The following is a 57,671-nucleotide window of genomic DNA, read 5'->3' as shown; positions in this document are numbered from 1 at the left end:
CACAGAGGTTGAGAATCCCAAAACGTGGCTGTTTGCCATAGCACGAAACGTAGCTATTGATGAAAGACGCAAGACAAAGCTAATTAGCTGGTTGCCGGATATCTTCTTGCAGCACCTCGTTTCGCACGACAAAACACCGGAAGAGTCCCTGATGTTAAGTGAAAACAAGCGTCTGCTCTATGAAATGATCAATCAGTTAAAGTCTTCTTATCGGGACGTGTTGATACTCAGAGGGATCAAGGGATTATCGAGCAAGGAGACTGCGGAGGTTTTGGGATGGACGGAAAACAAGGTCAATCTTACTTTGCACAGAGCAATAAAAGCGATTCAAAACAAAAGGCATGTTTCGATTGCGGAGGTGATGAACGATGCCATCATGTGATGAGCAGATCATTCTAGAAGAATTGAATCAATTCCCGGAGCAAATCCTTTCCCGAGAACGAAGCCAAGCAATATTAGAGGGTGTGCGAGAAGAAGGAGGTAGACTTCAAAAAGTGAACAAACGAAGAATGTACTATGGATGGATGGCAAAAGGGCTGATCACCTGCGGCCTGTTGCTCGGTTTTTTCTGGATGAAACCATTTTCTACACCAGCAGAATCAACGAGCAGTGCAGCTTTGACTCCCGAAGAGCAAAAGTATTTTACGGCTGCCCAGCAGGCAATCACTACGGCGAGCGGCATTGAGAAGAATTTTACTTTTGCAGAGATCGAGAAAAACGAGGAGTCCTTTGTTGTACTGACAAAGGATGAAGAAGCCTGGGTATATTTTAAGGCCGATACGACAGAGGTGATTGCCGTCAAAGCAACTTTTGCCATCCAAGAATTGACGGAACCTTATCAAAAATATGTAGAGACTGCACGTGAAGCCTATAGGGTTACGAAACAACCGGTTAACTTCGAAACAACAGAATTTTATAAAAGAAAAGACATAGCTATTCTAAGCTTTGACTTGGATCAAGATCAGGATGTTGATGTTGATTTATCTACAAACAAAGTCATTGATTATACCTTGAATTACAACCCTAAGGATGCAGATCAAAAGTCTCTGGACATCGCGCAAAAAGCTTTGACGCGCTTCACCAATAAAAATGATCTCTCCTTCACCCTAGCCGTAAAATCATCAGATGAGAAAGAGGATAGGTGGACGTTTCACAACGAGCAAGAAAGATATGAGGTGGAAGTCGGAGCAAAAACAGGCCAAGTATATGATGTGCAGCATGTAACGGAACACAAGCATATTATCATCAAATCAATCGATGAAGCGATTCCCGTCACGAAGCCGCTTATTCAAGATATTTTTGGCATAGACACTACTGGGTACAAGGCTTATGGCGGCAAGGATTGGGGCGGCTATATATTGAGAAGTGACACTCCTGGGAAACCACGTTTATCCATAAAGCTTTTTGATAGGGATGTTGGAACGATTTATGGGATCGGTATAGAAAGAGACTGACTTTGAGTTTGGAGGTCACAGCAAAGGAGCAACGGGTTCTATATCGTATATGGAACCCGTTTTGTTACACGCTCATGCTTTCATATATTTTTACTTGCACGTATTTCTTCTATTCGGATTCAAAATTAGCGCATCATCTTCCAGCTCAAACAATTTATCCAACAGCGCATCCAAGCCATGCTCCAATTTATATTCCATCTCTTCTTTATACAAAGGAATCAAGAAATAGGCATGAACCTTGTTCCCATCCTTGGTGGGAATGACGCTGATCTCTTCGGATAGCTGAAACAGAACGACTCCATTTAAGCCAGTGCCATCCGCATACGGTACATAGTCCTCATAATTCGGTATCGTATGTCCGTATCCCAACCACGTATTGTACTGGTGAGGAAAACGAGCCATTTGCTTCATCAGCCTGATCGGCCAGTAGTTGTTTTCATCCTGTAGCGATTCTTGTGTCAGCTCCCAGGAAGCCGGCAAAAATATCATCACTTCTGCTCGATCGAAATTCTCTTCCATCTGCTCCTGTATTTCATCCGGGATCGTCATCGGTAAATCACTCATCCCAGTCGTATACAGAACCCAAAATGGTTCTTCTTCTGTAGGACTCATTACATTCACATCAATATGAATCATATCGGAAATAATTTCGTGAAAAACACTGCTTTCTCTTCCCGCAAATACCGTCTCAAAGTGGGCAACAATTTCTTCTACATATTCCATGGGAGCTGGGGGTTCATAATCAGCTTGTTCGTTATATGTGTAAATCGCAGTGCCGTCCCCTGACTTTTCTCCGTTGTTCGTACCGCCGAATAGCTTCTTGAAAAAATTCATCGCAAATCCTCACCTTCTCATATTTAGACGCTGGGTCCTCTCTATTGTATCGGCATGAGATACACCCAACATTTACCTTATCTTTGTAATTCTTGCAAGGGAATTTCGAATCAACTTGCACAAAAAAGAGGGGCGCTACTCTAGCGCTCCTCCCATGTCCTTCTTATTTCAGCACCATATAGTACCTGATCTCCTCTTTATCTACCTCGAATCCAACCGATTTGTATAGAGACAAAGCAGTTTCATTCGTCGTTTCCACCATGAGATACGCGGATTTCAGTTCATGCGATTTTAGATATCCCAATGCTTGTGTCAGTAAAAACTTCGCAAGCCCACGCTTTCTCCAAGGTTCCTGTACGAAAACATCCTCGACTACTCCTACGTTTTCCTCCTGCCATGCCATCAAGCTGGCAGCAATCGTGTCGTTTTGACGAATCACCATGGATGTCCAAAGCGCCTTGTTCTTGTATTCAGAAAGTCTTTCAAACCCTAAAGGAGCGTCCGGCCAAATCGTGGCTTCCAGATCCAAGTAATCTTTTTCTTCCTGTGCGCTCTCCATTTTCCAATACGAAAAGTGAAAGTTTTCATCCAGCGTTAACGCGGGGATGGGTTCTAGTAAATCACGCTTCATCTGAAACAAGCTATTCCAATGGGTATAGCCCTTTTGGATAAAAATGCGGTTGTTTTCTACTTCGGATGAATCGTTACCGACACACAGCATCGTTTGGTATTCACTTGGCAACGTTTCTTTTACTTGCAAGGCTCTTAGAAATAGGTGCTGGTACACGTTTTCTAGCAAATCGAAGTCATTGTCTCTTTCCGGTAGCGCCTTCAGATTCAGGTAGATCGAATGCTTATTTGCTGCTGAACGTCCAGGAGGGATAATCGTAATAATACTGACTTGCCCCTTCGCCACCATCTTTCCATTTTCAAATGCACAATAGACATTACTCCAATTTGCTTCTTCACCGACCCACCAAAACGTGGCGTTTTCTTTTGAGGTAACGGCTTGATATAGCTCGCCAAGTAACGAGAAGTCTTCATTTTGAAAATTCCGAATAATCATACCGTGTCCCTCCTTGGCTATCAAACCATTTTTCTATCAGATTAGAATTCATCTTGCGAGAAAATTAAAAACCAAGTAAACTTTATCTCATTTACTGGTGGTATGAAAATTATGGAAATGATCAATTTCACAGGCGACTTCGAAAAAGTTGGGGAGAAGGAGTTTCCTTATGGACAAGAGAATCCCAGAAAGTGTTAGACCTTTCTTACACGACTATACGCAACGACTCATGGCAGAACTGCCTGATGCCATCTACGGTGTGTATTTGTATGGCTCTATTGCGCTGTCAGGCTTCGAGGAAGATAACAGCGATATTGATTTTGTAACGATCTTGCATAGTGGGTTAACGAATGCAGAAATAAAAACGCTCAAGAACATTCATTATGCTCTCCAAAACGCCAACCCACTCGCTAAAAGAATGGACGGCATGTATATCAAGCTGGATGACATCGGAAAAACCAATCTATCCTTGGAGCCTTATCCTTACGTTGACAATGGGACATTCAAATCATCCGGCCACTATGATGTCAATCATGTGACGTGGTGGATCCTCAAGCAACAGGGCATTACCGTTATGGGGAAAAGTATTGAAGCATTACACATCCCTACCCAGTGGTTTGATGTCGGGGAAACGATGAAATACAATGTACATGATTATTGGTCACCGAAAGGAAAAAGCATGCGGAAATTCTTGCTCGATGGATGGGTAGACTTCGCCGTTTTCACCTTATGCCGAATCTATTACGCGCTCATCCATGAGGACATTATTCCGAAGAGAAAAGCCGTAGAACAGGCTCTGCAAGAACTCCCAAATGAATGGCATCTTTTACTGAAAGAATCCTTGCGAATACGCTACCACCCAAACGAACCATCTTTATTTTCGAACAGAATCAAGCGGGCAAAGGAAACCCAGCGCTTTATACACTATATCTGCGAGCTGTCGCCTAGTAAGACGGAATAACACCACACAAAACATGGCGCACAGATCATCCCAAGACTCCACCTTGGACCAAAAGAAAGCTTGCAGCGAGCCGAAGCTCTACGGCAAAGCCGCTTTCCGTAAAGAAGGAGATTTGCTTATGAAGATCATGGAGCATCTGCACCTTGAGCATTTTAGACAAATGGAACAACTCGAGCTTCAATATTATGATGCTGAATTTATTACACCGTACCAAGAGAGCTACAATTGGTATTTGTTTCGTCCCGATTCGGTCGTTGCGATCGAAGAGAATAGGCGCATCATCGCTTTTATGAACCTGCTTCCCGTCAAGCCTCATATCTACCTGCAAATTGCGCAAGGGACGTTTAAAGACAGCCTGATGACGACTGCGGATATTGAAGATTTAACTACTTCTCCCGAGCAAGTCTATTATTTTCTGTCCTGTGTGGTTGTCGATCAATCTTATCGGAAAAGCGCTGCCTTGCCCATGATGCTGCATCGTTATCTCGATGTACTGGCTCATGTCGAACAGAGTGGCTGCCGCATCCAATCAATCATCATGGATAATATTACGGAAGCTGGCAATCGTTTCGCTCAGCGCCTTAACATGAAGCATGTATGTATCAGTGACCACGACTCTCATATACATGCCTCGGACTATGAGAGCTTCAAACAACATGTTCACGCGAGTTATCCCATGCTTTCCCGCTGAAGGCTTCGCATCGACTTGATGTGAAGCCTTTTGGCGTACGCTACGTATACAGTGCCATACATTCTCGCAGCCTCTCTTCTGCAAAAGCTCTTAATTCCGCTGGCTCCACTACCTCCATATGTCCGATTATATCCAAAATATCGCGACATGCTCTTTCATAACTGTACAAATTAACCGTCAATTGCTCGTACTCTCCGTGCTGCACAGCGGAAATCACCTCCAGCCTCTCTCGCACGGCCAGCTTTTCAGCATGCAATCTGATCACGACAGGAAAATGTTCGACTTCACGACAAACCCGCTTAAACTCCGCCTCCTGATTCGTCCAATAACGGGCCAACGAAAAGCTCTCTGGAATCCCGAATGTCTCCTCCAGTACATGAACAGAAGGAATCCGCTCGCACTTGAATGTTCGAATCTCCTGCGCTTTTTCACAGAAAGCAACGAGATACCACTCCGTTTTTTTCACGACGAGACCGTAGGGACATACCGTACGTAGCGAGCTGCTCCCATCCATTTTGCGGTAGGAAATGACCACTTTGCTTGATCGCCAAACCGCTGCCCGCAAAACCTCCAGATTCGGTATGACTACTCTCTCTTCCCACCACGGCATCTCATCGAAATAGAAACGCTTCTTCGCTTTCTCGATATCCGGCTGATAAGTCTGAGGCAGCGTCTTTTCCAGTTTGAGCAAAGCAGACGTTAATTTGTGTCCAGTCTCGGTATCCTGCCCTACATGAATCCCCATCCCGGTCAAATACAAGTGCACCACATCATCGACATACAGTTGTTTCAGATTGACCGTATATCCTTCCATCAAATAAATTCCACCGCCAGGCCCCGAGGTTGCCGCGATCGGAATCCCTGCCTGGGATAGTGCGTCAATATCCCGATAAATCGAGCGAACAGACGTCTCCAGTGCTATAGCGAGTTCTTTTGCTTTCATTTTTCCCCTTGATTCGATCAGTAGCAATATCGCAATCAATCGATGCAGTCTCATCTCCAGCCTCCACTACAAACAAACTACTCTATTTTTCAACGCGACCAAATTGATGACACAACGCTGTCAACAATACAAAGATATCATAGAGCTATCAGGATAGGAGGGATGCAAGATGAATATCGCAGTATTAGGGACCGGCTTTGGTGCGTACCATGCACATCTGCTGAAAAAAATGGATGGTGTAGATAGATTGGTAGTTTTCGGTCGAAGTAAATCGAAGCTGCAAAAGCTACAGGAAGAGCTGCATGTGGAGATTACAGAGCATATGGACGAGATCATGCGCGATCCTACTATCGATGTCGTTGATATTTGCCTGCCTTCACAGTTGCATCGGCAATACGCTGTAGAAGCACTCGAAACCGGAAAGCATGTATTCTGCGAAACACCGGTTTGTTATACGCTAGACGATGCACAAGCCATGAAGCATGCAAGGGACCGGTCGGGGAAAAAGTTGTTGGTGAATCAGTTTATCAAATTTGACCCGGCGTACACCTACCTTCGTAGTGCACATGCAGAAAACAAGTACGGACAGCTTCTCTCCCTCTCGCTTAAAAGAGAAACAGCTCCCTTATGGGGGGATTTAGGCTTGTCCTCCATTACGACGAATCTGATGATTCATGAGCTGGACTTCGTAACATGGCTGTTCGGTCACAATGCCAGTATGAGCGCATGGGGGGCAGAATCATCGGATAAAAAACAGTCCATCGTCCACTCGCACTTTCGTTACCCTGATGTGCATGCTGAAATAGTCTCCTCCTCGCAGATGCCGACCTCGTACCCATTCACTGTCGGTTACGAAGCGTACTTTGAGAAGGCAAAGCTCGTTTTTCAGGAAGCCGATAGCCATGGTCAAACGGAATCTTTCTTATGGGAATACACATCCTCAGGCAAGAATGCCCTCGTTCTCGAACCTGTCAATCCGTATGAAGAGAGCTTGCGTCATGCCATTCAATGCTTTGCGGACCATACAGAATCGATCATCGATGTTGATCATGCAGTTGAGTCCTTCGAGCTTGCGCTTGCTTTACAGAAACAGCTTGCGAGCCAACGCCAGTAAAGAACGAAACCTCCATGAAGCGTCTTTTCATGGAGGTTCGTTGCTTGCTCTTTAATTGATGACCTTGCCTGTCGTGGCTTCTATTGCCCATGGCTGTTCGGAATCCCGGCGGATTTGGTAAGCAAGTACTCGCTCCGCCCCTTTTTCCGCTGGCAAGTACACGAGTTCCAGTGGAGCATGCTGCACAAATTGATCAAGTGCCTCTTCCTTGGAGAGCGTTTTAGCTGTCTGATCAGTGTGTAACCATGATAAATCCGAAAAGTTGCCCGTAAGCTCGGTAACAAGCCCGCTAGCCTGTTCGACCGACACTTTATAAGAATGATCTATGACGGGAATCCCGTTGACCTTCGGAGCAAAGGTAAACTGAATGGTGCTAGGCGACTCTTGCGACGCTTCCAATGACAACTCACGCACATCGGTTGGAAGGAATTTCTCCAGGTGGGCTATCGCGAGCGCTTTTGCCTGTTCATAGGTCGTTTCCCGGTGGTTCTTACGTCCATCCGCAGTCATCTGTGAAAACCCGAGGAATGCTCCATCATCTGTCGTCTCAACGGAAACGCCGTTGCCCTGTCCATCGTTCCAAGAGTATGAAATACCATGCGGATTTACACCAATGAATGCTTTTTGCTCCACCTTTATGTCCAACTTGCGCTCAAGCAGCTCTGCGACCTCATCAGAAGATTTCAGCACGAGTGGTTTTCCTTGTCCCGAAACAGCAACGGATTTTTTCTCTGCTTTCTCTTGGCCGATCAGCTTGCCTGTTTTCGCGTTCACATAAACATCTGATGCTACTACGTATTGAAGGCCTGGTTGTTTCTTTCCTGCATAAACGAGCCGAAGCGTACTCCCTAATTGCTGGGCTGCCTTTACTTTGTCAATCGTCCCCTCACGATTGGCAGGCTGTGACGCTACGCCACTAACTTCGAGATCAGGGTAAAGAAGCAAGGTCATTTCACCTGTTTTGGGGGAGATGCGGACCATCGCGCTATTCTCCTGAAGAGGAATGCCATTGATGATTTTGCGAAAAGCCACTTCTCCTTGTGCCAAATTCGAGTGAGCATGATCCACTTCAAACTGTTTGCTTTGTTCTCCCAGCTTCTTTTGCAAATAGGCCTCTGCCTGTACTTCCAATGGTGACTTCTCACGTGTTGGTGTGGGGTGGCTCCTGTCTATTGGGTTCGGTGCGGTCTCTGGTGCTAATGTCTGTGGCTGTGGATCATCGCGAGTAATTACGGCAGCTTCTTGCTTCTCCTCTGGCTTAGCCTTACTTTCAACTGGTAGGGAAGGGATAGCATTCGGTGGTGTAGCTGTTATAACGGCTGGAGGTGAGATCGTTTTTTGCAGATCAACAGTTGGCTTCAGCGGTGAATGATAGCTCAGCCACACACCCATGAATACGGCTGCTGCAAGGGAACCTGCTCCGGTGACAACTCGCTTGATCTTCGCTGTCTGCTGCATGCGATACGCCTCACGAATGAGCCTTTCCTTGCCCATCTGCTTCCACACTTGACGAGGTGGGGTGCTCTCCTGCCTGACTTGTTTCAGTAATTCGATTACGTGGTTTTCATCTGGCAAACTCATTGGCAATCCTCTCCTCGCAAGCGTTGCCGAGTATCTTCTGCAACGCCTTTAGTCCCCTGTGACAGTCCACTCTCACTTTTGTTTCTGGAATCGCCAAAATCTCGGCCGTTTCCTTTACGCTGTACTCTTTTATGTATCGCAAAATTACTATGATACGCTGATCGGGCTTCAGCTTTTGCAAAGCCCGTTGAATACTATGCACCTCTTCTTTTGTCTCCAGCTCCTCTTCTGGAAGGCCCTCCGTAGACTTCATGAGGGCCAACCAGTTGTCTGAGAACAAACGCTGCCACTTTTGCTTGCGGTAATGATCAATCGCGACATGCTTGGCGATGGAAAAAAGCCATGTCTTCATTGCGACCCGACCGTCATACCTCGGCAGTATTTTTAATAGTCGTGTAAATACTTCCTGCACCATGTCTTCTGCATCTTCTTGTCTGCCCGTAAAGTAGAGCAAGAAATAGTAGATGTCATCATAGTGAGCCTCGTAAATTACCCCGATTCGTTCCGCCAAATCGCCTGACAAGTGACTCCCCCCTTTCTTATTCGGTTGCTTCTCCTTCTCCATAAGTGTAGAACTCACCGGTCAGAGCATCGATTTCTTCTTTAGGAACGAGTGGCGAAATATAAACGAGCTCGGCTACGTTTTTATTTTCCTCATCCAAGGAGTAATACAGCTTCAGTGGACATTTTTCGAGAAATTTCTTGGCTGCTTCCTCTTGTGTCATGGCATTCTTGATGTCCGGCAGCTTGATCGTTTGAGCGATTCTCCAATCTAGTAAAGTCGCTTTTCCCGTGGCTGCATCTATGTGTGCCTGTCTAAGCATACCATCTACCGGATACCCTTCATGAAGCATGGTAAAGTCAAAGTTGTACAAATTTTGATCGGGTTCATATCGATTGGCGGTGACGACCATTTCTTTATCGGTGAGAGGAAGGAACTCAGACATGGCTTCCACAGCAGCCTTTAGCGCCTGCTCTTCGCTCAGCTTTTTGTCTGCCTCACTTTTCCGCTTTGTGTCCAATACTTGATAATTCGTGACCTTTCCTGTCTTGGTTTCGAAGAAGATATTGGCGATGAACTCGTCCTCCGTCGTCCACAAATAATTGCTGACTCCAGTTTTCGGGTCGCTCGCTTCCTGAAAAGTTGCGCGTCCTTTTGTGGGGTTGTATCCTGTCTTAGCTGCCAAGAAAGCCGCTGCCTCTTCTTTCGACTTGATCATTATTTGCTTTGCTTTTGGTTGGAACTGGATGATTTTGTTGTTCGGTTTGGCCGGCAGTTCGGCTCCCATGCTCGCATTGATTTCCTCGAGAGAAGGAGTGTACAAGAACCTGTAGCTTTGCCCATCCGCACTCTGTCCGTAGTAGGGCTTCATCGCAGAAGCAAACATCGCTTCTACCTTTTCTTTTGCATGCACCTTTTTTGGATCAGCGAATTGAATTTTTCTAAGGTCCCGTTCCATTTCAACTGGCTCTGCATACCCGTCGCCTCTTGCCAGATGCTGAATTTGCCCGTCGCTATTGATGGCGAAATTCAGTGTATCATTGCGGAACGGAATCCCATTTACCATTTTGCGAAACAAAATCGAAGAATTCCGCTTGGAGGCCTCCTCGTCCAACTGATAGTCCGCCATGTCCTCGCCATACCATTGCTTCATGAACTCCGTTGCCCTTTTCTTCGCATCTTCTAGGGGATAGGTGGAAGAGAAACCTCCTTTGCCTGTGATATGGCTGAAGAATTTGACTTCACCTGTGTTTTGGTCAACGTGTATTCGAACATAAGGAGCTTTCTTTTCCTTCGTTTGATACTTTTTGACTTCAACCCGGGATGTCTCTGCGTTCATCTCAAATTCGGTGATCGGATAGTCCTTTAGATAAGGCACAACTTGAACGAGTCTCTCTACAGACTTTTCGATTTTCTTGATCAGCTTCTCATCGATTACACTATCGCCTTTGCTCTCAGCCTGAATCGATACGCTCGATTCTGTTGCCGCCATAGCACTGATGGGTGCCGTTACAGCCAGACTCGCTGTCATGAGTACAAATATACTTTTCGCCCATTTTTTCATGGTTCGTCCATTCCTCACTCTTTTTGGATAGTGGGCTGGGGCCCCAGCCGTTTTTCGCTCTGTCCATTATTCGAATGAGTTCCCTTTTTGTTTCAGTGGGGAAGAAAATTTTCCCATAAAAAAACGACTTCCCAAAAAGGAATCGGCTGTATGCGGCCTGTATTTGAGCAATAAACGAAACCAGATGTCACCAATATGCTTGAATAATCACCGAAAATAGACGGTAACGAGTTGTTAGGGCCCATCAAAGAAATGGAGCCGATGGTTCGACCTGAAAGGGATATTATGATAATCCACATAATTCCACATCATGAATCAAATGGAAATAGGCGTGTTAGGCCGACAACTTTGGGCACCCAGGGCATATGATGACCAGTAGAAACAAGGCACAAGGCTACTACAGGAGGTAACAAACTTGAACCTGACATTAAATCGACTCAGTCTGACGAATGTGGATGACTCTGCTGGTGTATGGCAATATGAAGGTGGTAAAGTGTTTGATGGAAATAACCATGTAGCCAATTACGCGAGTACGAAGCGCACCGTGCATCAGGGAACTGAAGCGCAGAATACGGCAATGCTCACATTGACACTTTTCTTTTTTGGTCTCGAGAATATTACTCTCCAAGGAAGTCATGACTTCAGCTCTGGCAAGCAAATTGGAAGCGTTAGCGCTGCTTCATCCCAATTTGCTTCTTCTATTGGTAAACAGTTCACAGTATTAGGAACTAATCTCGTTATTCAGTGATTTCAGACGATCGTTCATGAGAAAAGCCGATTCCCCTTTATTTCAGGAGGATCGGCTTTTAAGATTTTACTGGTAAGGGGTATCACCAACAATTATTAGTTTTGTGTCGCTTATATTTTGCAGGAGCCATCTGCGCAATTGTCGCCGGATTGCTCGTCTTTTTTCTCGTCGTTCTGCACGAATTTCAGAACAGGAGCTGCGCTTTCTTCTTCCCATACCTGGTTCAATGCGCCTAAAAAGACTTCTCCTGGCTGCGCACCAGAGACTGCATATTTGTTATTGATGACAAAGAACGGTACACCCGTGACACCCAAATCATTGCCTCTTTGTTTGTCCTCTTGTACTTGCTCTCTGTATTCGTCTCCTGCCAGCATGGCGAGCGTCGCTTCCTTGTCCAAGCCCACCTCAGAAGCAAGCTGTGCCAGCACCTCGTGGTCACCGAGATGGAGTGATTCGGTAAAGTACGCCTTCAGCAAGCGCTCCTTCATTTCCCTCATTTTTCCATGCGCATGAGCAAAGTGCGTCAAGCGATGCGCATCGAATGTATTGGTCGGAATCATCGTGTCAAAATGATAGTCGAGACCAACACCTTTTGCCATTTGGGTTACTTGGTCATTCATCCCCTTGGCCTGTTCGAGCGGAATGCTGTACTTGGCTGCCAGTACTTCATGCATGTCCATATCGGTATCGCGTTCCATCTGCGGGTCGAGCTGGAAGCTGCGATATACGACCTCTACTTGATCCTTATGCGGAAATTGAGACAGCGCTCCTTCCAGACGGCGCTTTCCGATATAGCAAAACGGGCAGGCAAAATCAGACCAAATTTCAATTTTCATGTTCCATCCTCCTCTATTTGAACGGTGCAGATCAAAAGAACAGCAGACCGTACACTGCAAAATTTGTCGTATGCACATTATACAACAACGCACGGTACGACTATGCACTTTGGAGGCTGATAGCTACAATTTGCCCTTAACGAGTCATGCGAATGATGCGATCACAAATCGTTTCCGCATCTGCTTTGTCATGCGTGACCAGGATCGAAGTCATCTTGGCAGCTCGCAGCATTCGCTTCAAGTCATCGCGTATTTTCGTTTTCAGCTCGGCATCCAGATTACTGAATGGCTCATCCATCAACAAGATAGCCGGTCTAGGTGCCAGTGCACGCGCAAATGCGACACGCTGCTGCTGTCCCCCGCTCAGCTCATGTGGATATCGCTTGCCGTAGCCTTCTAGCTGTACGAGGGCCAACATCTCTTTCAAACGAACCAGACGCTCTGCTTTGGACAATCGATGCAGGCCGAACAAGATGTTTTGCTCGACAGTCAAATGCGGAAACAGCGCATAGTCCTGAAAAATCATGCCGATCCCGCGTTGCTCGGGCTCCACAAACTGCCCTTGATCGACCAACACTTTTCCATCAATCTGGATGCGACCGCTCTTCGGGGACTCCAGTCCGGCTATCAAGCGAAGCAATGTACTTTTTCCACAGCCGCTATTCCCCAGCAGCCCGACAACTTCCCCCTGCTCCATCTGCAAGGAAAAATCCCGGATGACGCTGCCGTTCCCGCTTGCATAACCAAACGTCAGGTTTTTCACTTCAAAAAAAGTCATTTTGCCTGTCTCTCTCCTAACCAGTGATAGAAAATAACGGAGACGATCCCCACTGCAATGATACAGAGCGAAGGAATCGCGGCCTGATGAATTTGTTCATCGCTCGCATATTGATACGCCTTCGTTGCCAGCGTCTCGAAGTTATAGGGACGAAGGAGCAAGGTAAGCGGCAATTCCTTCACGATTTCCATGAACACCAGGATAAAACCAGTGAGCACAGCCCCTTTGATTAATGGCAAATCCACCTTGAAAAAGGTTCGTGTCATGCTCATCCCGAGCATACGTGCCGCTTCTGAATAACGGTTTCCCGTCTTCTCAAACCCCGCTTCGACTGCGTTGAATCCGACTGCAAGAAAGCGGATGATGTAGGCAAACGTCAACATGAACAAGGACATGCTGAGTACCAGCTTGTTTGCCCCTAAGCCCAGCCAGCTATAAAAGGAACTCAGCTCTTTATCTACGGACATCACCACCGCCATTACACCGATGGACAAGACTGCCCCCGGAATGGAATAGCCCATGGAAATCAAGCGAGTCAGCGCCACAGCGAATATCGAGCCTCGGGAGAATCGGATGACATTCGCTACGATTACTGCGAGCAACATCAAGATGGTGATCGAGATACAGGAGATGAACAGCGTATTGTTCAAGAGCTTCCAGAAAGTCTCGTTCAACACTTCCTCATACGTCCACGTCGCCCAGACAACCAACTGCCCAACAGGGATTACAAACGAAAACGAAACAATAACCAATCCGAAGATTACGGCAGCGTACATCGGCATTCCACGCAATTTTCTGCGTATGAGCGGCGTGCTCCTGTTCGTAGGAGAGCTGTATTTTTTTCTTTTACGCACAAGTCGTTCGACGATAAAGATCCCGATAATCAACGTCATGAGCCAGGCGGACAAACGAATGGCCGAATCTACGTCATACATGCCAAACCACGTCTTGAAAATCGCTGCTGTAAAAGACTGAATCCCAAAGTGCTTCGTCACGCCAAAATCATTGAGCACTTCAAATGCCACCAGACTCGCGCCACCGACGATGGCTGCCTGCGACATAGGCAGAACGATGCGAAAAAAGATATGCGCTTGGTTTTTTCCGAGCAATCTGGCATTTTCAATGAACACAGCACTCTGTTTTTCAAGAAAGGTTTTCGTAATCAAATAGACGTACGGGAACAAAAACAGGGTGAATATAAAAATAGCGCCCTTCATCGACATAATGTCAAAGTAGCGTTGATCGAGCGTCAATCCGAATGTATCGCGCAAAAACGTCTGGATGCTCCCCGTATAGCTGAGCATGGAGCCGTACGTGTATGCTGCGATATACGGAGGAATCGCCAACGGTAGCACGAAAGCAAATGAAAAAAAGCGACGTAATGGAAAATCGTAGGCAGCGACCAGCCAGGCCAAGGTCACACCTACGATGATCGTACAGGCTCCGGTACCGAGCACGAGCCATAACGATTGCAGCGCGTAATCCAGCAGCATGTACTCTTGGATATGCTGCCAGTTTTCATTCTGTTTTTGAAAGAGTCCGAAAAAAATATAAAGAGACGGGAGAAGGGCCAAAAAGGCCCCTATCACGCTCAGCGTTACCCACCCGTTCAGTTTTCGTCTCAGGCTTCTACGCAAAAGTGCTCCCGTCATGCTTATTTCCAACCTGCTTGATTCAGCAGTTCTACCGCTTTTTTGTTATACTCGCCGAGCTTAGCAAAGTCGAGCTTTTGCGTTTTGAATTCTCCCCACTCTTTCAAAAGAGCTGGCTTGTCAGCCTCTGCATTGACAGGGAACTCGTAGCTTCCGTTTGTCAGCATCGTTTGAGCCTCTTTCCCTGTGACGAACTCAATCAATTTCACGGCATTGTCCTTGTTTTTCGCGTGCTTGGTCAAACCAATACCGCTGATGTTCAGGTGTGTGCCTGTCGTTTCTTGGTTCGGGAAGAAGACACCGATGTTTTGCGCAACTTTTACTTCCTCTGCATCTTTAGAGTTCAGCATTTGTCCAACATAGTAGGTGTTCATGATCGCTACGTCACCGACTTTGGCAACAACAGCTTTTGCCTGATCACGGTCTCCACCTTCAGGCTTGCGCGCGAAATTGTTTACCAGACCCTTTGCCCAATCCAATGCAGCCTGCTCGCCATTCAGCTCAATAAAAGAAGCAACGAGTGACTGGTTGTACAGGTTGGAAGAAGAGCGTACCAATACTTTGCCTTTCCATTTATCTGTAGCCAAATCTTCATACGTAGACAACTGCTCTGGCTTCACGCGATCCTTCGCATAGACGATCACACGCGCACGGGTAGCCATACCGATCCATTGGTTGTCAGGATCACGCAGTTCTTTCGGTACGTTTTTCTCTACTTCAGCAGATTGAATCGGTTGCAGCACGTCATTTTGTTTCGCATAGTTCAGAACACCACCGTCAACCGTGATGAACAAATCCGCTTCGGAGCTCTCTCCTTCACGCTTCAAGCGCTCAACCAGCTCTTCTGCTGTACCCTTCACTTCGTTTACCTTGATGCCTGTTTGCTTCGTGAATTCTGCGAACAGTTTGCTATCAATATCGTAATGGCGCGCTGTAAATACGTTCACGACTTGCTCTGTTGCAGCCGGCTCTTGTGCCTTTGGCGCTTCTGTTTGCGGCTGGGCAGTATTCGCGCCGTTTCCGCATGCAGCAAGGAAAGGCAATGTCAGCATCGTACTCAGCATGACCGCCAGCATCGATTTGTTTCTCATTTTGATTCTCCCTCTCTATCGCAGTGATTATTGATAATGAATATCATTGCCAATTGACAAGGCTTATTGTAACGAACAAAAATGAGAAAATGCTGTGAAAATAAAAAAACATCCTCAATTTTTTATTTGAGATGCGGATCGGTTGAAATTCGCTGAACGAAGCGGTACAAAAACAGTCACAGTCGTCCCTTTCTGCTCCACACTCTGGATCGTTATGCTTCCGTTGTAACGTGCAAGCAATCGTTTGGCGATGGCAAGGCCGAGCCCATACCCGCTCTCTCCGCTGTTTCTTGCTTTGTCTACCCGATACAATCGGTCCAAGACATATGGCAAATCCTGCTCGGGTATACCGATTCCTTCATCTAAGATTTCCATACAGGCTACATTTTCTTGCACCATGGCCCTCACGCAGATTCTCCTGCTCTCCCCCGAATACTTGACCGCATTATCCAAAAGGATCAGAAGCACTTGCTCCAGGTGTTCTTCTGATATGGCAAGGATTTCTCCAGCCAAAGGCCCAAGTTCTTGGTCGATCGTAAATGTCGGCTGAATCATGGCGAATTTCTTGATCATGTGACAGACAGCCCGATCCGGATCATGGAGCGCGACATCCTCTTCGATCTCCACATGTTCCGCTCTCGTCAAAGCGAGCAGCTCCTGCACCAGTCCTTTTAGTCTGGCGAGCTCTTGAATCGAAGTCTGCAAGGACTCCTCCAAAACAGCTGGATCATTTTTTCCCCATCGCCGTAGCATTCCCAGATGCCCTTCGATAATCGCGATCGGCGTCCGCAGCTCATGCGAGGCATCTTCGACAAATTGTCTCTGCTGCAAAAAGGAACGCTCCACCTGATCCATCATTTTATTGAACATTTTCATCAAGGTCGCGATCTCATCCTGATTATCGTGAAACTGTACACGTTCATGGAACCCTTTTTGCCGGACGTTGCTCATCGTTTCATTCATCGATTGCAGGGGCTTAAGCAACTGACGCGCAAGCAATCTACCACCCAGACCGCTTATGATCACAGCGGTCAAGCACCCAATTGCCATGACCTGAAAAAGCGCACCACTCAACTGCTCAAACTCTTTCATATTCTTCAGAATCATGACGGTCCCATTAAATTGAAAGATCGTAAGCGGACTGCTCATGATCAACAGGTCACCACGCACTTCTTGGGTCTGGGTGCGAATCGACTGAACAGGCGGAAGCGGTGGCAGTGTGATATCCTGAAAATTTTCCGAGACAACGACAATCGGATTACCCTCTTCGTCCAGAATGCGAATCATTTGGTTTCGTTGATTGATTTTCTCCAGGAAGCTGCGCAGCTCTGCGATGTCCTTTCCCTCAAAAGATTGCTCTTTTTCCAGTGCATAGTTGAGGAACTCTCGCATCGTTTGTTGCACAACCTGCTGCTCTTTATTAAACATCCACTTCTCTACAAAAAAATATTGGAAGCTATTATAGCCAATGAATACGAGAAAAAGCAGAAGTGACGACCAGAGTGTCAGCTTCCATTTGATCGGGAGCTTTAAGAATCTCGATGGTCCTCTCATTTTCGCATCACATAGCCAATTCCGCGTACAGTCGAGATATAGCCGTCCTCATTGGGCGAATCGATTTTATTGCGTAAATACCGAACGTACACATCCACAACATTGGTCTCCACAGCAGCCTCGAATCCCCACACCGTATCAAGAAGCACCTCGCGAGGCAGGACTCGATTGATGTTTTTCATGAATGTCACGAGTAAATCGTACTCTCTTTTGGTCAACTCAACAGGTTGATTATTTTTGGTGACGATACGTCCCTCCATTTGGACCACCAGCCCTCGGTGCGCAAGCATGGTTCCGGGGACATTCTGCTGCTCTTCCTGACGGCGAAACACAACGCGTATGCGTGCCAACAGCTCCTCGATCGCGAATGGCTTCGGAATATAATCATCGGCACCACTGTCCAAGCCTGAGACGCGGTCCATAATACTGTCTCTGGCTGTCAGCATAATAATCGGCGTTTTTTTCACGCTGCGAATTTTTTGACAAACCGCTATACCATCAAGCCCTGGAAGCATGACGTCCAATAATATGACATCCCATTCTTCCTGCAAAGCGAGCTCGAGTCCTTTATGTCCATCATGCGCGACTGTAATCGCAAACGATTCGTAGCGCAACTCCAGTTCAATAAATCGGGCCATATTGATCTCATCTTCTATCAACAGCACTCTTTTCACGTTTTGCCCACCCTTTTGCCCATGCCGGGGAATTCCACCTGATTGTAGATGAAAATAATTATCAGCGTCAATGTTCTCCTACATAGCCCAGTAACCATACGCCCATCTCTAACATAAGATATGGCAAACTGGATAAATGTAAGGTGGTGTACCATGAACGGATACCAACCATATGAATACCCATACGAATATGACTTGCGAGCCGTGTCCTCACAACATGGGCGGAGAACAGGACAATCCTTTGCCGAAATTCAGGGCGGTCCACTGGCACCGAATCTGAATGGATATGTTGTGTTTACCGATGTCCCCTACGGTACCGAAGTTTTCGTGGAGGTCAGCGGTCTTCCCGCTTTCCAGCCACCCGCTGGCAATCAACCGCAAATCGGGCCATTTGGTTTTCATTTGCATGAGCATGGCGTCTGTACGGTAGGAAATCCGAATGATCCCTTTACCGCAGCAGGCGGTCACTGGAACCCTACCCATCAGCCACACGGCAACCACGTAGGCGACTTCCCTGTGCTGTTTTCCAATGACGGCTATGCACGAATGACTTTTTTCACAAACAAAATCAGTGCAGCAGATGTGGTCGGCAGAACCGTGATCATCCATCAAAGTCCCGATGACTTTCATTCGCAGCCGGCAGGAAATAGCGGAAAACGACTGGCATGCGGATTGATCTACGCTGGCTAACGCTTCATTCGAACAGGAAAAGGGGGCAGCCCTGTAAGCTGCCCCCTCCCATTATTTCAGCTATCGACGTAATGTCGACAAATCAAATGCTGGCACAAGCCCTTCCTCAGCTGCACGACCGAGCAACGCCTCGACAGCTGCATAACCATCGTTACCCAAATTTCTCGTAAACTCATTCACGTACAAGTTAATATGCGCTTTCGCTACCTCCTGGGACAGCTCTTGGGCATGGGACATGACATATTCTTGTGATGCGGTTGGATTCGCCCATGCATGTTCGACAGAGGAGCGCGTCCAATTGGTCAGAGCCTCAATGTCCATTGATTTTTTCGCGATGATGGCACCCAACGGAATCGGCAGACTGGTATCAGACTCCCACCAGTTGCCCAAGTCCGTCATGAGAGATAGTCCGTAGTTTTGATACGTGAAACGCGCTTCATGGATCACGAGTCCCGCATCGATCTTGCCGTCTCGTACAGCAGGCATAATCTCATGAAACGGCATGACGACGATCTCGCCAACACCACCTGGGACATTTTGTGCAGCCCAGAGCCGGAAAAGTAAATAAGCTGTGGAGCGCTCACTCGGGACCGCTACACGTTTGTTGGACAGGCGTGCTGGATCGTTCGCACTCTCGCCAGAATTACCTTGGGTCAAAACGAGTGGCCCGCATCCTCTGCCCAGTGCACCGCCGCAAGGGAGCAACGAGTAGTTGTCCATCACCCAAGGCAATGCCGCATAGGAGATTTTCATTACTTCAGGGCCTTCCCCCTGTGCAGCAAGCGTATTTGTAATATCGATATCTGCGTACATAATATCGAGCTTCGGCGCTCCCGGAATCAAATCATGTGCCCAAGCATGAAAAACAAAAGTGTCATTCGGACATGGAGAAAACGCAATTTTCATGATAGTACCTCCCGTAGTACAGAGCTTCCCTTTTCCAGAGATTCCAACGCATCCTTTATCCGCCAAGCGGATTTATCCCGCGGTCCAATTGCATTCGATACCGTGCGAATTTCCAGAACAGGTCGTCTGGCAGCCTGGGCAGCAGTCGCAACGCCATACCCCTCCATCGCTTCTGCTAGCGCATCTGGCATCCGCTGTGCCAAAGCCGCGGCTGTTTCTGCTGTGCCCGTCACGGTCGATAGTGTAAGTACAATGCCTTTTTTGGCGGCCAAGCCTGCTGCCCTCATTGCTTCCGTTGCCCGCTCGACCAATTCCTGATCGACACTTACCCGAGCTGATCCAAATCCGAGCTCGTCCACACTGCAAAAGCCCTCAGGCGTTTCTGCCCCCAAATCCGCACAAATAATCTCTGTCGCGACAACGAGCGACCCAATCTCTGCTTGTCCCACGAATCCGCCGCATATTCCTGCACAAATGACCAGATCGTAGTCCGTGCAAGCAAGCGCTCTGGCTGTACTCGCTGCGGCTGCTGCTGGCCCTACTCCCCCAGCGATGACTGTGAAACGCTTATCTCCTTGTATGCCGCGCATAACCGCATCCCGTTCTGCGTCAACAGAGGTCACGACCAGAATGCTTCTATATTGTTGTGACAAAATCATTTGCCCTGGCTCCTTTCAACCGCTTTCCCTCTTCCACGTTATCGCTACTTTTCGTTCGTGTAAAGCCGTTTAAAGAGTTTGTCAAAAGACAGGGAAATTATTACAATGAAACCTGTTGTGCATTTTCGTTAGATGAGAGGTGACCGCTCATGCTTCATCCACAGAATCCGAACACCCATTCCGACTGGCTCGCCCCCCACTCTCTGGCCTGGTACGCTCAGCTGGGCGAAATGACTGGTGAATACGTATACCCGTGGCGCTCTACCATTACGGAACCAAATGGCGAGTCGCTTTTTATGGAACAAATTAGTCGTATGGTTCCGAATCAATCCGTTCTCGATATTGGCTGCGGGCACGGCGCATTCACACTGCACTGGAGCCGTTCTGCCAAAGAAATTGTCGGTTTAGATGTGACAGAAAACTTTGTGCAAAAGGTCTGTACGCAAACACCCGAAAACGTCTCCTTCGTTGTCACCAATACGAAATATACCCTCCCCTTCCATGACGATACGTTCGACTGCGCCTACAATCGCAAGGGACCTACCTCCGCCTATCCAGATATAGCACGGGTCGTCAAAAGAGGAGGCTCATTCATCGGATTACATCCGGGCGACCAGTTGTCCGCCGAGTTATTCGAATGGTTTCCTCATTTATTTGGTTCACGTCCAACTGACACTCCGATCCTGCAAAATCTACAGGAGAGACTCAGACAAGCTGCTTTCCAGCGAGTAGATATTCAGACGGTGATCGCCACCGAGTATTTTCAGACCCCGCTCGATGTCATTCGCATGCGTTGCTTCGGGCAAAGTCCCACTATTCTCACGTCCGTCATCGAACAACACATGGAGAGTGTAATGCCGATTTTTGACCACTATGCGACTTCTGACGGTCTGCCAACTACGCATATGTATTACCTCGTTCGCGCGATTGTTTGATTCGTCCTGTTGAAAAACCTCCAGCCGCATTTGGCCAGAGGTCGTCATTACGCTTATCCTTTTAGCAAATAGCTGTTGCCATCTTCATCCTGAAAAGTCGCATAGGTCCCCCACTGCATCTTGTTCAGTTCTCCTTGAAAAACAACACCGTTCGCGCGCATTGTTTCGTACGTCTTTTCAATTTCTGTACATTCAAAAACGATCGAGGCCTTTTGTTCCTGCCAGTTGCTCATCATACTTTTCGGATAGAGTACCAAGGCAGTCTGGGCACCTGCTGGTCCTACCTCCAGCCAACTGCTGTTTGGTCCCATCGGGTGCTCTTGCTTGACTTCAAATCCAACCTTTTCTGTCCAGAACACTTTTGCGCGTTGCTGATCTTCTACGTAAACAGCTACCGTTGCCATTTTGGTAATCATAATATCCTCCCTTACATGCTTGTACCTTGCCACATCCCCATTGTAACCGAAAGAAATCCAGTTTATTGCAATTAGAAATCCAAACGCAAGTATAAGCTCCTCCCTTTCAATGCATCATGTTAAGGTAAAAACAAGTCGCAGGAGGAATGAAGAGTGAGTAAAGATTTTTATTCAGCCTTACAAAACAGAAGAACGTACTATGGGATCAGCAAGGAAAATGTTGTATCTGATGAGCGCATTAAAGAAATCGTGCAGGAAGCAGTAAAGTACTCACCATCCGCATTCAACTCCCAAAGCGCTCGCGTTGTAGTTCTCTTGGGTGCAGAGCACGATAAGCTGTGGAACATTACCAAGGAAACGCTGCGTAAAATCGTTCCCGCTGAACATTTCGGCTCGACCGAAGAAAAAATGAATGCCTTCGGTAGCGGCTACGGCACCGTACTTTTCTTTGAAGACCAGAGCGTCGTCGAGAATCTGATGCAGCAATTCGAAGCATACAAAGATAATTTTCCGATTTGGTCCGAGCAATCTTCTGGAATGCTTCAGTTTGTTGTGTGGACTGCATTGGAAATCGAGGGCTTCGGTGCTTCCTTGCAGCATTACAATCCACTCATCGATGAAGAAGTCCAACAAACGTGGCAGCTCCCTAGCACATGGAAGCTGAGAGCACAAATGCCTTTTGGCAAACCAACCGCCCAACCAGGTGAAAAACAATTCCAACCTTTGGATGAGAGAGTGAAGTTCTTTTCCTAAGTAACATTTTGCTCCGTGTTCGTAATGGACGGCTCAGAGATTTCGTACTCGGGCCGTCCTTTCGTGTATTGAGCGATTGCTTTCCGCTTTCATCTGTGATACTATTACCTTAAACAAAAGATTCTTATTTAAAGCGTTCACATATTGTAAAGGGTTTACACTTATGTTTGAACCTTTTACAATGTGTGAATTTTATTTTATATAAATAAAAGTTACATATTCATTTTATTTTGTTGGAGGTAACACCCATGCAAACAGGTACAGTTAAATGGTTCAACGCAGAAAAAGGTTATGGCTTCATCGCAGTTGAAGGCGGAAACGATGTATTCGTTCACTTCAGCGCAATCCAAGGCGACGGTTTCAAAACCCTCGAAGAAGGCCAACGCGTAGAATTCAACGTAGTTGAAGGCAACCGTGGTCCACAAGCTGAGAACGTAGTAAAACTGTAAATTACACATAAAGCTGCCCTTGCGAATAACAAGGGTGGCTTTTTTTTCCAGCACTTTTTCCTCACATAATTCGTTCTTTGTTCCTAAAGGGCAGTTGACATTAGTCATGCCTCCCCATATAATCTCTTTATAATGCAGAGTAAAGCAACGGCGCTTTCTAGCATAAAATATTCAGAATGTACACAATGGAATAAACGCGACACGTATTTTCCGTTTATTTTTAGCGAGCTATGAAAGCGGTTCCAGTTGGCTGTTATTACCATTACCTGTAAACAAGTTCATACAAGTAAGCAAAGGCGCTTAGGGTATATCTCATTTATTTAATGAGATCCTAAGTGCTTTTATTGTTTACATCCGCAAAAAAGGTGGGATATCCATGGAGCACATTGGAAGCGTCATTATTTACATCATCATGTTATGTGCAGTGATTGGTGCCATTGCCGCGATCCGCAACAGCGATGAAGGTCTCGGTAAGGAGTTCATGGAAGGGATTCACTCAACAGGTTACATCTTCGTTCCTGCTGCCGGTATTATGGCGTCCCTCCCGTACATCTCTTGGTTCGTAGAAAAAGCGGTATCACCCATCTTCAACAAAATTGGAGCAGATCCTGCGATTGCGGCAACTGCGATTCTCGCATCTGACATGGGTGGCTATCAGTTGGCAAACCTCCTGAAGACCTCCACGGAAGGTTGGATTATGGCGATGATCGTCGGTCTGATGGCCGGTGCTACAATCGTGTTCTCCATCCCAATGGGACTTGCTATGTTGGACAAGCGCGACCATAAATACATGGCGCTTGGCGTAATGTCCGGTATTTTGACAGTTCCGATTGGTGCTTTTATCTCCAGCGCCATTCTTGTTTTGACAAATGCAGAAGTTCGCAATGAAATCTCGACGAACGCTGAATCTACTTACGCTTTTGCTATTGGTTTTGGTCAGGTACTTTTGAACCTTTCACCGATTTTGTTCTTCGTATTAGCGATTGCTGCAGGTCTTCGCTTCTTGCCAGACTTGATGATTAAAGGCTTCATGATTTTCGGAAAGACAATGGATGCAGCTATCAAGCTCGTACTCGTATTCTCGATCGTGCAACACTTTACTGGCATCTTCACAAAGATTTTCGGAGCATGGGGCTTCGATCCGATCATCGCCGATCCAACTGACCAATACCGTGCGTTGGAGACCGCTGGTTACATCGGTATCATGCTCGCAGGTGCGTTCCCAATGGTATACATGCTGCGTAAATATGCGGCGAAGCCACTCGAAGTATTGGGTAATAAGCTGGGAATGAGCCCTTCTGGTAGTGCAGGCTTGCTCGCAACGAGCGCGAACATCCTGGCGATGTTCCGTCTCATTCGTTCCATGCCACCAAAAGACAAGGTTATCAACATTTCCTTCGGGGTTTGTTCAGCTTTCTTGCTGGGTGACCACTTGTCCTTCTCTGCTAACTTCCAACCAAACATTATCTTGCCGGTCATGATCGGTAAATTGGGAGCAGGTATTATCGGGATTGCTTTTGCTTACTGGCTCTCCGTTCCGAAAGCACTTGAACTGGAAAAACAAGATCGTGCTGCGGGAATTATCGGTCCAGATGAGTACTTGGATAATCACAGCGCTCAAGCTGAGGTTGCAGCAACCAAACAATAAAAGCAAAAGAGCGGTCCTTCGTGGGCCGCTCTTTTTTCCTTTACACAACTTTTTGGTTCATCTCCCAAATTTCCAATGCAGGTACCGTCTTTTTTGAGCACCCCTCCATTGTTAATTCACGCGCTTCTTTTGACCACAAAAAAGGATAAATAGCAAACATTTCATCGCTTTTTAGCTTGGAAACGTCCTTCTCCCAATCCTTCCAGAAAAATGTCGCATAAAACGTATGGATATCCCCCGTCATTGCCCAGTGCAAAAAGTCGGTATAGCCAATTTCAAGATCCTCCCACGCAAGACTGTCCGGAGCGAAATACCATATACCGCCTACCGACTCCGGAAACATTCCACCATTGATCGCAAAGAATCCCCCTATGACATCGTCTGCTACCAACAGCATCTGATTCATGGCACATTGCTGATTCCAAGAAGTGATGGAACGAGGGAAATGAGGATGACCAGACCCTAGAATCCGTAGCCATCCTTGGTGAATCAGAATCCCGCCTGTTTCAAAAGCAACAGCACCTAGTGTTGACCTCGTCGTTACTTGTAAATCAACGAGCTGTTTTTTCCCTTTCTCCCGTTCAGACGGCAGAAGAGTAATCTTCCGGTCTGATGCTGACTGCCATTTCTTTATCTCTTCCATCGCTGAATCCTCTTCGCAGTACAATTCCTCGAAGCTTTTCATTTCAGCCTCCACTCCAAAGTTATTTGCGCGACTCCCACAAGATGACGCTCACTTCGACCAGGCAGATGATAGCGCCGCCCGAAGGAAGGGAAGATGTGAAGCGTAGGAATGATCAGGATCAGCGCCCCGACGTCTATTATCTGATTGTCTCTCATAGTCTGTATATGTAACATCACATTAGCTCGCCAAGACGAATCCTCAAATTCTACCCTTGATGAGCAGCCTGTGGAGAGCAGCACAGATCTCCTTTGCCCGATTCAAGTGAAGATTTCAGGCTCCCCAATACATGAGACCAAGCCATTTCATGCCAGCCCCGAGCCTTTTCCCACTCCTCTCCCTCTTTCCAACCGAAATGCTCGACCAATACTTGCGTTTTCCCCTCTGCTTCAGACAAGGTGACAAGCACGTAAGTCAAGGCATCCTCGTGATTCATGGTATCTGCGAATTCATCCGGTCCCTTCCATGTAAAACCCAAGCGCTCCTTCGGTTCAAAATGGGTAATGATGCACCCTTTCGTCCCCATCTGGTCGCGATTGGCTGGATTGAAGTACAATTCGTATGCTCCGCCCAGATACGGCTCAATCGTTGCATCAGGCGCAAACCACTGAACAAGCCGTTCCTTTCGTGTCCACGCCCACCAAACCAGCTCTATAGATGATGATACTTCTATCTCCTTTTTCAAGAAACCCATTATCCTTCCCCCCAACTATTTTCCTAACAGTTTGAAAATAGCAATTTCTGTATGACCAGTCAATACAGAACACTCGCTATCCCCACTTTCACGCCTGAACGAGATTTCAAGCGTATAAATGAGTCTGAACAAGTCTGAATCGAATATTTTTTACTAAAAAGTGTAATTGTGCAGTAATCGCATAAGAATGAATGCTATAATAACTAAGTAAGTAAAAAATTTCACAATGGGGAGAGGAACGATGGAACAACCACTTGCAAAATCGACTCATCAGAAATTACCCATTGGAAAATTGCTCAAGAGGGTCTTCGGTATCCTGATTGGTGCTTCCCTGTTCTCAGTAGCACTCGAGATTTTTCTCGTACCGAACAATATTATCGACGGTGGAATCGTAGGTATCTCGATTATTACCTCGCACCTGTCTGGGTTGCCTCTTGGTGTTTTCCTTTTCGTGCTTAACTTGCCCTTCTTAATTATAGGGTACAAGCAAATCGGAAAAACGTTTGCACTCTCGACCCTCTTTGGGGTTACGATCATGTCAATTGGTACGACACTCCTTCACCCTGTCCCAGGGCTAACGGATGATCCCCTGCTTGCGGCTGTATTTGGGGGCATACTTCTCGGAATTGGCGTGGGACTTGTTCTTCGCTATGGAGGCTCTCTGGACGGTACAGAGATCGTCGCTGTACTGCTTAACAAGAAATCTCCGTTCTCCGTTGGTGAGATCGTAATGTTCATGAACTTATTCATTTTGAGCAGTGCCGGATTTGTATTCGGTTGGGATCGCGCGATGTACTCGCTGATCGCCTACTACATTGCATTCAAAATGATCGATCTGACCATCGAAGGCTTCCAGGAGTCTAAAGCGGTATGGATCATTAGCGACAATCACAAGGATTTGGGAGATGCGATTGTTGCTCGTCTGGGCCGTGGCGTTACCTATTTGAATGGGGAAGGCGGCTATACCGGAGATGACAAGAAAGTAATTTTCTGCATCATTACACGATTGGAAGAAGCCAAGCTGAAGCTGATCGTGGAAGAAGTAGACGAGAATGCCTTCTTGGCTGTCGGCAATATTCACGATGTGCGCGGCGGGCAGTTTAAGAAGAAAGCGATTCATTAAAGGGAAAAAAATGTACCCTATAGAGTGGACGTTTGGGAACGTCGGTCTATAGGGTATTTTTGTTGCAGTGACCATTGCTCTTTATTTCTTGTCAGCGGGTGGGACAATTCCAAAACACAAAAAAACCCCAGACGAGATTGTGGCTCGAATGGGGTAAGAAAACTCCAGCTACTCAATTGGCTTCCATATCACTATATGTTCAACTAACTTATCACCTGATTCATTTGGTAATGAAAAGAAGAATGTAATACCGTTCAGATTGTATTCATTACCTATTGGATCATATTCCAATTCTTCTCCCACTATTCCTTTTAGATCAGTTAAAGTAGAGCCCAAACCTATCTGATTTAAAAATTGCCCCTGAAATCTACCAAATACTGAAATTGTAGATAATTTCCCGGATTTTTTCTCAATAAAAAACTCCATGTCATTTAATTTCATTTGTAGGACTTCTGGAGAATCCGTTATAGAATACGGGGATTGTATATTTTGAAGTAACTCATTCTTGGTGCATCCTAAAAAAAACTCTCCAACACGTTCTCCAGGTACAATCTCCCTATTTACGTAAGAATTCATAACAATCATCCTCTTTACAATTAGTCTATTGGTATGCTAATAGTCTTAAGAATTGATGAATAGAAATGGGGGCTGTTATTCGCATTATCATAACTATTTCTCCATTCTGCCATTGATCCAAAAGCTTGCTGTGCCGCTACCGTTGGGAAAACAGACACGTGTCCATCATCACTATCAATGACAGCACGGAATATACCTGTTCCGTTGATAGCCTCTTGTGTCGATACCCATCCTGGTAACATTACATTTGTAGACCATGATAATGCTTCATCATTTCTACCTTTTCGTGTTAAAACTCCTTTTCTTAATTTCATAACATTTTTATGCTCTGCGGTTAAGCTTTGAGCATCTAAAGTATTTGATCTTCTAAAAACAAAAGTCGCATCAATATCATCCGAGCCAACTAATTTCTTCATAATTGATTTACTTAATTTTTTTCCAAGACTTTTGGCATTTGGAATTAAATCAGCAACTGCTTCCGCAACATCATTTCTCAAGCCTTCTCTAATTTGATTTGCTCTCTCAATAAAATAGGCCTTTCTTAGATCAGTAGCCGCTTTTTGAATATTAGCTTGTAAGCCTGTATTACCTTTAGCATTGTTCCAATCTCTGGTCAGTTGCCTGATCTTTAACTGCTCACTTCTAGGCAGCTGATTATCAATTTCTTCTACCCAATGCCCACTAGGATCAACAAACCTCAGCGGATTATTATGCACATACGTATACCGGTTCATGGAAAGCGGATTATCCACCTTCCCCTTATACGCATCCTCCGAAATAAACCGCCCAACACTCGGATCATAGTACCTAGCGCGTAGATAATAGAGGCCTGTTTCCGCGTCGTACATCTCTCCCGTATACGCAAACGGATTTGCCATGGACTCTGACTTCGCAACAATATTGCCCCAAATATCGTACTCGTAGGTGTTGAGTGCTTGTCCGTTTTTATCTACGATCTTTTTGACATTGCCCAGACTGTCACCAAGGTAATAGCCGCCTTGCTGCCCACCGCTATGGAGCTTGCGGAACAAAATGCCGTTGCCCCAGATGTTTTGGGCTTTCACGTTACCGTTTTGATCTAATTCTTCAATCACATACCCATTTACGTAAACATATTTCGTAGCATCCCCATTGGATTCCTTCACAGCACGTAATCCATCCGGATTGTACGCAAAAGAACCGCTGTCCCCATTCTGTTTCGAATAGGTTTTCAAGCGGTTCAATCCATCATAGGTAAATGTATAGCTGTCTTTTGTATGTGGCTCGGTGCCCTCCACATGTTCCCGATTGCCTCTCGTGTCGTAACGATAGGTGCGCTCGCCCTGCGGATTCGACTCTGTCGCAATTCGATCAATCTGATCGTAGGCATAGCGATAGGTCTTTCCGTTTTGCTGAATCTCGATTTTGTTGCCAAATGCATCATAGCGTAATTGTTCCGACCACAAAGAAGCACCATTTTGCGTATGCCCTGTCGTGACGGCTTCCCCAAAAGAGTTGTATTCTTTCCGAGCCTCTACGCCATTCGGATAGCGAACCGTCTCCGTGTCACCCGAGGAGCTGCGTGTGTATTGATAGGTGATCAGCCCTGAGAGCGTACTGTCCACGCTCTTGATTCTGCCTTCATAATCGTAGGAATAGTTGACTCTCGTGCCATCTGGATATGTCAGGTAATCCATGGCACTATCGTCGTTTTCGTAGCCAATCGTGTAGTTGCGGTTAAACGCTGTCTGGTTTTTCAAGCGGCCAAAAGCATCGTAGCTGTATCCGATTTCCTGCCCATCACTATTGGACTGTTTGGTAACCTGGCGTGTAATGGGATCATACTGGTTTGTACGCGTATAAACAGTGGTACCATCCGGTCTGTATACGCGCAGCTCGGCTACTTCATAAAACGGCGTGTAGGTGTAATGGTGAACATTCCCTGCTTTATCCGTGACCGAGTCTATCTCACCGTTCAACTGATAGCGTATGCTCTCACTCTGATTTCCCTGTACATCGGCTTCCCCCAATTTCCAAGAGAGATTATTATAGGCATACTGTCTGGTCTCTATGCCATTTTCCGTTACCTTGACGAGGTTACCTTGAGGGTCGTAATCGTAACGATACTCTTGGCTCAGTGGATCATTCAAATACAGAAGGTTTCCAGAAACATCATACAAATAGTTCCAATAACGGACTTCACCATCGTAGCCATAGACCTCTTTCGCAGAGAGTCTGCCCCATCCGTCATAGTCATACTCGATACGTCTTGTTTGACTGAGGTCCTTTGCCTGCTCTACTTGTACATAACCGAATGGATCAAGTAACTGTACCTTTTGCAGACCATTCGGGTACTGTACGACAGCAGCTCCTTGCGGCAGATAGCTGTTGTCTGTTACGGCTGTGTTCGCATAGGAATGAGTCGTTGCTTCTCCCTGTGAATTCGTAACAGATTTCAGGCTTCCGTCCGTATAGTAGTCATATTCAAGCTTGCGTTCTTCCATCCCATTCGGGGTAGTGAAGCGAACATGTCTGCCGTCAAACAGGCCACTGCTATACTCGTTGGCAACCAGCGTTCTTGTGCCACTGTTAGTCACTTCTTCTTGAAACTCCACATCGCCGTGAACAGTATAATACGTTACCTGTTTCAATCCATTTGGGTCTGCTTCTCCATTCGTAAATACTTCTTTGGTCACACTACGCGAAGCATCATCGAAGGTGTACGTAATGTTTTTCTTCTCCCCCTCGCGATCAAAAACTTCTTCGTTAAGGCGATCTAAATGGTCATAGTAGTAGTTTACGGTGCTGCCATCACTGAAAGTTTGTTCCTCTAGCAAATCGAGGCCATTCACATAATCATAGTAGAAAACAAGATCGGTCTTCTGATTGCCCAAATCAACCTCTTTGATAGCCTTTTCGATCACATGTCCATAATTGTCGTACTGATCAAATGTTGTCTCCAAATAGCTATCCGCTATCGCAGGATCGGTCGTAGAGGTAGTCTCTTCTATTTTCGATACCTGTTCATCTGTGTTGTACTCGAAATTACGTACAACGGTATCTGTTCGTTCACCCGTACTGGTTGGATACGTTCGTTCTTCGGTTTCCTGATCAATCAGCATATCAGCATTGAAGGTGAACGAGTTGGTCTGTATCAACGTGTTGTCACTTGATTTCTTGGTAACTTTTTCAACAGGACGATATACTTGATCTTCTCCCCATACGGTAAAAAACTCGTAATTCCATTTCGTCACAATACCGCTGGCGTCGACATGCTCAGTGATCTCCCCGAAGTCGTTATAGCGGAACTTCGAGATATTTGCATAATTGGGTAAAATCTCTTCGGTCGCAGAATCAATCTGTAACGAACCGTCAGAATCTACTTGTGGGTCCATCAAGAACTCACGAACCGTCTCGTTGGGGACACCATCCATGAAACTGAATTGATAGAGCTGCTTCTTATCCTGGTAGGCATAGGTTGTATACTGAACAGGATTGTATTTGTAGGTTGTGTTTCCGTCGCTGATTTGCAAATCAGGGTTGTCCCGCAGCGTTCTGGTTCGAACCCGTTTCAATAGGTGGTTCCCACTATCATCAGTGTAGAAGGTTTGCTCGACTCCGTGTGCATAGGAATCGTATTCAATCGTGGAAACCATATCACCGAAACGCTCATCTGCGTCGATCAATCGATGGAACGACCAAGTTCTTGGCTTCTTCCAAATTTCCCACGTTTTTTGCCCCGCACCGTTTACCATGCTATATTCCAGGCTGTACATGATTTCTTCTTCTGTCTTCCCGTGCGGAACGTAACTGAAATCAACCATGCTTACCGGATGGTAGCTGACATAGGACAAAATATTGTCATCCTGGTAAAGTCGAACAACACCACGGCTTTGTGTCAATTTATCTTCTTGGTAGATGGAATAGTAATAGGTCATCGTTAACCCATTAATTGGATAATGAACCGATCGCAGCAGCATGTAATCCAAATTTTTGCTGCGATTTTCGTTATCCTGGTCCAAGTAATCATCCGATTCAAAAGAGAAGGAATCGTCTCGATTGAACGTATAATCGCTAATGAGGTTAAATTCCGCCTCCCTCATTTCATACTCATAAGTTGCCATGACTTCATTGTTTTGTTCAACGGAAACCAGTTCCGCAGATGAGCTGCGCTCAGGATTCGTATCGTTGCTGTACACGACATCATAGTCAATCCTTTTGATTGGCTCATCCTGATCTTTATCCGTTTCATCTCTGTACAGCTTCAGGTTTTTAATTCCGCCTGCTGTGTCACGCTCCATAACGACAAAGCGACCATAGGTATCCTCGATTTCGACGACAGAGTCATTTTGTTCATCCATGTGATATCGGATCGTATCGCCAAATGGGTTGCGTTTGGTGACCAACAGCTCACTGCCAGATCGCTCAAACGTATAACGAAATCCATTGACAATTAATTCCACATCCCGCCCCTCAGCTTGTTCGGAAAAGGAGATTCCCTCATAGGGATAATTCACCCATTCATTCCCTTCCCGGATGAGAGTTGTACCGTCCTCCAGTTGGAAAACATAGCGAGATACGTTTCTCCCTGCTTCATCGTCCTGAACGGCTAAACGGTATTGCGTTTTCTCCTCCCCATTTTCCGTAAAGAAACTGACTTCTTCTGTCGTAATCTCGTCATAATATTCAAACGTCGGAATGTTGAATGTCCACCCTGTTGCAAAGGGAATAAACTCGTTTTTAAACAGCTTGGTTTCCCTGCGATTTTCCCAAACCTCATTCCTACTGTCGTATTTCAATACAGGTTCTCTCGTTTTGCTGTCCAATTGGTTGTACATCCGTTGAATGACCAGATCCATTCCGTTCTTCCCTGACAAAGCCAGGTCTGTCTCAACCAGATTTGCAGCACGATAAAACTCGTCTACGGGTTTGCCCGTGTACGTTTTCGTGTAATACTGCGCCATTTGCCCCACTGAGTATTGGACGTCTTCAGCCGCGAGCGCGAGTGCCATCGATTGCTTACTCAATTCAGCTACTTCTTGTTTTTTCTCCAAAGTAAAAATATCAGGAACGTGGGTCATTAATTGTTCCCGTTGACTATTCGATACACTTTTCAGCAAATCTTGAACCACTTTATCGTTCCAAGTATTTTGCTCTACCTTTTCCTTGTTGCTCAACAGCTTTCTCAGTTTTGGGTAGAAGTAAGAGGCAATCTGAATCGATTTGCGATCAAGATTTTTATTCATCTCGATTACTGTCTCAACAGAGAAAGGGTCCCAAGACAGAGCCTTCATCTCTGCTTGAGTCAACACGGGCACTTGAGCAGGGTCAGCTTCATCTGCGCTTTTGGCTGGGACGTTATTGATTTTCTCAATGACCCATTCTTTTGTATCCTTCTTTGCCGACTTATTGGTTGGTGCCCCATATGTCATACTTGGAAAAACCGCAGTCGCGACCAAAGCCGCTGTTACAAATGACATCAGCCATTTTTGTAGCCTCATGTTCGTTATCCCTCCCTTAATTCACTCTTGTTTTTGTTAACACGTTCCCGTTTTCATCGTAGGTAATCTCGATGATCAAAGACCCGTTTTCGTAAATGTGCGTCAGTTGATTCCGGTTATTGTAGATGTATTGGGATGACCCGTTGCTTGCTTTATCGATAAAATCAAACTGAAACGGATTGCTCACAAGACTGGCAGTCGCACCGACGACTTTCGCAGGATTAATGGTTACGGTTGCGTTCGATACGTCATTGACGTTCGCATGATTGGTTGCCTTGCCTGTAAATGCGATCAAAATTTGCGTGTTACTTACCCTCGTAACTTGAATCCCTAAGCCAGGGGGTAAATTATTCACGCTTACCCCAGTAGACATGTTTTGAACGAATGTTCCGTTAGTAAGAGTGACAATCTGTGTGGCTGTGATGGTTCCATCATTGATCGAGCTTTCCTGAATAACCGATGTGTCTACAGTAATCGTTGGGATCGCTGGTGAATCCAAGCTCGCACTCAGCCTGACAAAAGAGAAATCATCACTGTATGCCCAAAGCACAACATAGACAGGTTCTCCGGCTGTTACATTCATCTGGATCTCAGAAAACAGCGACTCTCCGTTGTCATCATTCGTTGCAAGCTGATTGGACAAATTCTCGTCCGCATACAGTTCGAGAACGGTATCCACAACCATATCCCCGCCACCAAAAGGACCCGTGGAGAATTTTACATTTCCCGAGACTTGCGGAGTAAATTTGTACACATTTCTGGAGACGCCCTCTAACGTAACGTCCAGTGGTTTGTTCGTCGTCAGTTCAGGATAAGAAAGCGGATCGAGATCAGCCTGAATTCTTGCATGAACATTTTCACCAAATGCACCCAGCTTGACATAATACGGTTGGCCACCAACCAAAAATTGCGTGACTTCCGAGAAGCGTGTCAGATCGGAAGCATCATCATTATTGGCAAGCAAATTCGTAAGACCCGAATCGGAATACAGTTCGATCACTGTGTCGTTTTCGGGCCCAACATCACCGTATGGTCTTGTATAAATCCGATAGATTCCGTCTGTTGTCGGTGTCAATTGAAAAACCTGCTCGACACCTTCGAGAAGACTGACATCATATGGCTGAAACAGATACAACTGATCTTCCGCCAAACGAAGTTGATACGATTCGTCTGCTGTAAAGCCAAACCCATAGACGACGGGGTAATACCTACTCCCCGCAGTTGCCTGGAACGTGCAAATTTCCTCTTCACCCGTACCATTGGCACTGCTTGCTACTACCTCCCCCAGCTCGTCAAGAACATAAATGTCGTAATCCATAGCAGCAGGTACTTGCAGGCTAACCGTTATCGCAGAAATTTTCTTCGCCTCAAACATATAAAAGTCTTGATCATCTGCGTATGACAAATAGCTTGTGAGTGAATTTCCGATGCTGACTGGGGATGCCTGCGAAATGTCGTCATTCGGCTCATAATGATCGGCCAATGATCGTGTTGCGACGCTTTTCACAGCCAAGGCTTTCACGGTCGGAGGTGTTAATTGTTCCCGTGCCACTTTCAGTTCCGCTTTGTACTTTTCGAGCAGTTCATGCGCCCCGTTTTCTGCTGCTCTTTTGTCCTTCATTCTTGCGAAAAGCTCATTTCTGTCCCGATTCAGCTTTTTGGCCACTTCGTGGTCCTTGTTTTTCACAGAAAGCTTCATGAGCAGATCCCATTCATTTTGATAACGAACCAGTTCATGATCGAATTGCTGGATAGAACGATCTTCCGCCGCCATTGGCAAAGCCTTTTTGATCAACTTGCTGCTTCCTTCGGCAATTGCTGAAATGGGCTGCAGCATGAGACAACAAATCAGGAAAAAAATGAGATGCTTCCTTTTCATAGAATTCTGTACCCCTTTCTTTTGGTTTTTGATTAAACGAAAAAACGAACCATCACACGCAAACAGCCACCCGGCGATTACCAGATGGCTGCTGACTTGCTTCGTATTCATATTTTTCGTTTGACTCTAGTGTAGACTGAATGGGACCTTCCCTTGCGAAATGAACGCTAGTGTTCCATTGTGTAAAGAAATGTCTTCCAATTGTTCCCACAGCCTTTAAAATAGAGTACGCTATTCGTATGTTGGCCTGCGATACGATACAATTTTATGCCAAAAGGAGGCTTCTCCCGTGAACCACACTTTTTCGATAGAACGAGTTCCTTTTGACCAAAAGCACGTTCTGGGGCAATTGTTAGAGCTGTATACATATGACTTCACTGAGTTTGAACCTTTTGAAGTCGATGAAAACGGCTTGTTTGGCTATGACTACTTTGAAGAGTACTGGATCGAACCTGAGCGTCATCCCTTTTTCATCAAAGTCAATGGCAAGCTCGCAGGGTTTGTCCTTGTTCGCATACTCCCCAATACCGATTCAACGACCCACCCGCTTTACTCCATTGCTGAATTTTTTATCATGAAGCGCTACCGTCGACTGGGCATCGGAAAAGCGGCCTCCCATCAAATCTTCAAAATGTTCCCGGGTGCCTGGGAAGTCTTTCAATTGGAAAACAACGTGCCTGCCATCGGCTTTTGGCGTGCCAGCATCCGCGATTACACAGCCAATCACTATCAAGAGCGTCAAGAGGATGGCAAAGTCATACAAACGTTCATGTCTAGACCTTAACAGAAAAAAGCCAAGGGACAGCACAAATCCCTTGGCTTTTAGTAAGAAAACCAACTAGCTGATGACCGCAGGAAACGTCATCACGACAACAGTTCCGCTACCCAGCTTGCTCTCCACCGTAATCTCTCCACCGTGAGCCAAGACGAGCTGTTTGGCGATCGCCATCCCCAGCCCCGTTCCACTGGTGTTCTCTCCTGTATGCCCACCTCGGTAGTATCTTTCGAACAGATTGGCCAATGTCGTCTCATCCATGCCCGGTCCATTATCCGCAATTTTGACCATAAACTGATCGGTTGCAATCGACTGTACCTCTACGAGCAAGTGTGTACCTGCCGGGGTATATTTGATCGCGTTTGTCAAAATGTTGACGATGATGCGGCGAAACCAGATTGGATCGACCTCGGCCCTTAACGATTGGACATTCGCCAAAAATTCGATGTCATGCAAGGACGAGCTCGGATCGTTCACCATATCCACCACAATCCTGCGAATGCTTTCTACGATCGCGACAGGTTGCTTGACCATCGGCAAAGCTTGGTTCTTGAGTCGATAGGTCAAATTCAAATCTTCAATCAGTCCGTTCATGTAGTCTGACTTTTCCCGTATCGTTTTCCCAAATTCGCTGACTTCTTTTCTGTCCCACTCATATTGTTCGGACTCCAAAAAGGTAGCATAACCGTAAATCGAGCTCAGCGGTGTCTTGAGATCATGGGAGAGCCCGGTAATCCATTCCTCTCGCGTCTGCTCGATCTCTTGCTGAAGCTTTTCATTGGAACGCAAGGTTTCACTCAGATGCCGGAGAGCGTCAAACACATCCTTGAACACACGAAATGACTTCTTTTCTTTCCCTCGCCAATTCCTTCCGATTGGTTTTCCTTTTTTCCCGATGGGCTCCTCATAGCGACCTTGGGCCAGTCTTTCCAGCCAATTCACCATGTGCAAGAGCGGCTTGCCTACCCGCCACGCATACCAGCTGCCTGCGAATAGAACGACCAGGATCAAAATCACACCGATCTGAAGGAACGTTTCCTTGACCATGGCATCCTCCGACGTCTCTTGGACACCAGACTGATAGTTTGGATTCGGAGTGCCCACTACGTACGTCAAGTCGCTCTTCGTGTCATATCGACTTGTGATGCGGACAGGAACATTTTTTGCTGTCTCGCCGTTCTGAAGTACTTCCGTCATGTCTAACTGGGCAGAAGCTCTCGGGTGATTCCATTGATGAATGAGTTTCCCCGTATGATCGTATACCAAGTACCATGCCTTTTCTTGGGAAAAGCTTTTGTTCAACGCATCCCATGTCTCTTTGCTGGTTCCCGTTTTTGCTGCAATCAGTCGCTTCATCATTTCTTTTTCTGGAGCGGGTGTTCCATAGAGGATGATCATATTTTCGTCAAATTGGTTTATCACCCAGTGCGTGATGTGATAGGGAGAAGCATCACGGTCTTCTACATAACTAATCCACTCTCCTGGCCCAAATTGGCTGGGAACATCAGCAGGTGTCCGATAGTTGTACAGGATTTTTCCATGCTTGTCGATAATCTGCAACCAGCCTTGATGCCTCGCCACGCTCTGCTCGATTTCCGGTTCGACGCGAACACGCTTCCCCTCGTAATCCATCTTCAATGTCAAATCGGACGCTTCCAGCCTGGACAAATCGACGGCCAACTGCTCGTTCATTATGCGCCAGCCTAACCCCAGCATCGCGATAATCAAAAACAGCAGCAAGATGAGGAGAAACCCGAACAGTTGCCGGACATATTGAAAGATCAGCTTGTTTCGCAAATTCATGACTGTCTTGCCGGACTAACCAGCTTGTAGCCCAGCCCTCTCACCGTAACCAGGAGCTTTGGCTGTCCCGGATTTTCTTCTATGCGCTGGCGCAGCTTGTGAATGTGCACCATGACTGTATTTTCATCAAACATCCCGTACTCGTCTTTCCATACATGATCGTATATTTGTTCTTTCGTAAATACCCGGTTCGGATTCTGGCAGAAAAAGACGAGCAATGAAAATACTTGCGCCGGGCAGTCCACTCGTTCTCCGTTCACGAACAGCTCGGCTGCCTCCAGATTTACTTGAAAACGGCCAAAATCAAAGCGCTTTTCTTCCTGGGCTGGAGCAGATCCCCCCAAGGTTCTGCGCAGATGAGCCTTCATCCGGGCAACGACCTCTAGTGGATGAAATGGCTTCGTTATGTAATCATCCGCTCCATAAGCGAATCCGCTTAATTTATCAAAATCCGTGCCCTTTGCCGTCAGAAAAAAGACCGGTGCCTTTGTTCGCTGGCGCACGGCTCCGCACAGCTCAAATCCATTTTTATCAGGGAGCATGACATCCAGAATCAACAAGTCGTATGTCTTCTCCTCCACGAGACGAATCGCCTCTGCTGCTGTCGTACATGTATCGATCTGGACAAAGCCTTCCTTTTTCAGCACTGTTTGAAGCATCTGCAAAATCGCTTCTTCATCATCTACCAGCAAGATTCTTGCTTCTTTCTCCATATCCGTTCCCTCCCTTGCTGTCATTCATTCTACCATGAGAACCGACGCCAACAAAAAAGATAAGGAAATGGTAAGGTAGCGTTTTAGTAGGGGAAAGGTCTGGCCATTATGATGAAGGAGAAAGGAGCGGATTTACCTATGTGGGCTATTTGCCAACACGAATTTTTTCGGCTATTTAAAAGTATTAAATCGTTAATTACCGTTGCCTTTATCGTAGGCATCTCGTACTTGGTTTCTGATCTCGTCAATCAGGCAGCAAGCTTTCTCCCACAAAAGGAGCTGGCTCAGGGACACGCGCTTGGTATCTTTGCACTCATCATGCTGTTCGGGCCCTTGTTTGTATTCAGCCTGTCTCATGATGTCATAAATCGTGAGCTAGCGGGCAGGACGATTCGCTTTCTCGTCACCCGGACTTCACGCAATCAGATCATTTTGGGGAAATTTCTCGGAGTGGCGTTCTTCTGGTTAACCTGCATGATTATTACGTTTGGCGTCGTTTTCGCCACCGTGCAAACGTTTGACGCCAAGACCTTTTACCTCTGCGTATCCCTGCTTATCTATTGCATCTCGCTGGCGCTGCTGCTCTCGCTCGTGATACCTCGCCCCAGCTACACGATGTTTTTGGGAATTGTGATCGCACTGATCTTGCCAGGTCTCGGGCTGTGGAGTACCTTCTCCAGTCACCCAGCAGCTCCATGGATTAAATATTTGACACCCTTTTCATTTATGGAAAAAGGCGGCGCCTGGACCGGCTTGATTTGGCTCTATGCAGCAGCTTTTCTAATCGCTTCTATGTACTTATTCCGACGGAGGGATTGTTAATGGCAATGATCGAGACCATACAGTTAAACAAGCGCTTTGGCAATCGAACGGTCGTGAATGATGTTAGTCTTACTGTACACAGCGGGGAGATTTTCGGATTCCTCGGTCGAAACGGCGCAGGAAAATCGACCTTTATCAATATGCTGACAGGCATTCTGATTCCGACTGCGGGCACCATTCGCATGTTTGGAGAAGATGCCCATACAGAAGGCTGGAAAAAACGAATTGGCGTACTGCCGGATTACTCCACCTTCTACGACCATTTATCTCCTGCGGAGCACCTGCACTATTTCGCTCAGGTAAAAGGCGTCACACTGACAAAAGAAGAATGCATGCGCATCCTGACAGACGTTGAGCTTGAGGAGCATGCATCCCGCAAAGCCAAAACCTTTTCCTTCGGGATGAAAAAGAAGCTGGGTATTGCCCAAGCATTAGTCGGAGACCCGGAGCTCATCTTCCTTGATGAACCTACTTCTGGCGTAGACGTCGAATCAGCCCTGCATATTCAAAATTTGCTGCGCAAGCTCCATCAACAAGGAAAAACGATCTTCATGACCTCGCACAATTTGAATGAAGTCGAGAAAATCTGTACCCGCATCGCCATCATGAAAAGCGGAAAGATCAGTTCACTCGGCACTCTCGATGAGCTGCAATCTGCCCATCAGGCATGGCGATCTGTGCATGTGCGTCACTCGGCTTTTGCTACGGAGGATTCTGGAAACCTGCGCACCTTTATTGAGTCCCTTGGGCGCAATACGATTTGGGAAGACGGACGTCTATCGATCCAGGTCGATGATGATCAAAAAGTGGCAACCCTCGTTCGTGCTCTTGTCCAGGCGCGCGTGGATATTTATGGCGTGAACGTTGAAGTCCCTTCACTCGAACGAATTTTTATGGGGGAAGAGTCTCATGATGCTTAATCTCGTTTTTGCCCTGCTCCTATCCGGGATGCTGCTTTTCAACATCTCGATAGGAAAAAGCATGACCACCGGAAGTATGTCAATCACAATTGGCCTGATTGTCCTCAATCTCATCTTCTTCATCACAAAGTACAGGAAGAGTCAGCATGAAAAAATGAAAGATCAGGTTAGTAGATACGAACGATAATCAGGCTCATGTAAATGGGGGAAGATTCGCATGGCCAGTAGGTATCTGGAATTCGCCGTTATCCTGACAGGGATTTTGCTGTTTAAAATCTTTTGGGGAAATCTTACACCGGGAGCTATCGGGATTTTAATTGGGCTAATTATTGTTACTCTCATCCTTTTCATGAGAAAACAGTACGCAAAACGCGAGGAACAAAAGAAGCAAGAAAATAGGTAGAAAAAAGCAGCTTGATTGCCACCGAAAACAGCTCGCAAGTTATGCGGCTATGGGGCAATGAGCTGCTTTTTTCTACAAGATTGCGAGAAGCTGATCCAGTCGTTCAATGACAGCGAGTGGCTGATGTTCGGAAGTAGGTTTCTTCCCTCGTGGATTGATCCAGACTGCTGAGAAGCCTGCGTCCATCGCCCCTGCTACATCTGCCTCCCACGTATCTCCGACGAACAGCACCTGCTTGCTCTCAACACCGAGTTTTTCACGAACATGTTCATATATGCGCAGATCAGGCTTATGATGCCCGATAATCTCGGAGAGAAACACCCGTTCCCGCGGAAAATACATAGACAATCCCAACCGCTCCAGCTTGATAAATGCCATATCGACAGGACCATTGGTGACAATCCCTAGTGTATGCTCTTCTGCCAACCTCGCAATAGTAGACTGGACAGTGGCATCTGGCTGGACTGCATCCATACATGCCGCTTGGTAGGCGCGTTGAAAATCGTCTACCTGCTCCGCTTCAATCTGTCGGTTGCAATCAGCCATGGCTCGCTGAAAACGCAGCCTCCTGTATTGCGTAAAATCGTAGCGTTTGGCAATAACATCGACCCACAGATCATCTCCGTGGCGCCGCAGAGCCTCAAGGAATTTCTCTTGGTCTAATTCTGCTGTAAGTGCATGGGTCGCAATCGTCTGCTGCATCCCTTTCTCCCAGCAAGCTGAAAAGTCGAAGAGAGTGTCGTCGAGATCAAATAGGATTGTCGTAAATTTGGACATGGCTGAGTTGCGTCCCCTTCCCTTTTTCTTGCTGTTTTCATTGTGCATATGACTCTGTCTTTTGTTATGATCATTGTAACGGAAAAAGGAGGTGGAAACATGTCTAATGAAAAACTGGATATTTTGATAGAGGGTATGAATGAGTTGCGTCTGATTGCTTATGCTCTTATGGATCGGCAGGACGAATTGGATGCCAAGATGGAAGCTTTGACTATGGAAGTTCACCAGTTAAAAGCCGATGTTGCGGAACTAAAGCAGGATGTCGCCATTTTGAAGCAAGATGTTGCCGAACTAAAGCAGGATGTCGCCATGTTGAAACAAGATGTTGCTGAGTTAAAGGAAGGTCAAGATCGTCATGAGCGTATCTTGGAGACATTGGCGCTGCGTGCTCTTGAATGGAATAATTTCCGCCTCGATTTCATTCGCAAAACATCCTGAAGCCTTTAGCTTTTAGGCAATTCCACAAGCAATGCCTCTTTCAACTCAACTGGCAAAGAAATAGATTGGCGTGTATTCGCATCGATCATGACCATTGTCACATCGGCGTCCGCCACTAATACATCTGCAGCGTTGTACAGCTCCTGGCGGATGACGAAGCTTTTTTCACCCACCTTGACCACTGTCGTAATCGCCGTTACCTCTTCACGCATCTTCAATTCTTTGCGGTAGTTAATGTTTATATTGACCACTACCGGCATGATGGCCCGTCGCCTCAATTCATCCAGCGTAAATCCTTGCTCCCATATCCACTCGAAACGCGCCCACTCCATGTACTCTAAATATTTGGCATTGTTCACATGTCCGATTACGTCAATATCAGTAGATCGAACCGTTAGATGATAGCGATGAGCCATCGTTCTCACTCCTTGTTTTTCTTCAGTATACCGAATTCAGGTAGATGAGTGAACATTCATTCAAAATATTCCGAATGGTCATGCTGTTCTTTCCTGAACTTTTTCCTATAATAAAAATAAACACCAGAAAGGAAGATTGGATGTTCGAACAAGAACTATTGCCGACCTTGCAAACAGCTCGCTCCCGTTATCAGGATGCACTCGTCCAATTGGATGAATCCGAGCTTGGCTGGAAGCTGGCTCCGGGCTCCAATTCCATCGGATTTTTGATTCATCACATCGCAGAAGTCGAATATCGATTCTGTATGATGTTTTTCGGAAGAGCAATCCCGTCCGGCATCACCCTCACTACAATTGGACCTGTACAGGATGAAGGAAACTTTACCGAATTGTCTGCCCTGCTTGCTTTCAAAGATGCTGCCTACCATCACTTGCTGGATTCTCTGGCTGCTCTGCCAAAAGACGCGTGGGACATCCCCTGTGAAGCACCGATTGCGACTTTGACTCCCCGTCAGGCACTCGGTCGTCTGATCTATCATATGGGCTACCACGGCGGGCAGATTGGACTTATCCGCAAATACGGAGGACCTCAATGAGTCTCATTCTGACAGGTGAGCGGCTCATCATTCGCGAATTGCTGCGCGAGGACTTACCCGACTTACTCGCCACCTACAACAGTAATCCAAAGTACAATCAGCTTCGAAACGGCACGAGCACAATAAGTCTTTCTGAACTGCAAGCCGAATATGATGCCACGATAAGCATACCTTCCGGGCATTGGCTCGCTATTACTCGTGAAGGTACAATCATCGGAGTCATCCATATCGTCCTCTCCAGCGAAAACGATTCAAAAAGCTGGATTAGTCTCTTGCTCCTGCATGCTGATTATCAGCAACAGGGCTTTGGAAAAGAAGCAGTGACACTCATGGAAGCCTACTGCATCCAACATGGCAGTCAGCATGTTCATCACGGTGTCATTGCGCATAATGAACCCGCTCTTCTTTTCTGGGGACGGCTTGGCTATGAGCAGTATCGTCAGGTGGAGGCACCAGTCGGTCGTCTGACACAACCGGTGCTGCTGGTAGCCAAGTGGCTAACCCCTACAATTTAAGGAGGTGAACTATATGAACCGTCGCCTTTTTGAAAATGATGTGCCCACCCTCCTCTCCTAGTCGGTGAGGAAGTAGTTCTCTTACTGCCTCCCGGCTACGGAATAACGCTCGAATGATTGATTCATTATTCCGGGAGGGACTTGTTATGTCACAATCACAATGGAAGCAAATGTTTTTGGGGGCTGTCTGCCTGACACTCGCCGCAGCGATCTGGGGCGGTGTTTATGTCGTCAGCAAGGTCGTGTTGGAAGTGATTCCACCGTTCACGCTATTGATTTTGCGCTTTTGCATTGCTTTAGTCGTGTTAGGGGCATTTACCATTGGTCGCAAGGAGCGTGTCGCGAGAAAAGATTATCCTCTGCTGATGGCCATCGCCTTCGTTGGGGTCACGATCTCAATCGCCGCACAATTTCTTGGTACCAAGCTGTCTACTGCCCACATGGGTGCATTGATTACCTCTGCATCCCCTGCCTTTATTGCCATTTTCGCAGTTTGGCTATTAAAGGAGCGCATCCATCTGAAGCAGGCAGCGGGTATTTTGTTAGCGACGATTGGTGTCATCATCGTCATCGGTGTTCCAGATCAAGCTGACGCCCAGTCTTCCCTGGCAGGCAACCTGATTTTGTTCGTAGCAGCGATTAGCTGGGGATTGTATACCGTTCTCAGCAAAAAGGCAACGCAGCGCTATTCGTCCCTGCTAGTCACTACCTACGTAGCATTGTTTGGCATCATCTTTACGAGTCCGCTCATGTTTTGGGAGTTGTCTGTCACGCCTGTCTCCTGGCAATTTGGTTGGGACATATGGGCAGGCGTCCTCTATATTGGGATGATTTCTACCGCAGGTGCTTTTTATTTGTGGAACAAAGGCTTCGAGCTGCTGCCCGCAGGGAGTGGGGCCGGATTCTTTTTTGTTCAGCCCATTGTCGGTGCATTTTTAGGCTGGCTGTTGCTACATGAACATTTGGGTGTTGGCTTTTTCGCTGGTGGCGCATTTATTTTCCTCGGTGTCGCCTTGTCCACTCTGCGTACACGTGAATCGGCCAAAAATAAACGTGAAACGACGGAGGAACATCCTCTCCCCCATTACAACGAGAAGCAAGGCTAAAAATCATGTATGCTTACATGCTACGAGGACTTCCCATTCGTTGGGAAGCCCTCGTTTTTTATGCTTATGGCCGAAAATATTGCCGGACGCTTCCTTTTTCGAAAGATAGCTCCACTTCAGCAAATGCGCCATTAATAAACGTGATTTGTGGCGGCATATGCCCACAATCTACATCGTAGAGAACAGGGACTTGCAGCTCACAAGCCAGCTCCTGATAGACATCTTCCACGGTGTAGCCGTCGACCGCCTGATTCGCTGGACTGCGCCCAAACATGATCCCCGCACAATGATCGAACCATCCGGCCAGCTTCATTTGTACCAAAGATCTGCGCTGATCAGTCGCAGATAGCTCACAGTTTTCCAAATACCAGATGATCGCTTCATTCCCGATCTGTTCTCTTTGAAACGTTTGCACGTCCCCATACGGTGTGCCGATCACATGCCGAAGGATATCGATACAGCCACCAAGTAGCCGTCCCTGCATGTTTACGTGGGGAGTAGTCTCTGTGGTTTTCCATACAGTCGGTTCCGTCAGGTGAAAGATATGCGGCGAAGGATTCGCATGCTGCCATTCCTTTTGATACATCGGGGAAGAGTACTGCAAAACCGACTCGCCCTTTTGCGTGGACAGAACCGTTTCCCACATGGCCGTCGTCTCATCCATATGTGCTCCACGCAAATCCACCAGATTCGTGCCATGGGCCGTAGCCATCCCCGTTTTTAATGTAATCGCAAACAACAGCACACTCACATCTGAATAGCCTAACACCCATTTTGGTTGCATGGACTGGAAATCAAGCTTGTCTAAAATCTCAATCAGCAGCTCGCCACCCCAGGGAGGGATGATGATATCGACGTCTTCATCTTGCATCAGGGCGTTGAATTCGGCTGCGCGATTTGTGGCAGGAGCTGACTTGGCTTTTTCCTGTGTCCAGACTGTATCTTTGCAAACAATGGAATACCCCCTGCTCTCCATACGACTACATGCCAGCCTGATCAATTCATGCAAATACTCTGGTACACCAGATGATGGCGCAGTTACCCCTATAGTAGCGCCGTTTTTTAACGATGGATACGTGATCATGCTTCTCCCTCCCGCTCACTATGTATGTTTTTGGATAATCATACCATGAAATAGAACAAAAAAAAGACGGCCTATAGCCGTCATCAAGGTATATAAAACGGGAGGGAAGTAGAGGAGTTCAAACGAACGTGTTTCCGGTTCGTGAATGATTACTTCTTGCTGGCGTCAGTCGTTGTAGACTGTCCAGTGGAACCACTGCTTTCGGTTCCCGCAGCACTAGGTGATCCAGTGCTGGTACCTGCATCAGAATTAGCATCTGTCGCAGGTGCTACCGTAGACGAACCTGTGTCCTTCGATGCATCAGAACTGCCCGTAGAAGCATCCGTTGTAGACTGATCTTGCGAAACCGAGCTATCGGTCGATTGTCCGCTATCAGAAGTGGAGGACCCCGGAGCGGTTTCGCTTGTCGTGCCCTCTGGTTGTGTCGCCGGTTCAGGAGTTCCTGTTGTGTTAGAGCAGGCAACCAAGCTGCCAGACAGGAGTAATGCGACAGTGGCAATGGAGAGCCATTTTTTGTTCATGTTCATTCCCCTTTCATTCCTTGGCTTCGTGACCTTCTCGCTGTCACACCTATATCGTAACGGTTAAAGATAACCATTCTGTAAGGAAAGTAGGAAAAAACGATGATCAAAATATGAAAAAAGTATGACCATGATCATTTTGATCGGATCATGATTTAGTTCTCCGGCTTAATCCTTGGAAGCCATATCGTAAAAGTACTGCCCTTCCCAGGCGTGCTATCCACTCTGCATTTGCCATCATGCAGCTCTACCAGCTCTTTTACAATGGCAAGTCCAAGCCCTGTCCCTTTATTGTTCTTGGAACGTCCCCGATCCACTTTGAAAAAACGTTCCCAGATGCGATCCAGATCATCTGCTGCAATTCCCATCCCTGTATCGATCACTTGAATCTGGACGTATTCCTCTTCCAGCGAAGCGCGCATGCGAATTTCACCCGCAGCCGTAAACTTGAGTGCATTCTTCACCAGATTTTTCAGAATTTGCGCGATCCGGTCCTTGTCGGCATAAATTCGCGGCAGCTCGTCCTCTACCTCTACCTCCAAGCGAAGCCCTTTTTCCTCTGCTTCTGGATGGAAGGAAAAAGCAACCCGATTCATGACATCTGCCACATCGACAGGGAACTTGGCCAGATTTACTTCATTGTTCTCCAGCTTCATCAAGTCCATCAGGTCATCCACCAAGCGGTTCACTTGCATCGTTTCGGTGTACATCACAGCGTAATACTTCTGCCGCGCCTCTTCTTCCTCTACCAAGCCGTCTTGCAACGCCTCGAGAAAACCTTGGATCGCGGTGAGAGGTGTACGCAATTCATGGGAGACATTCGCCAAAAAATCATTGCGCACTTGCTCTAGATGATGACGCTCCTGCTCTACCTTCTCCAGCTTCTGTGCCATCGTATTGATCGTTTGCGCCAAGTCGCTAATCTCATCAGACGTATCGACCTGGACGCGCTCTGCATAATTCCCGCGACCAATTTCAGCCGCTGTTCTCTCAATTGTTCGCAATGGGCGGGAGATTGACCATGACAAATACGAAACCATGATCGTAGAAAGAAGCACCCCAAATAATGTCGCCCACAGAATCGATTCGCGCATTTGACCAAAGGTTTTCTCAATTCCTTCAATCGGCGCATGCAAAATAATTCCGCCATAGACGTTTTCGCCCTCGCCCCACGGGACGGAGACCGACAACATCGGGTCATCCAGACCTTCGATTTGCAGCTCGGTTACCGCGCTTTTTCCGTTCAGCACGTTACCCGCGATGGAAACTGCCACGGACTTGCCCGTAAGCATCTCATCCTTCATCGAAGTCGCGACAATTTTTCCTTCCGTATCAAATAGCCAGATGCGAGTATCAAATGACTCGTCCAGCATCGCCAGCTTGTCCAAGAGCTTTTTGTTTACTTCATTGCTGTTATGAATAGCGGCATTTACTTTTTTGGCCATCCGCAAAAGCTCTTCTTCTTTCGCGTTGTAAATATACTCTTTCGTAAAAAAGGAGAGAACGATCCCTGTAATCCCCAACCCTACCAAAACGGTAGCCAAAAAGCTGACCAGCAGTCTGCGGTAGATACTTTTCGACATGCCTAGCATCAGTTATCCACCCCAAACTTGTAGCCGATCCCCCAAACCGTTTGAATGCATTCATAAGGGAGCTTGTCTAAACGCTGTCTGATCTTTTTAATATGAACATCGATCGTTCGAACATCGCCAAAATAATCAAAGCCCCACACTTGTTCCAGCAATTGCTCTCGTGACCAAACACTTCCCGGCGATTTGACGAGTTGAACAAGCAGATCAAACTCCTTCGGGCGAAAGCTCACTTTTTCCCCGGCAACGATCACTTCCCGTTTATCCAGATCGATCGTTAATTGATCAAAAACAAAAGTCCGAAGCACTGCCTCATCTTCTACTTTTGGCTTTGGCTGTAATCTGCGCATAATCGCACGGATACGTGCAACGATCTCACGTGGACTAAACGGCTTCGTTACGTAATCATCCGCTCCGAGCTCCAATCCGAGTACACGGTCAAACTCCTCATCCTTTGCCGTCAGCATAATAATCGGCGTATCCCACTTCTTGCGGATTTCCCGGCATGCTTCAAAGCCGTCCAACTGCGGCATCATCACATCGAGAATGACCACATCCGGCTGTTCCTTTTCCATCATCTCAAGAGCTTCTCGTCCATCTGTTGCTGCGATGAGCTCGATTTGTTGTTTTTCAAAATAAAGGCGAATAATTTCGCGTACGTTTGGATCGTCATCGGCAACCAAGACTTTCATCGTGGACATAGCCAATAACCTCCCTTCTTTCAAAACGACATAGAATGAAACATGCCGTTCAGACAATTTACGTTTTTCCATGGTAACATAGATCACCCGTGTTGTGGACGGATAGAAGTCCTATCGAGCTGGTAAAAGCAGGACAAAAATTGTTTGCGACAATAAAAAAGCGAGTGGACCTATAGCCCACCCGCTCATATTTTTCACTTCGTTTCTCTTACAATCGGGACACTGCGTGTGAGGCTAGCCCACAGCAACCCTAACAGTGCGCCTACAAAAGCTGGCACCAGCCAACCAATTCCTACTTTGTACAGTGGCAATTGTTCCAAGATTGGCGTCAGCGAGTCGATAGACAATCCAAGCTGGGAAGCACCATCCAACAGACTGATGACAGCCGTTGCCGTGATCGCGCCAACGTATACGGCACGATGTCCATTAAACATCCGATCACAAAACGTCAGCAGCATCAGCACGATCGCCAGCGGATAAATCGCCATTAAGACAGGCACAGAGAACGTAATCAGCTGCGTCAAGCCTACGTTTGCTACCGCAGCACTGAACACGCACAGGATCACAGCCATTTTCTTGTAGGAAATGCTAGGAATACGACTCGAGAAAAATTGACTGCACGCAGTGACGAGCCCAACTGAAGTAGTGAGGCAAGCAAGCGTAACAGCTGCTCCCAGCAAGAGCGAACCTAATGGACCGAACAGTTGGTGCACGACCCCGGTTAAAATTTGTCCACCATTTTCCGATTTCGCAAACGAAACACTCGTCGCGCCCAAATAGCTGAGAGCAAGATAGACAAGTCCAAGACCGGTAGCGGCGAGAATGGCTGCTTTGATCGTGGACCACATCACTTTTTTGCGGTCAATGATGCCTCTAGCCTGAACAGCCGTTGTTACTACCAGACCAAATACCATTGCAGCTAATGCATCCAGCGTCAGATAGCCTTCGACAAAACCCTTGAAGAACGCAGTATCCTGATACGCACCTGTCGGTTGTCCCACTTCACCCAAAGGAGAAATTAGTGATTTGACAAACATCAGACCAATGATGATCAAGAGAGCAGGTGTCAAAATTTTACCAATTCGATCCACCAGCTTGCTCGGGTTCAGACTCAACCAAAACGTGATGGCAAAATAGATGACGGTAGTCACAAAAAGCGGAACCCAACTGTCTTTCATGGATTCAGACAAATATGGCAGCACGCCCATTTCAAAGGTTACTGTACCTGTCCGCGGAATCGCCATGAATGGCCCAATCGACAGATAAACAATAAAGGTGAATACGACTGCAAACAGCGGATGCACTCTTGTTGCCAACGTTTGCAAGTTACCGCCAGCCAAGCCAACCGCGATGATGCCCAGTAAAGGCAGACCTACACCGGTAATCAAAAAGCCGACCATTGCGACCCAAACATTATCTCCTGCAGCTTGTCCCAGTGCAGGCGGGAAAATCATATTCCCTGCTCCAAAGAATAGGGCAAACAGCATCAAACCAATTGTAATTGTTTCTTTCGTAGAAAGTTCTTTCATATGAATCCTCTCAATATTATTTAATAAAATAAAATTTTCATTAGTATAACTTAAAATTTACTCACTATTCAACCTTTAATTTTTTAAAATTATTGAACTTTTGTTAAAAATGAAAGTTTTTACAGGTCAAATACCTCTTTTCTCTTGATCGCCCCCACTGCTTCCCATACGTACAGACAATAGATACTGCGCCATGGAGCCCACTTTTCCCCTAGCTTGCGAATGTCGTTTTCATTTGGCTTCGAGTTCATTCCATAGAGGTGAACAATTCCATTTCGCAAACCGATATCAGCAGCGGGCAACAAGTCTGGACGCCCCATCCCAAACATGAGCAGGCACTCTACCGTCCACCGTCCAATTCCTCGTAGTGAAGTGAGGTAAGTAATGATTTCCTCGTCCTTCATTGTCCATAGTCTTTCCAAATCTACCGTTTCATTCACAATGGCACGGGCAAAATCGATAATATACTCTGCTTTTCGCTGACTAAATTGCAGCGTACGCAAATCCTCCACAGTCAATCTCGCTACCGCATCAGGAGTCGGAAAAGCGATGATGCCCTTGCCGTTTGCGTTTTCTACTGGGTCGCCAGCCAGTGTAACCAGCCTCTCGGTCAAATTGGCTGCAAAGGTCAAATTGATCTGCTGCCCGATAATGGTCTTGACCATGCATTGAAACAAATCGGCATCCAGCATAAGACGAAGACCGCGAAACCGCTCAGTCAGGATGGCAAGTTCCTTTTCCTCCCTCATCTGCTCGTAAATAACGGGTAGATCCAAATCAACACTAAAAGTACGGCGGATCATTTTTTCTAGCAACTGCTGGTCTGTCGTGGACAAAATCGCCTCTGTCTCGTAGCGCAATGCGGGTTCTTCCAAGCTGCCCTCAAATTGCATATGGACCAGAACTGGCCGTAAGCCGATACGAAAGACGCGCTGTAGACTATTTTTTTCTTTATTCACACGTATCTGCGTATCTGGATGTGTCTCAAGACGCCGAAGCAACCGGTCAAAAGAATACGGGGGAGTAAGCGAAATACTCCAACAATTCACAAGACTCTCACCTTTCCAGATAAAATAAAAACCTCCGGAGAATCCTCCGAAGGTGTCAAGTATACTTCGCAAAACTTATTTCGTAAACATCCCTTTGAGAACAAATTTTACGTTTGCCGGACTTTCTGCCAAACGGCGCATGAAATATCCATACCAGTCGTTTCCGTACGGTACATAAACACGCATTTTATAGCCTTCGCGAGCCAAGTCAATTTGGGACTGTGTGCGAATACCATACAACATTTGGAATTCAAACTGTGTGCGCGGGATGTTGTGTTCCTTTTCCAGCTTTTTCACAAAATCAATAATGTTGTCATCATGAGTTGCCACAGCAGCGTACCCACCGTTCAACAGATGCTGCTTGATGATTTTTTTGTAGTTCTCATCTACATCTGGCTTGTTCGGGTAAGCGACTTCAGGAGATTCCTTGTAAGCTCCTTTTACGAGACGGAAGTTCACTTTTTTGTCCTTCAGGCTGTCGATATCGTCCGATGCTTTGTAGAGATACGCCTGAATTACGGTTCCTACGTTGTCGTACTCTTGTAGTAATTCGTTCAAAATCTCCATGGTCACGTGATTGTGTGCGTAGTCCTCCATGTCGATACGAACGAAAATGTTTCCGTTTTTCTTAGCCGAATCCAAAATGCGTCTCATGTTGTCCATGCAGAGCTCACGGCTGATATCCAGACCAAGCGAAGTCATTTTCAACGAAAGATTGCAATCGACACCGGATTGGTGGATCGCTTCCAGCGTTTTGATGCAATAGTCAGCAGACTCGTTTGCTTCCTCTACGCTGAATACGAATTCGCCCAGATGATCCAACGTGCACACAAGACCTTGCTGGTTCAGCTTGCGTACGGCGTTAATTGCCTCCGCAATGGTTTGACCGGATACAAAGCGACTCGCTCCAAAGCGCAGACCCCACTTTTTCGCGGCAGAATTTAAGGTTTTGTTTTTGGATAAAAATAGAAAGAAATCCTTCATAGCTTGTTCCATCGTTGACTGTCTCCTCCTCAACGTACTCTGTCCACTTCTACTAGCATGAATCGTGCCAACTTATTCTCGTAAGCGCTACCGTGATGTCTATACGACGCATTCAACACATATGTACATTGCGTGTCTATTCTTGTACACTTTTGATTAGATGTACAACAGGAACGATCCCTTTGCCTGTTAGTTTGGATAAGAGGTGACGATTTGAAACCGTTATTTTCGTTGGACAGTACGCTCTCTTCCTTTGCGATTCCGCTTCCACCCGATATTGTCAAAATACGCACAGGTGAAACTGTAGGTGAATGGGTTGATAAAGAACGAAAGGGCAAAGTAGTCATCGTCTCGCCTACAACCACGCTCGAACAATCTATCAGCCACATTCTCGCTGGTACAGGCATTTCTGATCTGCCGGCATTCATCATCGTGGATGAACAAGGGACTCCGACGGGAATGGTTGAGCCCTACCAGCTCATGACTGCCTTTGTCGTGTTGACCCAAAATCAGTCTGCCCTGCTCAGTACCTTGATGGATACGATGAGTGAGGCTGTCACGATTGTGGACTCCCGCAACGTTGTCCAACACTGGAATCGGGCAGCAGAAACGATTTATGAAATCGATCGCGAGCAAGTCGTCGGCACTTCTCTCGATGAGCACTTCGCGAGTGAATCAATCCGCCTGCTCGATGCGCTACGTCAAGGGACATCTGTACAACGTGTCTATCATATTCCTCGTCCTGATAGTCATGTACTCATTAATGCGGCACCGATTCGCCGCGAAGGTGAGATTATCGGCGCGATTTCTATTGAACAGGATATTACCGAATTGGTTCGTCTCAATGAAGAATTAGCACATACGACGGCTCATCTCCACAATTTGCAGCAAGAGATGAGTCGGTTTCAGGCAGCAGACGATCCTTTTTATGCGATCAAAGGGCATTCCGCCTCGATTCAATCCGCTATTGGTTCCGCAAAAAAAGTGGCGCAGACGGATGCGACTGTGCTGATTTACGGAGAAAGCGGCGTTGGGAAAGAGCTGTTTGCCAAAGCGATTCATCAGGCAAGTCGCCGACATGAAAAACCCTTTATTGCGATCAACTGCGGTGCCATTCCTGCTGCTCTGTTCGAAAGTGAGCTGTTTGGCTATCAAGGCGGTGCTTTTACCGGAGCTGAGAAAAAAGGCAAGCCTGGCAAGCTGGAGCTAGCGCATGGCGGGACACTTTTCCTCGATGAAATTGGGGAGCTGCCGCTAGAGTTGCAGGTCAAGCTGCTTCGCGCCTTACAGGAACGACAGTTTTACCGCGTAGGCGGAACAGAGCCGATCACCGTCAACACACGGATTGTAGCGGCGACCAACAGACAGCTAGAGCAAATGGTTGCAGACGGGCGTTTTCGCGAGGACTTGTATTATCGGCTGAACGTCTTTTCTCTGGAAATACCGCCGCTGCGCGAACGACGAGAAGATTTGCCAGAGCTCGTGCAAATTTTCATTCATGAGTATTCGGTCGCCCATGACCACTCCGTACCACGCATCTCTCCCGAGGTCATGCAAGCGTTGTTCGAGTACACTTGGCCGGGGAACATCCGACAGCTTCGCAACGTTATCGAACGTCTGTCGATCCTGCAAGAAAACGGCGTTATTTTGCCTGAGCATCTGCCGTCTGTCATACGCAGTCACACCGAACCCACATACGTCTCTGTACTGACACCGACTGGGGGAACGTATGCGCCGCCGACTCCGACACCGCCGACAATTATACGTCCTTCGATTGCGTCCCCTACTCCACCTGCAAACGAAAAAGAGCGCATTCTGGCAGCGTTGGAGCGCACCTACGGCAACAAAAAAGCAGCAGCCGAGCTGCTCGGCGTATCTCGTGGCACCCTTTACAATAAAATGAAGAAGTTCAATATAAACGAGGAGTCTTTCAAATGGGATTGATAACATGGTCCGATGATACGTATCAAATCCATTATGCTGGCGAAACGATTGTCCTTTTGCCAAAGGAATTCGCCTTGTTTCAATTTCTGTACACGTGGAAAAACCGGGCCTTTTCAAGAAGTGACCTGCTGGATCGCGTCTGGCCGCTGGAAGAGCCTACTGACCGTACTGTCGACGATCACATTTACCGTTTGCGGAAAAAACTGCAAAAGTGGTCACATCTGCTCACGATTGATACGGTCCGAGGAGTCGGCTATCGGCTTACGCTAAAAGAGCAGCAATCGCCTAGTCCATCGGCATTAAACAGTGATTTCTCCGAGAACATCCAGAAGATGCTAACCACCTACCACGGCATGGGGATGGGGGCAGCATTGCAGACACTCTATGCGAATCAGCAAGTTCTTGGCTTCCAGATGGACTCTTTTTATGCTACCTATTTGCGGTTTGTTGCCGGTGACTTCGGCTGGTTTGTCGAGGATAAAACTCCCCCCATTTCCGACAAGCTGTTTTATTTGTTCCATTTATACCATATGACAGAAATTGACTCGCAAAAAACATTAGACATTTTACAATGGGCTCTGAAAAACGCGAAAAGTATGCCTAAAAATTATCAGGATGAGATGCAAATCACCGCAATCAGTGTCTACGCCCAAGCCAAAGAATGGGAGCAAGCAAAAAAACAAATGCTTCCTGCCAGAGAGATTGTTGAGCGAGTCAATTCACCCGGCTTTCAACTCTTTTTTCAAGCGGAAGAAGCCCTCTTGTATCTGCTCATGGGTGAGGTTGACGAGGCTGAGAAAGTCATTCAACACTCTGAGGTGATCTTGCAAGAACTCCCTATGCAGCGTGAGCTCGGCAGCTTTACCATTACACGCGGTCTTTGTCTGTACCATCGACAGGAGCTTGCCAAGGCGCGCCGTTTGGTCGATGAAGGTCTGGAGGTCTTACGAAGCACCAAGTTCGTCCCCCATCTCATTTATGGCACACAAATGATCTTGTTGTTCTTGAAAGACTTCGGCTACGATCCAGAATGGGAGCGCAAATACCAGAAAATGTGGGCGAAATTATCCGAAGAGTACCAGTTCGACTACTTGCAGAAAAAGATTCTTGCCCTCATCTCATCAACTATCTGATATTCCTCTGACAAATCCCTTTTATCATCGAGGTAACAGATCGATGGAGGGATTTTTTTGTTAAAAGAAAATAGAACGTTTCGCACGCTGTTCATCTCTTACGGACTGTCTACGCTCGGCGATTGGTTTGATTTTATTGCGGTATCCATCCTGTTGGGGTTTGTGTGGAAGGTTGATCCGATGACGATGGCTCTCCTGCCCGTTGCCTATGCGGCTCCAAGCATCTTGCTCGGGCAGTTTGCCGGGGTGCTGGCAGACCGCGTGAATAAGGTACGTATGATCATGACGATGAATATCATTCAGGCTGCTCTCACTTTACTCCTGCTTGCCATGCCTACTCCGTTCTGGTTCCTGGTGGTCATTGCCCTGCGTTCAGGTGCCTCTGTCTTCAATGATCCAGCGCAACAGACCTTGACGCGCCAAATCGTACCTGAGAATCAATTGTTACAAGCCTCTGCCTTGAATGGAGCCGTATACCAGATGGGGAAATTGATCGGCCCACTTGCCGGAGGATTGGTAGCGGCCGTTTTTGCCCCTGCCATTTGTCTGATGATTAATGCTTCGACATTCCTTCTCTCTACTGGATTTCTGTTCATGATTCGTAAAGTGGAGCATACGTTGTCCCGTACATCCGTAGAAGAGCAGCCTCTTCCTTACCGTCAAGCATGGCAAGAGGGCTGGCGCATCTTTTTACAAAACCGTGTCCTGCTGCTCACCACGATCTTCGCAACCGTTACCTCGTTGGCGATTCAGTTGGCGGATACACAGTTTCCCGTGATCTTCCGTGAGAAACTCCCCGACAATCCGGAAATGCTCGGGTTTACAGTTAGTGTCATTGGACTAGGCGCACTAGCCACCGTCACCTGGCTACATCGCTTAAAAGAGATTCGTTCCTACGGTTGGGTGCTGGGCGGTGGCGTTTTGCTCATTGGAATTAGTTTTTCGTGGATTGGATTATTCCAGCCGGGTGATGGCATGTATTGGCTGCTAATTCCCGCTCTATTGGCTGGAGGCGGAACAGGTCTGACTTCGGTCGGTGCCAATTATCTGGTACAAAAAGAAAGCCCCCCGCAAGCACTGGGCCGCGTGAGGGGAATTATCGATTCATTGACGAGCGCCACTTTCATTATTGCTCCGTTGCTCGGTGGCGTCATTATGACCATCTGGGGTCCAAACACTGCTTTTTTATGGGTCGGAATGTTAATCGCTTCGATTGGCGCAGGTGCTGTCCTCTTACAACGATGGATTTGGGGGAAACCAACACAAGACGTGGCTATTGCTTCCGCTACGACTGGATCGGAACGAGTCGGATAATTTTATCGTCCCCTTCTCTCGGATTTCCACGACCATCGCGGTTGTTGGTTAACAAATAGAGTGAACCGTCTTTTCCTTCGATCACATCGCGCAATCGTCCGAACTCGTCTTGGAACAAAGTTGCAGCCTCCAATACTGTATCCGGTTGAGTAGCGTCTAAGCTAATTTTCTGAAGCTGCTTGCCCCTGAGGTTCGCTACGAGCAGTTGTCCTTTCCACGGCCCTTTGGATACAAACGTCATGCCAGAAGGAGCCCATGTCGTATCACCGCTTTGCAGGAGGGGGGTTTTCATCCCCTCTTTTTGCTGTTCACCAGAAATGACCGGCCAGCCGTAATTGGCCCCCGGCTCGATCCGATTGATCTCATCATGTGCAGTCTGGCCGTGCTCCGAGCTATAGAGTCTCCCTGTATCCGGATACCATGCGATGCCTTGCGAATTGCGATGTCCATAGCTGTATACAGGTGAGCCGGAAAAAGGATTGTCGGCAGGAATGGTTCCATCCAGATTGATGCGCAAAATTTTTCCGGCGAGACTTGCCCGATCTTGTGCAAGCTTCGGCTCGTGCGCATCGCCTGTCGTAATATAGAGACGCTGATCCGGACCGATTTTGATTCGCCCTCCGTTGTGGATCGAGCTTCCCGGGATTTTGTCGAGGAGTACCTTGTCAATCTGTGCTGAGTTGTTTGCTTCTCGTAGTCGCAGGACACGATTGAAAGTAGCCAGTCCCTCTTTGTAAGTATGGTAAATGTACAAGTAGTGGTTATTCGCAAAATCAGGATCGAGCACAAGGCCCAACAGCCCGCCTTCTCCCTCGCTTATAAACGGGGCAGGGAATGAGATGAGCGGCTCCGGCAGCAGCTTGCCTGACTGGATCACACGTATTCTGCCAGGCCGTTCTGTGAAAAAGAAGCGACCGTCCGAGGCTATATCCATCGCCCACGGCACATCTAATTGATCAGCCAATACCTCCATCCGATAGGGAAGAGACTGTTGAGCTGGCTGCGATTCTGTTGCAGGATTCGCCTCGCAGGCCACAACCGGTATACTCAGGATCAAGGTAAGCACACAAAGCATCCATTTTTTCCACATCTCACGTTTTCCTCCCTGCGTGATTTGTTCAGTAGGAACCAGGAAGCATTTTAGACAAATCTTCGCTAGTACACGCTTATGTCCTCTTTTCGCTTCGCAAAAATCTGCTTGGCCCTCCAGCAGTTGTGCCGGGGCCGAAGCCCGGTGACATGTTTTCCAGTCGCCTGTATCCTCTCTACGTTCGGGCGGTCTCCTTCCAAACATATCACCGTGCTTCCACAGCTAAGGTCGTCGTCCTGTTTTTAGATCTTTTTGCTTGGTTTGCCAAGAAGTCTTTTCCGTTTTTTCTGTAGCCGCGTAGGAAGAAGCGGATTTTCAGTCCAAGCGCCTCTGGAGCCCTACTCAGCGAAGGAATGTATGTCGGGGGTTTTCAGCCTCAACCTCTGAAAATTCATCCTCGAACCTCTACTTTTGAGGCGCTCCCGACATTCATTCCGTAGCGGACAGCCCCCGCCTCCGACAGGGCGTAGGCCGAAGCGTAGACTGGAAATCCGCTTCTTCCCCTCACTACACCCC

The 57,671-nt window shown here is 47.0% G+C and carries 55 protein-coding genes (1 of these 55 running past the window's edge); 23 read left to right on the top strand and 32 right to left on the bottom strand.

Annotated features, from left to right (window positions below):
- Both HP568_RS22505 and HP568_RS22500 read left to right on the top strand, forming a co-directional pair.
- Window positions 1-382, top strand: partial view of an RNA polymerase sigma factor gene (locus tag HP568_RS22505; protein WP_048031385.1) — the 3' portion only. 149 nt of this gene lie to the left of the window's left edge; only the last 382 of its 531 coding nucleotides appear in the window; its start codon lies beyond the left edge, outside the window; the stop codon is at window positions 380-382.
- Complete coding sequence (locus HP568_RS22500) at window positions 369-1,454, top strand: hypothetical protein (protein ID WP_173630279.1); 1,086 nt, start codon at window positions 369-371, stop codon at window positions 1,452-1,454. The genes HP568_RS22505 and HP568_RS22500 overlap by 14 nt, the downstream gene beginning before the upstream one ends.
- Before the next feature lie 90 nt (window positions 1,455-1,544).
- On the opposite strand, the gene HP568_RS22495 is transcribed toward HP568_RS22500, so the two are convergent.
- Window positions 1,545-2,288 carry a suppressor of fused domain protein gene (locus HP568_RS22495; RefSeq protein ID WP_017250084.1) on the bottom strand — a complete coding sequence of 248 codons (744 nt, stop codon included), beginning with the start codon at window positions 2,286-2,288 and terminating at the stop codon, window positions 1,545-1,547.
- A 163-nt stretch (window positions 2,289-2,451) separates the two neighbouring features.
- Window positions 2,452-3,354: a GNAT family N-acetyltransferase gene (locus tag HP568_RS22490; protein ID WP_173630278.1), complete on the bottom strand. Its 903-nt coding sequence runs from the start codon at window positions 3,352-3,354 to the stop codon at window positions 2,452-2,454.
- Between the two features lie 169 nt (window positions 3,355-3,523).
- Here HP568_RS22490 and HP568_RS22485 point away from each other — a divergent pair, with 169 nt between their 5' ends.
- Both HP568_RS22485 and HP568_RS22480 read left to right on the top strand, forming a co-directional pair.
- Window positions 3,524-4,315: an aminoglycoside adenylyltransferase domain-containing protein gene (locus HP568_RS22485; RefSeq protein ID WP_048031382.1), complete on the top strand. Its 792-nt coding sequence runs from the start codon at window positions 3,524-3,526 to the stop codon at window positions 4,313-4,315.
- A 43-nt stretch (window positions 4,316-4,358) separates the two neighbouring features.
- Window positions 4,359-5,006, top strand: coding sequence for a hypothetical protein (locus tag HP568_RS22480; RefSeq protein ID WP_254551417.1), 648 nt, complete (start codon window positions 4,359-4,361; stop codon window positions 5,004-5,006).
- Window positions 5,007-5,046: 40 nt separating this feature from the next.
- Here HP568_RS22480 and HP568_RS22475 read toward each other — a convergent pair whose 3' ends face one another.
- Window positions 5,047-6,003: a helix-turn-helix transcriptional regulator gene (locus HP568_RS22475; RefSeq protein WP_173630277.1), complete on the bottom strand. Its 957-nt coding sequence runs from the start codon at window positions 6,001-6,003 to the stop codon at window positions 5,047-5,049.
- A gap of 115 nt (window positions 6,004-6,118) precedes the next feature.
- Between HP568_RS22475 and HP568_RS22470 the strand changes: the two genes are divergently transcribed.
- A complete protein-coding gene (locus HP568_RS22470) occupies window positions 6,119-7,063 on the top strand; it encodes a Gfo/Idh/MocA family protein (RefSeq protein WP_173630276.1) in 945 nt (314 codons plus the stop codon).
- Between the two features lie 51 nt (window positions 7,064-7,114).
- Here HP568_RS22470 and HP568_RS22465 read toward each other — a convergent pair whose 3' ends face one another.
- From HP568_RS22465 to HP568_RS22455, 3 genes are read right to left on the bottom strand one after another with little or no spacing between them, the layout of a single operon-like run.
- Entirely contained in the window at window positions 7,115-8,644 is a 1,530-nt protein-coding gene (locus HP568_RS22465; protein WP_173630275.1) for a YcdB/YcdC domain-containing protein, read from the bottom strand.
- Window positions 8,628-9,209 carry an RNA polymerase sigma factor gene (locus HP568_RS22460; protein WP_048031377.1) on the bottom strand — a complete coding sequence of 194 codons (582 nt, stop codon included), beginning with the start codon at window positions 9,207-9,209 and terminating at the stop codon, window positions 8,628-8,630. Before HP568_RS22460 ends, HP568_RS22465 begins: the two co-directional genes overlap by 17 nt.
- Window positions 9,184-10,710 (bottom strand): YcdB/YcdC domain-containing protein, encoded by a 1,527-nt coding sequence (locus HP568_RS22455; RefSeq protein ID WP_173630274.1) that lies wholly within the window; start codon window positions 10,708-10,710, stop codon window positions 9,184-9,186. The genes HP568_RS22460 and HP568_RS22455 overlap by 26 nt, the downstream gene beginning before the upstream one ends.
- Window positions 10,711-11,125: 415 nt before the next feature.
- Between HP568_RS22455 and HP568_RS22450 the strand changes: the two genes are divergently transcribed.
- Window positions 11,126-11,458, top strand: a complete 333-nt coding sequence (locus HP568_RS22450) for a hypothetical protein (protein ID WP_048031375.1) — start codon at window positions 11,126-11,128, stop codon at window positions 11,456-11,458.
- Between the two features lie 110 nt (window positions 11,459-11,568).
- Here HP568_RS22450 and HP568_RS22445 read toward each other — a convergent pair whose 3' ends face one another.
- The 6 genes from HP568_RS22445 to HP568_RS22420 all read right to left on the bottom strand — a co-directional run bounded on the left by HP568_RS22445 (window position 11,569) and on the right by HP568_RS22420 (window position 18,043).
- Window positions 11,569-12,294 (bottom strand): DsbA family oxidoreductase, encoded by a 726-nt coding sequence (locus HP568_RS22445; RefSeq protein WP_173630273.1) that lies wholly within the window; start codon window positions 12,292-12,294, stop codon window positions 11,569-11,571.
- A gap of 136 nt (window positions 12,295-12,430) precedes the next feature.
- Window positions 12,431-13,072 (bottom strand): ABC transporter ATP-binding protein, encoded by a 642-nt coding sequence (locus HP568_RS22440; RefSeq protein ID WP_017250075.1) that lies wholly within the window; start codon window positions 13,070-13,072, stop codon window positions 12,431-12,433.
- Window positions 13,069-14,724: an ABC transporter permease gene (locus tag HP568_RS22435; protein WP_173630272.1), complete on the bottom strand. Its 1,656-nt coding sequence runs from the start codon at window positions 14,722-14,724 to the stop codon at window positions 13,069-13,071. Before HP568_RS22435 ends, HP568_RS22440 begins: the two co-directional genes overlap by 4 nt.
- A gap of 2 nt (window positions 14,725-14,726) precedes the next feature.
- On the bottom strand, window positions 14,727-15,815 hold the full coding sequence (locus tag HP568_RS22430; RefSeq protein WP_048031371.1) for a Fe(3+) ABC transporter substrate-binding protein: 1,089 nt from the start codon (window positions 15,813-15,815) through the stop codon (window positions 14,727-14,729).
- A 114-nt stretch (window positions 15,816-15,929) separates the two neighbouring features.
- Window positions 15,930-17,369 (bottom strand): sensor histidine kinase, encoded by a 1,440-nt coding sequence (locus tag HP568_RS22425; protein ID WP_173630271.1) that lies wholly within the window; start codon window positions 17,367-17,369, stop codon window positions 15,930-15,932.
- A complete protein-coding gene (locus HP568_RS22420; protein ID WP_048031369.1) occupies window positions 17,366-18,043 on the bottom strand; it encodes a response regulator transcription factor in 678 nt (225 codons plus the stop codon). Before HP568_RS22420 ends, HP568_RS22425 begins: the two co-directional genes overlap by 4 nt.
- Window positions 18,044-18,196: 153 nt before the next feature.
- Between HP568_RS22420 and HP568_RS22415 the strand changes: the two genes are divergently transcribed.
- Entirely contained in the window at window positions 18,197-18,733 is a 537-nt protein-coding gene (locus tag HP568_RS22415; RefSeq protein WP_048031368.1) for a superoxide dismutase family protein, read from the top strand.
- 60 nt (window positions 18,734-18,793) lie between these two features.
- On the opposite strand, the gene HP568_RS22410 is transcribed toward HP568_RS22415, so the two are convergent.
- Both HP568_RS22410 and HP568_RS22405 read right to left on the bottom strand, forming a co-directional pair.
- Window positions 18,794-19,639: a 1,4-dihydroxy-6-naphtoate synthase gene (locus tag HP568_RS22410; RefSeq protein WP_048031367.1), complete on the bottom strand. Its 846-nt coding sequence runs from the start codon at window positions 19,637-19,639 to the stop codon at window positions 18,794-18,796.
- A complete protein-coding gene (locus HP568_RS22405) occupies window positions 19,636-20,298 on the bottom strand; it encodes a futalosine hydrolase (RefSeq protein ID WP_048031366.1) in 663 nt (220 codons plus the stop codon). Before HP568_RS22405 ends, HP568_RS22410 begins: the two co-directional genes overlap by 4 nt.
- Window positions 20,299-20,447: 149 nt before the next feature.
- Here HP568_RS22405 and HP568_RS22400 point away from each other — a divergent pair, with 149 nt between their 5' ends.
- Complete coding sequence (locus HP568_RS22400) at window positions 20,448-21,233, top strand: class I SAM-dependent methyltransferase (protein ID WP_048031365.1); 786 nt, start codon at window positions 20,448-20,450, stop codon at window positions 21,231-21,233.
- Between the two features lie 53 nt (window positions 21,234-21,286).
- Here the strand turns inward: HP568_RS22400 and HP568_RS22395 are convergent, their stop codons facing one another.
- Complete coding sequence (locus HP568_RS22395; protein ID WP_088910840.1) at window positions 21,287-21,649, bottom strand: VOC family protein; 363 nt, start codon at window positions 21,647-21,649, stop codon at window positions 21,287-21,289.
- A 153-nt stretch (window positions 21,650-21,802) separates the two neighbouring features.
- Here HP568_RS22395 and HP568_RS22390 point away from each other — a divergent pair, with 153 nt between their 5' ends.
- From HP568_RS22390 to eutH, 3 genes are all read left to right on the top strand, one after another.
- Window positions 21,803-22,402: a nitroreductase family protein gene (locus HP568_RS22390; protein ID WP_173630270.1), complete on the top strand. Its 600-nt coding sequence runs from the start codon at window positions 21,803-21,805 to the stop codon at window positions 22,400-22,402.
- Between the two features lie 248 nt (window positions 22,403-22,650).
- Complete coding sequence (locus tag HP568_RS22385; RefSeq protein WP_048031362.1) at window positions 22,651-22,851, top strand: cold-shock protein; 201 nt, start codon at window positions 22,651-22,653, stop codon at window positions 22,849-22,851.
- A 376-nt stretch (window positions 22,852-23,227) separates the two neighbouring features.
- Complete coding sequence (eutH, locus tag HP568_RS22380; protein ID WP_048031361.1) at window positions 23,228-24,499, top strand: ethanolamine utilization protein EutH; 1,272 nt, start codon at window positions 23,228-23,230, stop codon at window positions 24,497-24,499.
- A 40-nt stretch (window positions 24,500-24,539) separates the two neighbouring features.
- On the opposite strand, the gene HP568_RS22375 is transcribed toward eutH, so the two are convergent.
- Together HP568_RS22375 and HP568_RS22370 are read right to left on the bottom strand one after the other, a co-directional pair.
- Window positions 24,540-25,184: a DUF2625 domain-containing protein gene (locus HP568_RS22375; protein ID WP_173630269.1), complete on the bottom strand. Its 645-nt coding sequence runs from the start codon at window positions 25,182-25,184 to the stop codon at window positions 24,540-24,542.
- Between the two features lie 205 nt (window positions 25,185-25,389).
- Complete coding sequence (locus HP568_RS22370; protein WP_048031359.1) at window positions 25,390-25,875, bottom strand: SRPBCC family protein; 486 nt, start codon at window positions 25,873-25,875, stop codon at window positions 25,390-25,392.
- A 241-nt stretch (window positions 25,876-26,116) separates the two neighbouring features.
- Here HP568_RS22370 and HP568_RS22365 point away from each other — a divergent pair, with 241 nt between their 5' ends.
- Window positions 26,117-26,998 carry a YitT family protein gene (locus HP568_RS22365; protein ID WP_017250060.1) on the top strand — a complete coding sequence of 294 codons (882 nt, stop codon included), beginning with the start codon at window positions 26,117-26,119 and terminating at the stop codon, window positions 26,996-26,998.
- Window positions 26,999-27,166: 168 nt separating this feature from the next.
- Here HP568_RS22365 and HP568_RS22360 read toward each other — a convergent pair whose 3' ends face one another.
- From HP568_RS22360 to HP568_RS22350, 3 genes are read right to left on the bottom strand one after another with little or no spacing between them, the layout of a single operon-like run.
- The gene (locus HP568_RS22360) at window positions 27,167-27,574 is read right to left on the bottom strand and encodes a hypothetical protein (protein WP_173630268.1); all 408 of its coding nucleotides are present in this window, start codon (window positions 27,572-27,574) and stop codon (window positions 27,167-27,169) included.
- A 20-nt stretch (window positions 27,575-27,594) separates the two neighbouring features.
- The gene (locus HP568_RS22355) at window positions 27,595-33,054 is read right to left on the bottom strand and encodes an RHS repeat domain-containing protein (protein WP_173630267.1); all 5,460 of its coding nucleotides are present in this window, start codon (window positions 33,052-33,054) and stop codon (window positions 27,595-27,597) included.
- Window positions 33,055-33,070: 16 nt separating this feature from the next.
- Complete coding sequence (locus HP568_RS22350) at window positions 33,071-34,891, bottom strand: hypothetical protein (RefSeq protein ID WP_173630266.1); 1,821 nt, start codon at window positions 34,889-34,891, stop codon at window positions 33,071-33,073.
- Window positions 34,892-35,222: 331 nt separating this feature from the next.
- On the opposite strand from HP568_RS22350, the gene HP568_RS22345 reads away from it, so the two are divergent.
- Window positions 35,223-35,717 carry a GNAT family N-acetyltransferase gene (locus HP568_RS22345; protein WP_048031355.1) on the top strand — a complete coding sequence of 165 codons (495 nt, stop codon included), beginning with the start codon at window positions 35,223-35,225 and terminating at the stop codon, window positions 35,715-35,717.
- A 54-nt stretch (window positions 35,718-35,771) separates the two neighbouring features.
- Here HP568_RS22345 and HP568_RS22340 read toward each other — a convergent pair whose 3' ends face one another.
- Together HP568_RS22340 and HP568_RS22335 are read right to left on the bottom strand one after the other, a co-directional pair.
- The gene (locus HP568_RS22340; RefSeq protein ID WP_173630265.1) at window positions 35,772-37,511 is read right to left on the bottom strand and encodes a sensor histidine kinase; all 1,740 of its coding nucleotides are present in this window, start codon (window positions 37,509-37,511) and stop codon (window positions 35,772-35,774) included.
- On the bottom strand, window positions 37,508-38,224 hold the full coding sequence (locus HP568_RS22335) for a response regulator transcription factor (RefSeq protein WP_048031353.1): 717 nt from the start codon (window positions 38,222-38,224) through the stop codon (window positions 37,508-37,510). Before HP568_RS22335 ends, HP568_RS22340 begins: the two co-directional genes overlap by 4 nt.
- Before the next feature lie 108 nt (window positions 38,225-38,332).
- Here HP568_RS22335 and HP568_RS22330 point away from each other — a divergent pair, with 108 nt between their 5' ends.
- The 3 genes from HP568_RS22330 to HP568_RS22320 are packed head-to-tail and all read left to right on the top strand — an operon-like array spanning window position 38,333 to window position 40,153.
- Window positions 38,333-39,046, top strand: coding sequence for an ABC transporter permease (locus tag HP568_RS22330; protein WP_254551415.1), 714 nt, complete (start codon window positions 38,333-38,335; stop codon window positions 39,044-39,046).
- On the top strand, window positions 39,046-39,966 hold the full coding sequence (locus HP568_RS22325) for an ABC transporter ATP-binding protein (RefSeq protein ID WP_173630264.1): 921 nt from the start codon (window positions 39,046-39,048) through the stop codon (window positions 39,964-39,966). The genes HP568_RS22330 and HP568_RS22325 overlap by 1 nt, the downstream gene beginning before the upstream one ends.
- Window positions 39,956-40,153: a hypothetical protein gene (locus HP568_RS22320; protein WP_048031351.1), complete on the top strand. Its 198-nt coding sequence runs from the start codon at window positions 39,956-39,958 to the stop codon at window positions 40,151-40,153. Before HP568_RS22325 ends, HP568_RS22320 begins: the two co-directional genes overlap by 11 nt.
- Window positions 40,154-40,441: 288 nt before the next feature.
- Here HP568_RS22320 and HP568_RS22315 read toward each other — a convergent pair whose 3' ends face one another.
- On the bottom strand, window positions 40,442-41,146 hold the full coding sequence (locus HP568_RS22315) for an HAD family hydrolase (protein ID WP_048031349.1): 705 nt from the start codon (window positions 41,144-41,146) through the stop codon (window positions 40,442-40,444).
- 99 nt (window positions 41,147-41,245) lie between these two features.
- Here HP568_RS22315 and HP568_RS22310 point away from each other — a divergent pair, with 99 nt between their 5' ends.
- On the top strand, window positions 41,246-41,584 hold the full coding sequence (locus HP568_RS22310) for a hypothetical protein (protein WP_173630263.1): 339 nt from the start codon (window positions 41,246-41,248) through the stop codon (window positions 41,582-41,584).
- A 5-nt stretch (window positions 41,585-41,589) separates the two neighbouring features.
- On the opposite strand, the gene HP568_RS22305 is transcribed toward HP568_RS22310, so the two are convergent.
- Complete coding sequence (locus tag HP568_RS22305) at window positions 41,590-42,000, bottom strand: acyl-CoA thioesterase (protein ID WP_173611312.1); 411 nt, start codon at window positions 41,998-42,000, stop codon at window positions 41,590-41,592.
- Between the two features lie 140 nt (window positions 42,001-42,140).
- Here HP568_RS22305 and HP568_RS22300 point away from each other — a divergent pair, with 140 nt between their 5' ends.
- From HP568_RS22300 to HP568_RS22290, 3 genes are all read left to right on the top strand, one after another.
- Complete coding sequence (locus tag HP568_RS22300; protein WP_173630262.1) at window positions 42,141-42,596, top strand: DinB family protein; 456 nt, start codon at window positions 42,141-42,143, stop codon at window positions 42,594-42,596.
- A complete protein-coding gene (locus HP568_RS22295; protein ID WP_173630261.1) occupies window positions 42,593-43,111 on the top strand; it encodes a GNAT family N-acetyltransferase in 519 nt (172 codons plus the stop codon). The genes HP568_RS22300 and HP568_RS22295 overlap by 4 nt, the downstream gene beginning before the upstream one ends.
- 146 nt (window positions 43,112-43,257) lie before the next feature.
- Complete coding sequence (locus HP568_RS22290; protein WP_173630260.1) at window positions 43,258-44,217, top strand: DMT family transporter; 960 nt, start codon at window positions 43,258-43,260, stop codon at window positions 44,215-44,217.
- 64 nt (window positions 44,218-44,281) lie between these two features.
- Here HP568_RS22290 and HP568_RS22285 read toward each other — a convergent pair whose 3' ends face one another.
- From HP568_RS22285 to HP568_RS22255, 7 genes are all read right to left on the bottom strand, one after another.
- The gene (locus tag HP568_RS22285) at window positions 44,282-45,301 is read right to left on the bottom strand and encodes a S66 family peptidase (protein ID WP_173630259.1); all 1,020 of its coding nucleotides are present in this window, start codon (window positions 45,299-45,301) and stop codon (window positions 44,282-44,284) included.
- 149 nt (window positions 45,302-45,450) lie between these two features.
- Complete coding sequence (locus HP568_RS22280) at window positions 45,451-45,822, bottom strand: hypothetical protein (RefSeq protein ID WP_048031342.1); 372 nt, start codon at window positions 45,820-45,822, stop codon at window positions 45,451-45,453.
- Between the two features lie 155 nt (window positions 45,823-45,977).
- Window positions 45,978-47,414 carry a sensor histidine kinase gene (locus tag HP568_RS22275; RefSeq protein ID WP_048031341.1) on the bottom strand — a complete coding sequence of 479 codons (1,437 nt, stop codon included), beginning with the start codon at window positions 47,412-47,414 and terminating at the stop codon, window positions 45,978-45,980.
- Window positions 47,414-48,112 (bottom strand): response regulator transcription factor, encoded by a 699-nt coding sequence (locus tag HP568_RS22270; RefSeq protein WP_048031340.1) that lies wholly within the window; start codon window positions 48,110-48,112, stop codon window positions 47,414-47,416. Before HP568_RS22270 ends, HP568_RS22275 begins: the two co-directional genes overlap by 1 nt.
- Window positions 48,113-48,306: 194 nt before the next feature.
- Window positions 48,307-49,641 (bottom strand): branched-chain amino acid transport system II carrier protein, encoded by a 1,335-nt coding sequence (gene brnQ / locus HP568_RS22265; protein ID WP_048031339.1) that lies wholly within the window; start codon window positions 49,639-49,641, stop codon window positions 48,307-48,309.
- Between the two features lie 119 nt (window positions 49,642-49,760).
- The gene (locus tag HP568_RS22260; RefSeq protein WP_173630258.1) at window positions 49,761-50,690 is read right to left on the bottom strand and encodes a DNA-3-methyladenine glycosylase family protein; all 930 of its coding nucleotides are present in this window, start codon (window positions 50,688-50,690) and stop codon (window positions 49,761-49,763) included.
- A gap of 75 nt (window positions 50,691-50,765) precedes the next feature.
- Window positions 50,766-51,686 (bottom strand): proline dehydrogenase family protein, encoded by a 921-nt coding sequence (locus HP568_RS22255; protein ID WP_056490409.1) that lies wholly within the window; start codon window positions 51,684-51,686, stop codon window positions 50,766-50,768.
- 201 nt (window positions 51,687-51,887) lie between these two features.
- On the opposite strand from HP568_RS22255, the gene HP568_RS22250 reads away from it, so the two are divergent.
- Genes HP568_RS22250 through HP568_RS22240 form a run of 3 tightly spaced genes read left to right on the top strand, consistent with a single transcriptional unit; the run spans window position 51,888 to window position 56,065 of the window.
- Window positions 51,888-53,618: a sigma-54 interaction domain-containing protein gene (locus HP568_RS22250; RefSeq protein ID WP_173630257.1), complete on the top strand. Its 1,731-nt coding sequence runs from the start codon at window positions 51,888-51,890 to the stop codon at window positions 53,616-53,618.
- Entirely contained in the window at window positions 53,609-54,751 is a 1,143-nt protein-coding gene (locus HP568_RS22245) for a winged helix-turn-helix domain-containing protein (RefSeq protein WP_048031335.1), read from the top strand. Before HP568_RS22250 ends, HP568_RS22245 begins: the two co-directional genes overlap by 10 nt.
- 57 nt (window positions 54,752-54,808) lie before the next feature.
- Window positions 54,809-56,065 (top strand): MFS transporter, encoded by a 1,257-nt coding sequence (locus HP568_RS22240; RefSeq protein WP_173630256.1) that lies wholly within the window; start codon window positions 54,809-54,811, stop codon window positions 56,063-56,065.
- On the opposite strand, the gene HP568_RS22235 is transcribed toward HP568_RS22240, so the two are convergent.
- Window positions 56,037-57,155: a PQQ-dependent sugar dehydrogenase gene (locus HP568_RS22235; protein WP_173630294.1), complete on the bottom strand. Its 1,119-nt coding sequence runs from the start codon at window positions 57,153-57,155 to the stop codon at window positions 56,037-56,039. The genes HP568_RS22240 and HP568_RS22235 overlap by 29 nt on opposite strands.
- Between the last annotated feature and the right edge of the window lie 516 nt (window positions 57,156-57,671).

The sequence above is a fragment of the Brevibacillus sp. MS2.2 genome, from assembly GCF_013284345.1.
GTDB classification, from domain to species: domain Bacteria; phylum Bacillota; class Bacilli; order Brevibacillales; family Brevibacillaceae; genus Brevibacillus; species Brevibacillus brevis_C.
The sequence above is the reverse complement of the archived record's forward strand: the minus strand, read 5'-3'. Positions and strand labels throughout refer to the sequence as shown.

Excerpts from the sequence above, each read along its gene's own strand:
- HP568_RS22245 (WP_048031335.1), top strand. The coding sequence starts at position 53,609 with ATGGGATTGATAACATGGTCCGATGATACGTATCAAATCCATTATGCT.
- HP568_RS22415 (WP_048031368.1), top strand. The coding sequence starts at position 18,197 with ATGAACGGATACCAACCATATGAATACCCATACGAATATGACTTGCGA.
- HP568_RS22310 (WP_173630263.1), top strand. The coding sequence starts at position 41,246 with ATGTCTAATGAAAAACTGGATATTTTGATAGAGGGTATGAATGAGTTG.
- HP568_RS22440 (WP_017250075.1), bottom strand. The coding sequence starts at position 13,072 with ATGACTTTTTTTGAAGTGAAAAACCTGACGTTTGGTTATGCAAGCGGG.
- brnQ (WP_048031339.1), bottom strand. The coding sequence starts at position 49,641 with ATGAAAGAACTTTCTACGAAAGAAACAATTACAATTGGTTTGATGCTG.
- HP568_RS22315 (WP_048031349.1), bottom strand. The coding sequence starts at position 41,146 with ATGTCCAAATTTACGACAATCCTATTTGATCTCGACGACACTCTCTTC.
- HP568_RS22485 (WP_048031382.1), top strand. The coding sequence starts at position 3,524 with ATGGACAAGAGAATCCCAGAAAGTGTTAGACCTTTCTTACACGACTAT.
- HP568_RS22300 (WP_173630262.1), top strand. The coding sequence starts at position 42,141 with ATGTTCGAACAAGAACTATTGCCGACCTTGCAAACAGCTCGCTCCCGT.
- HP568_RS22370 (WP_048031359.1), bottom strand. The coding sequence starts at position 25,875 with ATGGGTTTCTTGAAAAAGGAGATAGAAGTATCATCATCTATAGAGCTG.
- HP568_RS22290 (WP_173630260.1), top strand. The coding sequence starts at position 43,258 with ATGTCACAATCACAATGGAAGCAAATGTTTTTGGGGGCTGTCTGCCTG.
- HP568_RS22445 (WP_173630273.1), bottom strand. The coding sequence starts at position 12,294 with ATGAAAATTGAAATTTGGTCTGATTTTGCCTGCCCGTTTTGCTATATC.
- HP568_RS22395 (WP_088910840.1), bottom strand. The coding sequence starts at position 21,649 with ATGATTACCAAAATGGCAACGGTAGCTGTTTACGTAGAAGATCAGCAA.
- HP568_RS22495 (WP_017250084.1), bottom strand. The coding sequence starts at position 2,288 with ATGAATTTTTTCAAGAAGCTATTCGGCGGTACGAACAACGGAGAAAAG.
- HP568_RS22425 (WP_173630271.1), bottom strand. The coding sequence starts at position 17,369 with ATGAGAGGACCATCGAGATTCTTAAAGCTCCCGATCAAATGGAAGCTG.
- HP568_RS22385 (WP_048031362.1), top strand. The coding sequence starts at position 22,651 with ATGCAAACAGGTACAGTTAAATGGTTCAACGCAGAAAAAGGTTATGGC.
- HP568_RS22410 (WP_048031367.1), bottom strand. The coding sequence starts at position 19,639 with ATGAAAATTGCGTTTTCTCCATGTCCGAATGACACTTTTGTTTTTCAT.
- HP568_RS22335 (WP_048031353.1), bottom strand. The coding sequence starts at position 38,224 with ATGGAGAAAGAAGCAAGAATCTTGCTGGTAGATGATGAAGAAGCGATT.
- HP568_RS22235 (WP_173630294.1), bottom strand. The coding sequence starts at position 57,155 with ATGTGGAAAAAATGGATGCTTTGTGTGCTTACCTTGATCCTGAGTATA.
- HP568_RS22275 (WP_048031341.1), bottom strand. The coding sequence starts at position 47,414 with ATGCTAGGCATGTCGAAAAGTATCTACCGCAGACTGCTGGTCAGCTTT.
- HP568_RS22400 (WP_048031365.1), top strand. The coding sequence starts at position 20,448 with ATGCTTCATCCACAGAATCCGAACACCCATTCCGACTGGCTCGCCCCC.
- HP568_RS22255 (WP_056490409.1), bottom strand. The coding sequence starts at position 51,686 with ATGGAACAAGCTATGAAGGATTTCTTTCTATTTTTATCCAAAAACAAA.
- HP568_RS22295 (WP_173630261.1), top strand. The coding sequence starts at position 42,593 with ATGAGTCTCATTCTGACAGGTGAGCGGCTCATCATTCGCGAATTGCTG.
- HP568_RS22360 (WP_173630268.1), bottom strand. The coding sequence starts at position 27,574 with ATGAATTCTTACGTAAATAGGGAGATTGTACCTGGAGAACGTGTTGGA.
- HP568_RS22270 (WP_048031340.1), bottom strand. The coding sequence starts at position 48,112 with ATGTCCACGATGAAAGTCTTGGTTGCCGATGACGATCCAAACGTACGC.
- HP568_RS22470 (WP_173630276.1), top strand. The coding sequence starts at position 6,119 with ATGAATATCGCAGTATTAGGGACCGGCTTTGGTGCGTACCATGCACAT.
- HP568_RS22500 (WP_173630279.1), top strand. The coding sequence starts at position 369 with ATGCCATCATGTGATGAGCAGATCATTCTAGAAGAATTGAATCAATTC.
- HP568_RS22465 (WP_173630275.1), bottom strand. The coding sequence starts at position 8,644 with ATGAGTTTGCCAGATGAAAACCACGTAATCGAATTACTGAAACAAGTC.
- eutH (WP_048031361.1), top strand. The coding sequence starts at position 23,228 with ATGGAGCACATTGGAAGCGTCATTATTTACATCATCATGTTATGTGCA.
- HP568_RS22355 (WP_173630267.1), bottom strand. The coding sequence starts at position 33,054 with ATGAGGCTACAAAAATGGCTGATGTCATTTGTAACAGCGGCTTTGGTC.
- HP568_RS22460 (WP_048031377.1), bottom strand. The coding sequence starts at position 9,209 with ATGGAGAAGGAGAAGCAACCGAATAAGAAAGGGGGGAGTCACTTGTCA.
- HP568_RS22305 (WP_173611312.1), bottom strand. The coding sequence starts at position 42,000 with ATGGCTCATCGCTATCATCTAACGGTTCGATCTACTGATATTGACGTA.
- HP568_RS22280 (WP_048031342.1), bottom strand. The coding sequence starts at position 45,822 with ATGAACAAAAAATGGCTCTCCATTGCCACTGTCGCATTACTCCTGTCT.
- HP568_RS22325 (WP_173630264.1), top strand. The coding sequence starts at position 39,046 with ATGGCAATGATCGAGACCATACAGTTAAACAAGCGCTTTGGCAATCGA.
- HP568_RS22365 (WP_017250060.1), top strand. The coding sequence starts at position 26,117 with ATGGAACAACCACTTGCAAAATCGACTCATCAGAAATTACCCATTGGA.
- HP568_RS22475 (WP_173630277.1), bottom strand. The coding sequence starts at position 6,003 with ATGAGACTGCATCGATTGATTGCGATATTGCTACTGATCGAATCAAGG.
- HP568_RS22405 (WP_048031366.1), bottom strand. The coding sequence starts at position 20,298 with ATGATTTTGTCACAACAATATAGAAGCATTCTGGTCGTGACCTCTGTT.
- HP568_RS22430 (WP_048031371.1), bottom strand. The coding sequence starts at position 15,815 with ATGAGAAACAAATCGATGCTGGCGGTCATGCTGAGTACGATGCTGACA.
- HP568_RS22350 (WP_173630266.1), bottom strand. The coding sequence starts at position 34,891 with ATGCTGCAGCCCATTTCAGCAATTGCCGAAGGAAGCAGCAAGTTGATC.
- HP568_RS22490 (WP_173630278.1), bottom strand. The coding sequence starts at position 3,354 with ATGATTATTCGGAATTTTCAAAATGAAGACTTCTCGTTACTTGGCGAG.
- HP568_RS22455 (WP_173630274.1), bottom strand. The coding sequence starts at position 10,710 with ATGAAAAAATGGGCGAAAAGTATATTTGTACTCATGACAGCGAGTCTG.
- HP568_RS22435 (WP_173630272.1), bottom strand. The coding sequence starts at position 14,724 with ATGACGGGAGCACTTTTGCGTAGAAGCCTGAGACGAAAACTGAACGGG.
- HP568_RS22320 (WP_048031351.1), top strand. The coding sequence starts at position 39,956 with ATGATGCTTAATCTCGTTTTTGCCCTGCTCCTATCCGGGATGCTGCTT.
- HP568_RS22285 (WP_173630259.1), bottom strand. The coding sequence starts at position 45,301 with ATGATCACGTATCCATCGTTAAAAAACGGCGCTACTATAGGGGTAACT.
- HP568_RS22375 (WP_173630269.1), bottom strand. The coding sequence starts at position 25,184 with ATGAAAAGCTTCGAGGAATTGTACTGCGAAGAGGATTCAGCGATGGAA.
- HP568_RS22330 (WP_254551415.1), top strand. The coding sequence starts at position 38,333 with ATGATGAAGGAGAAAGGAGCGGATTTACCTATGTGGGCTATTTGCCAA.
- HP568_RS22340 (WP_173630265.1), bottom strand. The coding sequence starts at position 37,511 with ATGAATTTGCGAAACAAGCTGATCTTTCAATATGTCCGGCAACTGTTC.